Source organism: Amycolatopsis sp. 3B14 (assembly GCF_050958625.1).
Classification (GTDB): Bacteria; Actinomycetota; Actinomycetes; order Mycobacteriales; family Pseudonocardiaceae; genus Amycolatopsis_E; species Amycolatopsis_E thermoflava.
In genome coordinates, this window is the sequence record NZ_JBHZEN010000020.1 from 56,780 (window position 1) to 111,723 (window position 54,944).

Consider the following 54,944-nt stretch of genomic DNA (forward strand, 5'->3'; position numbering starts at 1 on the left):
ATCTTCCCGGAGCCGGGTGGGCTGCTGCAATGGGGCGTGACCGGTGGTGGTGACGACCTGTTCTGGCTCACCGACGACGAGGATCCGGACCGTTGGCCCGTCGTCATCTGGTGGCGCAACCTCGACCCGCGCTGGGAGTCCTTCCCCGGCGGAACCGTCGAGTTCCTGCTCGCCGTCGCCGAGCGGCGCCATGAGTACACCGAACACCTGCTCTGGGGTACGACCGGTATGCGGTGGCACCTCGAAGGCGACTGGAAGGTGCGGTACCCGTACTCGGGCTGAACCCTCACGCCCGGTCCGGCTTGGGACGGGCACCCAGCGCGAGGGCGACGCACGCACCGGCAACCATGCAGGCGCCGACCACCCACAGGCCGGTCCGCTGCGACCCGGTCAGGTCGCGCAGCCAGCCCGTCACGTACGGCGCGGCGAAGCCGGAGATGTTGCCCAGCGAGTTGATCAGCGCGATGCCGCCGGCGGCCGCCGCGCCGGAGAGGAACGTCGAGGGCAGCGCCCAGAACGTCGGCAGCGCCGCGCACACCCCGACGGCGCAGACCGTCACCGCGACCATCGCCGCGTACGGGTTGCCCAGGTAGAGCGCCACCGGGATCGCCACGCCGCCGACGATCATCGGCAGCGCGACGTGCCACTTCCGCTCCCGGGTGCGGTCGCCGTGCCGCGCCCAGAAGACCATCACCACCGCGCCGATGACGTACGGGACCGCCGTGACCAGCCCGGCCTGCACCGTGGACAGCTTCGTGCCGAACTCCTGCCCGAACCCGGCGATGATCGTCGGCAGGAAGAACCCCAGCGCGTACAGGCCGTAAGCGATCGCGAAGTACACGAACGCCAGGCCGAGGATGCGCGGGTGGGTCAGCGTCTTGCGCAGCGGCCAGTGGTGCTCGGCCTCGGTCGCCTTGCGCTCGTTGTCCAGTTCGGTGGTCAGCCAGCGGCGCTCGTCCTCGGTGAGCCACTTCGCCTGCTCCGGGCGGTCGGTCAGGTAGAACCAGGTCGCGAACGCGAGCAGGATCGCCGGGATGCCCTCGACGAGGAACATGAACCGCCACCCGGACAGCCCGAACACCCCGTGCCCGTGCGCGATCAGCAGGCTGGACACCGTCGCCCCGATGGCCGACGACACCGGCACGGCCGCCATGAACAGGGCGACGGCCTTGGCCCGCTGCGCCGCCGGGAACCAGTACGTCAGGTACAGGATGATGCCGGGGAAGAAGCCCGCCTCGGCGACGCCGAGCAGGAACCGCATGATCACCAGCGTCGTCGGGTTGGGCACGAACGCCAGCACCGTCGCGATGATCCCCCAGGTGATCATGATCCGGGCCAGCCACCGGCGCGCGCCGAACCGGTGCAGCGCGAGGTTGCTGGGCACCTCGAGCGTGAGGTAGCCGAGGAAGAAGATGCCGGAGGCGAACCCGAACGCGGTCGCGGTCAGGCCGAGTTCGGTGTTCATCCCGTTCGGCCCCGCGAAGCCGATGTTGACGCGGTCCAGGTAGTTCACGAAGTACAGCAGGGCCAGGAAGGGCATGATCCGCAGCGCGACCTTGCCCAGCACGCGGTCACCCTCGGCGATCGTCCTCGTCGACATCCTCGCATTGCATGCCACGTTCGAGTGGTTCGTCAAGATCTGCCCAGAACACGTTCGATCTCGTTGCGCGGGTACGGCGTCATCCGGCTCGCCGTGTGCAGGCGGAAGTAGAAGTCGTTGACGAGCGCGGCGACCGGCGCGTGCCGCCGGACGACGTCCGCCGCCGCGGGCGGGAGCGCGGGGAGGTCGCCGGTGCGGATGGCCGTGTTGCGCGACGGGACATCGGCGATGCCGCCGAGCTCGCGCACGATCCAGTTCACCAGGTGGGTGAGCACGTAGCTCCGGTCGTGTGTCGCGTGGTCGGCGAGGAACCGGCGCTCGGCGGCGGTGAGGTCGAACCGGGACGCGGCCGCCAGCCCGAAGTCGGTGAGGTAGAGCCGTTCGCCGTCGGTGAGGGTGTTGCCGAAGTGCGCGTCGAAGTGCCACAACCCGAGCCGGCTCAGCGACCGGGCGATGGCCGTCAGGTCCCGCTCGGCCATCCCGCACGCGCCCTCGTGCATCCAGCCGCGCAGGTCGTGCGGCACGTGTTCGAGGAACAGCACCAGGTCGGCCGGCGCCGTGGCGAGCGCCTCCAGCCGCCGCCGCACGCCCGGGTGGCCGTGCCAGAACGCGACCTGCTCCGCCCGCTCGGCCGCGGTCGGCACCGGGCGCGGCCCGGCGTCGAGGACGCGCCAGTGGTGCAGCAGCAGGAAGTTCTCGCCGCCGCCGGCGAGCACGTCGTCGCTGGTCAGCACGTGCGCGGCCAGTTCGCGCCAGGCGCCGCCGCCCGCCGAGCCGACCCCGTAGTGCGACCAGACCGGCAGGCCGAAGTGGTCGGCGGTCGAGCGCGGCCGCGCCAGCTCGACCTCGGTGACCGGCACCCGCTTCACGAAGACCGGCGCCCCGCCGACGTCGGCGAGCCAGGTGGTGCCCCCGATGCCCGCGCCGAGCGGGCGGGCGGACTCCAGCAACGCCGTCAGCCGCGGGTCGCTGAGCTGCGCCAACGCGGCGGAAACCCGCGCGTGGCGCGCCCGGCGGGCGGGGAGGGACTGCGGCAACGGGATCTCCTCCAGCGGGCCGGGATCAACCACCTAACGTAGGGGCATGCCGGAAAGTCCCCTCGCCCTCGTCACCGGTGCCTCCCGCGGGATCGGTGCCGCCGTCGCCCGCGCCCTCGCGCCCGCGTACCGCGTGCTGCTCGGCGGCCGCGACGTCGACGCGCTCGCCGAACAAGCCGCCGAGTCGGCGAACGCCGAGCCGTGGCCGGTGGACCTGAGCGACCTCGACGGCGTGCGCGCGGCGGTCGCCGGCATCGACCGGCTGGACGTGCTCGTCCACTCGGCAGGCACCGCCGAGCTGGGCACCGTCGAGCAGGCCGCGCCCTCGGCGTGGCGGAAGAACTTCGAGGTCAACGTCGTCGCCGTGGCGGAGCTGACCCGGCTGCTGCTGCCCGCGCTGCGTGCCGCGCACGGGCACGTCGTGATCATCAACTCCGGCCAGGGCCTGTCCGCCCGCGCCGGATGGGGCCCCTACGCGGCGAGCAAGCACGCGGTGCGCGCGTTCGCCGACGCGCTGCGCGCCGAGGAGCCCGGCATCCGCGTCACCTCGGTCTACCCCGGCCGGACCGACACCGAGATGCAGCAGGCGATCATCGCGGGCGAGGGCAGGGAGTACGCCCCGGACCAGTACCTCCGGCCGGACTCGGTCGCCGCGGCGGTGCTGTCCGCGGTCACCGCCAGCCCGGACGCGCACATCTCCGACGTGAGCATCCGGCCCCGCCCGCACTAGAGGTCGGGGCCGAGCGAGCCGACGAACTCGCGGAAGTCGCCGGCCAGCGCGTCGAACTCCCCGCGCGTGCAGGTCAGCACGGCGCGGACGACGGCGCGCTGTCCCGCCCCCTCGCCCATCGCGAGGTGGACCTCGCTGCGCACGAACGTCTCGTCGCCGGCCGTGAACCGCAGTTCCTGCACGAACCCGCCGTCGCCGATCTCGTCACCGCTGAGCACGGTCACCTCGTCGGCCGTCTCGCGCAGGTCCCTCGCGGATTCGGCGGCGACCTCGCGCAGGGGCGTCGCGACGGGCCACATCCCGCCGGTCAGCATGATCCCGGCGGTGGGCGACCGCACCGCGGCGAAGGCGGCGTCCCGCGACGGCACCGGTTCCCAGCCGTCGGGCAGTCCGAAGTGGACCGGAACGGGCAGTGTCATCCGAACAACCCCTTGACCGACTTGCCGACGTCGACGACGTCTTCGCCGAAGTCCTTGATGCCTTCGCCTGCGGCCTCGATTCCGTCGCCGACCGCGTTCGCGGCCGACTTCGCGGTCTCCGCGACCTTGTGCCCGTCGACCTGCAGGTCGAACCCGACCTCGCCGCCGATCCCGAGCGCCGCCCCGGCGTTGCCCTTGATGTGGAACTTGCCGTCCTCACCCTTGCCGACGGTGAACCCGGCCTCGGCGCCGAGACCGGCCCAGCCCTCCGCGGTCGCGCCCGCCCCGACGCCGCCGACGTCGACGGCGCCGCGCACACTGCCACGCGCCCCGGCGAACACGCCGGCCTTCGCCTCGATCGCCTCCTTGGTGGCCTTGAACCCGGCGCGGCCGCGGACGCCGAACATGCCTTCGACCTTGCCGTCGAGACCGAGGACGCCGTAGTCGAGGCGGCCGGTCGCGGTGCTCTTGACGCCGTCGATGGTCTCGGCTTCCAGGATGAGGCCCTTGTTGTTCAGCGCCGCCTGGAGGTTGGTCTCGATGCCGACCATCGTCTCGACCTTGCCGGTGAGGGTCAGGTCGCCCTTCTGGAGCTTGCCCTCGGCGACCTGGTGCAGCAGGTAGGCGTAGTAGCGGTAGCGGCCCAGCTTGCCGTGCTCCGGCGGGATGAACTTGTTGCCGTACTCCCACGTCTTGGTCGACGAGCTGCCACTGGCGTCCCACCCGCTGGTGATCGCGTCGACGAGACCGCCGATCGCGCTGCCTGCCGCGGCCTCGATCGTGCCGATGACACGCGCGGCGTCGACGGCTTCGCGTTCCAGCTGGTCACGGGCCCGGTCGAGCACTTCCCGCGCCTGCTGCTGGAGCTGCTCCCCCTGCCGCACCGCTTCTTCCGCGGCATCCTCGGCGGCCTGCCCGGCTGCGCGCTCGAGAGCGCGGCGGCCGTCGTTCCACAGCTCGATCGCCTCCCGGGCCTGCTCCTGCGCCCAGCGCAGCGTGTCGGCGTAGCGGCTCAGGCCGCCCGCGGCGGCCGCCAGGCTGTCGGCCGCCTTCAGCCACTGCGGTGGCAGCCGGTCGACCAGTTCGCCGAATGCGTCGGAGGCCGCGCCCTGCCAGCCCGGCACGCCGAAGCCGGCCAGCCCGGAGCCGACGCCCTCGAACTGCTTCGCCTGGTCGAGCAGGGTGCGGACGTGCTCGACGATCGTGTCCGGAGAACCGGGGACGAGCGCGCGCGGATCGTCGGTGGAGCCGAGCTCCGCGCTCACCGCCCGGCCCGGCGGATGGCGGCCTCGTTGTCGAGCTCGGTGCCCTGGAACAGCGTGGCCGTGTCCCGCAGCGCGGTGCCCGTCAGACCGACCCGCTCCTGAAGCAATCGCGCGGCGACGCGCGCCAGGCCGGTGAACTCGCCGAGCGTGCTCGCCAGACCGGGATCGCCGTAGACGTCCGCCGTCGCCACGATCCCGGCGAGCGGCGAGTGGTCCAATTTGGTCAGTATGTCGCCCAAATGACCTGCGGCTTTGTTCAGCTCATCCGGCTCGGCGTCAAGAACTCCCCACACGTGCTCCGATGTAAGCCAGCGGGCGGGAACGGGCGGTGAACGAGCGTGTGAGCGGGGGTGAACCGGCCGATAAGATCAAGATCGCGCGATTCCGTTATGCAACGTTTCGACCACGGTGTCCACGATGCCGTGCCGGGGCACGCCGGACAGCTCGCCCTCGGTGTGCCCGGTGTACACCAGCGCCCACAACACCCGTTGGATCCACTGTGGCGTCCAGCGCCGGCCCCTGGTCGATCGCCGCGTCGGCGACGGAGGCCTCGATGGCGGCGATCGAGTCCTCGACGGCGGCCTTGATCAGGGTCGCGCGGTCCGGGAAGTAGCGGTGCAGGGTGGTCCGCCCGACCCCGGCCGCGTTGGCGATCTCGGCGAGTTTCGCCTGGTAGTCGCGACCGAGGAGGGTCGCGGCGGCGCTGAGGATGGCGCTGCGGGTCCGGTCGCGGGCGCGTCGGAGGTGCGGGCGCTCACCACCGATCCGGTGCCGCGCTGCCGCCCGAGGTGGAGGTCGTCGAGGGCTACCTCGGCCGCGTCGAGACGCTGCCCCGCGCGTTGGAGGGCGTGGACCGGATGTACCTGGCACCGCTGACCCGGACGGTGCGGGAGGTGACCGAGCTGGCCAGGGAGGCCGGCGTGACGCGGATCGTCGACCTCGCCGGGCCGGCTGGCAGCTGGTGGTACGACGTCGAGAAGGCGGTCGAGCACTCCGGCATCCCGTGGACGCACCTGGAGGCAGGCGAGTTCATGACGAACACGACGATCTGGGCGGACCAGGTCCGGAGCCGCGGCGAGGTGCGCGAGGCGTACCCACGGGCAGCGAACGCACCGATCGCGCTGGAGGACATCGCGGCCGTCGCGGCGAAGGCCCTGCTGGAGGACGGCCACGAAGGCGCGGCGTACGGGCTGACCGGGCCGGAGACGCTCACCCGCGCAGAGCTGGTGGCGCAGATCGGAAAGGCGCTGGGGCGGGAGATCCCACTGGTGGAGGTATCCCGTGCGGACGCACTGGCCGACCTGACGGAGACGATGGGCGCGGACGCGGCCGCCTGGTACCTGGACGGTTGCGCCGAGATGGCGGAGCACCCGCAGCCGGTTTCGCCGACGGTGTCACGGGTGCTGGGCCGCCCGGGTATGAGGTTCGCCGAGTGGGCGGTCGCGCACGCGTCGTTGTTCCGCTAGGCACGCAAGCGGGTGGCGGCGCCGAGGTTGCGGAGTATCCGCAGCCGATCTCGCCCGCGGCCTCTCGGGCGTCCGGGCACGGCCTTCGCCGAGTGGGCGACCGCGCACATCTCGTTGTCGTGAAGCCCGCAAGGGGCGGCCTTGCCGCGGTCGCGAACGCCGCGCCGCCCGGGCATGAGGTTCGCCGAGTGGGCGGCCGCGCACGCGTCGTTGTTCCACTAGGCGCGCAAGCGCGCGGCGGCATCACGCGCGGCGGACTGGACCTTGCCGCGGTCGACGCGCACCGGCTCGCGGTCGGACACGACCTGTTCGCCGGCCACCCAGACGTCCCGGACCTGCCGGGACCCCGCGGCCCACACCAGGTTCGAGATCACCTGCTCGTCCGGCTCGTCCAGCCCGGTCGCGAACGCGGGGCCGTCCGGGTCGACGTGCACGAAGTCGGCCCAGCGGCCGGGCTCCAGCGCGCCGATGTCGGTCCGGCTCAGCGCGTCCGCACCGCCGCGGGTGGCCAGCAGCAGCGCGTCCTTCGCCCGCAACGCGGTCGAGTCCTGTGTGGACAACCGGGCGAGCATCGCGGAGAGCTGGACCTCCTCCCACAGGTCGAGGTCGTCGTTGCTGGCCGGGCCGTCCGTGCCGAGTCCGACCGCGACCGCCGCCGCCCGCAGGTCGGTCAGCCGCGCGATGCCCGACGCCAGCTTCGCGTTCGACCCCGGGCAGTGCGCCACCCCGGTGCCGCGCGCCGCGAACAACGCGATGTCCTGATCGGACAGGTGGACGGCGTGCGCGGCGAGCACCCGCCCGCCCAGCATGCCGACCTCCTCCAGCAGCTGCGGCACCGAGCCGAACTCCGCGCGCTGCCGGGCGTCCTCGTCCGCCGCCTCGGCGACGTGGATCTGCACCAGCGCACCCCGCGCCGCGGCCGATTCGGTGACCTGCCGCAGCGCCTCGACCGGCAGCATGTACGCCGAGTGCGGCGCGTAGGACAGCTCGATCCGTTCCCCGGGGCCGAAGCGCAGGCCGTCGGCGTCGATCCAGCGGTCCGCCACCTCGATCATGCGCCGCCAGTCGACGCCGGGCAGGTCGATGATCGGACCGCCGAGCACGGCCCGTGCGCCGGTCTCCAGCACCGCCTCGGCCATCTGCTCGGCGAAGAAGTACATCTCCGCGCTGGTGGTGACACCGTGCCGGAGCATCTCGACCGAGCCGAGCAGCATCCCGGCACGCACGTCGTCCGCGCGCAGCTTCGCCTCGGCGGGCCAGATGATCTCGTTGAGCCAGCGCAGCAACGGCAGGTCGCCGCCCATGCCGCGGAGCAGGGTCATCGGGCTGTGCGCGTGCGCGTTGATCAGGCCTGGCAGCAGGATCCCGGTCAGCTCGGTGACGGGCAGATCGCCGGGCGCCTCGCCGGCGGGGCCGCAGAACGTGATGCGGCCATCGTCGCCGACGTCGACCCCGCCGTCCCGGATGACCGAGCAGGCCGGATCGCAGGGCAGGACGACGGGGGCGCGGAAGCGTTGCGGCATCCTGGGATTCTAGGTCTCCCGCCGGGCCGTGGCGGCCAGCGACCCGAGCAGCGCGAGGGCCTCGGCGCTCGGCGAACCCGGTTCGGCGTGGTAGACGACGAGCTCCTGGCCCGGGCTGGACCGGACGTCGAAGGTCTGCATGGTCAGGGTCAGCGGACCGACCTCGCGGTGCACGAACTCCTTGCGCTCCAGGCTCTTGCCGCGCGCGTCGTGAGCGGTCCACAGCTCGGCGAACTCCGGGCTGGCCGCGAGGAGTTCGGCGAGGACCTGCCGGACCCGCGGGTCGTCCGGGTTCTTGCCGTAGCCGAGCCGGAACCCGGCGACCGAGTTGCGCGCCACCTCGTGCCAGTCCCGGTAGAAGGTGCGCGCGGCGGGGTCGGTGAACACGACGTGCATCAGGTTGCGCGAGTGCGCCCAGTCGTGGAACAGCGCATCGGCGATCGCGTTGGAGGCGAGCACGTCGTAGGCGAGGTTGTAGACGATGGCGGGGTTGTCCGGCCATGCGCTCATCAGCTGCAGCAGGCTCGGGTCGACCCGGGCGGGCACCGCGGTGAGCCGGGTGCGCGGGCTGAGCCCGGCGAGGCGGAACAGGTGCTGGCGGCCGTCCTCGCCGAGGCGGAGCGCGGCGGCCAGGGCGTCGACCACCTGTGCCGACGGGGTGCGCTCGCGGCCCTGCTCCAGGCGGACGTAGTAGTCCACGCTGACGCCCGCCAGCAGCGCCACTTCCTCGCGGCGCAGGCCGGGCACGCGGCGCTGGCCGGTGCTGGGGAGGTTGACCTCGTCCGGGCGCACCTGGGACCGCCGCGAGCTGAGGAAGTCGCCGAGTTCGGACCGTGGCATGCCGTGATCGTAGGTCGGCGGCGGCGGTGTTACCTGGGTGCAGCGCTCCCAGGAAGACCGTGCCCTGCCGCGGTCCGGCAGGCCGGGCCACCGTCGGTGCCATGAGCAAACTGGATCTCACCGGACGGGTCGCCGTCGTCACCGGCGCGGCGCGCGGCATCGGCCGGGCGTGCGCCGAGTTGCTGCGCTCGCGGGGCGCGCGCCTCGTCGTCACCGATCTGCGGGAGTCCGTGCACGAGCTGGCCGCCGACGACGTGGCGGTGCTGACCGGCGACGTCGCGGACGAAGAACTGGCCCGCGCCACGATGCGGGGTGCGGTCGAGCGGTTCGGGCGGCTGGACGTGCTGGTGAACAACGCAGGCCGGACGCTGAACAAGCCGGTGACCGAGACGAGTGTCGAGGACTTCGAGGCGATCCTGCGGGTCAACGCGCGCGGGAACTTCGTGCAGGCGCGGGAGGCGTTCCGCGTGATGGCGGCCGCGGGTGGCGGGTCCATCGTGTCGATCGCGTCGGTGTCGTCGGTGGTGGCGTTCGAGACGCAGACCGCCTACGCCGCGTCGAAGGGCGCGCTGGCGCAGATGACGCGGGTGCTGGCCATCGAAGGCGGGCCGGTGGGGATCCGCTCGAACGCCGTCCTGCCGGGCGTCGTCGACACGGACATCATGGAGGGGGTGGTCGACAACGGCCGCGAAATGCTCGCCTCGTTCGGCCCCGCCCACCCGATCGGCCGCATCGGCAAGGCCGACGAGGTCGCCGAAGCGGTGGCGTTCCTGTCCTCCGACGCGGCGAGCTTCATCACCGGAGCGTTGCTCCCGGTCGACGGCGGCTGGACGGCGCAGTGACTCAGCGCGGCAGGAGTGGTTCGAGGCTGATGGCCAGGTCTTGAGCCGCGGCGCAGGCTTCCGCCTGCAGGTCGGCGGAGAGCAGCACGACGGTCGTCGCGGCCTGGGCGTGCCCGGGGACGTCGAGCACGACCTCGCACGTCCCGGGGCCGGTGAACTGGCCGATCAGCGCCTTGCGGCCGTTGACGTCGAGCGGCGCCGCCCCTTCCGGTTCCCCCTGCTCCTGCTCCAGGGTGACGCTCACGGTGCCGTAACCCGGTTTTGAGGCGCCGCACTCGTCCCGCACGCCGATCGGCCTGCCCGGTGTGAACCCCTGCCCGGCGAGCAGCTGGTCGAGGACGGCGCAGGCGGTCAGCGGCTCCAGCGGGTCCGCGGTCGGTTCCGCCGTCGTCGGCGTCGGCCTGTCACTGTGGGGTGTCGAGCAGGCCGCGAGACCGGCCGCCGCGACGGCCGCGGCCACCAGCGCCGCCCTGCGCTCCATGAACCGAAAGCCTGCACCCTGCGCGGCTAGTCCACCAGTCCGCTGCGCCACGCCCAGGCCGCGACCTCGACGCGGTTCCGCGCGCCGACCTTGCCCTGCACCGCGGCCAGGTGCGTCTTCACCGTCGACAGGGACATGTACAGCTCGGCGCCGATCTCCGTGTTCGTCAGGCCGCGGGCCGCCGCCTTGACCACGTCCAGCTCGCGCGCCGTCAGCGGCTCCTTCGGTGGATCGACCTGCCGCCGCGCGGACGCGCCCTCGAAGTGCTTCAGCAGCCGCACCGTCACCTGCGGCGACACCAGCGCGTCGCCGCGGTGGGCGGCTCGGATCGCCTCGATCAGCAGTGCCGGGCCGGCGTCCTTGAGCAGGAAGCCGCTCGCGCCGTTGCGCAGCGCGGTGTGCACGTACTCGTCGAGGTCGAAGGTCGTCACCACCACGACCTTCAGCGGGTCGCCGACGTCCGGCCCGGCCAGCTGGCGCGTCACCTCCAGCCCGTCCAGCCCGGGCATCCGGATGTCCAGCAGGCACACGTCCGGCCGCAGCTCACGCGCCTTCGTCACCGCCGCGACACCGTCCTCGACGTCGGCGACCACCTCGATGTCGTCCTGGGCGTCGAGGATCATCCGGAACCCCATGCGCACCATGCTCTGGTCGTCGGCGATCAGTACGCGAATCAAGCCTTTTCCTCCACCGGCAACCACGCCTCCACCACCCAGCCCCCGTCCGGCGCCGGGCCCGCGGCGAGCCGGCCGTGCAGCAGCTCGACCCGCTCGCGCATCCCGACCAGACCGTATCCCCCGGAACCTCCCGCCGGACGCGTCACCACCTGGTGTCCGTCGTCGGCCACCCGGATGTGCAGTTCGCCGTCCCGGACCTCGGCCAGCACGCACGCCCGCGTCGCGCCCGCCGCGTGCTTGCCGATGTTCGTCAGCGACTCCTGCACCAGGCGCAGCGCCGAGCGCGCCACCTCCTGCGGCAGGTCCGCGGGCACCCGCACGTCGGCCTCCGTGGGGACGCCGTGGTGCCCGGACTCCACGAGCCGCCGCAGGTCCGCGTCCAGGTCCATGGTGGCCTGGTCGGTGACCGCCTCCCCGCCCGCGCGCATGCTGCCGACCAGCCGGCGCATCGCGGTCATCGCCTCGGTGCCCGCGGCCTCGATGCGTTCGATGACCTCCAGCGCGACCTTCGGGTTCTGGTCTGCGATCACCTTCGCCGCCTGCGCCTGCACGATGATCCCGGTGACGTGGTGGGCCACCAGGTCGTGCAGTTCCCGCGCCAGCGCCATGCGCTCGGAGTTCTGCGCGTCGGCGACCGCGGCCTCGACCACCTTGCGCCGCTCGGAGTCGCGGGCCCGGAAGTACAGCCCGGCGGCCACCGCGATCCCGAGCACGAGCACCGCGGCGATCACCAGGTCGCGCAGGTCCGACATGTTCGCCCGGCCCCGGCCGCTGACCACCGTGGTGAGCGTGGTGAACGCGACCGCGGCCGACATCAGCGCGATCGCGCCCCACGCCCGCTTCGGCTCGACCGACCGGACCAGCAGGACCACGACGATGATCCCGGCGACGATCTCGGTGAACGGCAGGGCGCCGTAGCCGAGCAGGTACTGCCGCGGCGCGATCCACAGCGCCGCCGAGGTGGCGAAGATGATCCCGGCGAGCAGCAGGCCGGCGCGCAGCGGGCGGCGGGTCGCGTAGACGGCCGTCGCGGCCGCGGCGAGCGAGCAGGTCAGCGCGGGCAGTGCCCGGATGTTGCTGTCCAGCAGCTGGTACAGCTCCAGGAAGACGGGCAGGCTGAGCGCGCCGATCAGCGGCCACTGCTCGCGCACCAGGTCGCGCACCGCGCTCTCCTTGCGCGGCGCCTGCCCGCGCCGGAACTGCAGCCCGGCGAGCACCACGGCGACCAGCAGCACCAGGCCGAGCAGCATCGTCTCGCTCAACCCGCGGCTGCCCGAGCCGTTGCGGTAGGCGGTGGCGAACAGGGTGGCGAGCACCAGCGTGCCGGTGCCGACGATGGACTCCGCCCACCGCACCCGCCGCACACAGAAGAACACCAGCTCCAGCCCGGCGACGGTCTCGCTCAGCGACACGTTGCTCAACAGCGTCGTGTAGGCCGCCGCGTCGGTCGCCCGGATCAGGAAGGTCGACGCGAACAACGTCGCGGCGCCCGCGAACACGGCCACCGCGGGCCGGGTCCGCGCCCACAGCGCGCACGCGCCCAGCGCGACCATCCCGGGCAGCAGCAGGAGATCCCGGCCCCGCGGTCCCAGCGAGTCCACACTGGCCGGCAGCACCACCGCGAGATCGCACAGGAAGGCGGCGAGCAGCAGGACGCCTTCGAGACGCAGCCATCGCCAGGCCGAGGTCACGCGATCGGAGAACGGCACAACGGAACGGTAGAGGATCCGCGCGTCCCCGCACCTTGGCCGCCCGGCCACCCCGGATCGGCCGATCGGCCGATCCGGGCACCCAGCCCCACCTGTGAACCTGCTGTGCGGGAACAACGGAAGGGGAAGGTTCATGACTCCACAAGGGAGTGTCGTGTTGTCCGGGCGGGGGCTCGTCAAGCGGTACGGCGAGCAGGTGGCGCTGGCCGGCGTCGACGTCGACGTCCACGCCGGGGAGGCGCTCGCCGTCGTCGGGCCGTCGGGGTCGGGCAAGACGTCGCTGCTGCACGTGCTGGCCGGGATCCTGCGGCCGGACGGCGGCGAGATCCTGCTGGACGGCAGGCGCGTCGACCAGCTGTCCGAGACCAAGCGCAGCGAGCTGCGGCGCACCGAGTTCGGTTTCGTGTTCCAGCAGGGGATGCTCGTCGCGGAGCTGTCCGCGGAGGAGAACGTGGCGCTGCCGATGCTGCTCGGGGGAGCCAAGCGCCGCGAGGCGATCGGCGCGGCGCGGGAGTGGCTGGGCCGCCTCGGGCTGCGGGGCAGGGAGGGGTCCCGCCCCGGTGAGCTGTCCGGCGGCCAGGCGCAGCGGGTCGCGATCGCCCGCGCGCTGACGCACCGGCCGAAGGTGATCTTCGCCGACGAGCCGACCGGTGCGCTGGACACCCGCACCGGCAAGGACACCATGGACGCCCTGCTGGTCGCGGCCTCGGACGCGGGCACGTCGGTGGTCATCGTGACGCACGACGTGGAGCTCGCCGCGTCGCTGCCGCGCACGGTGACCATCCGGGACGGCCGTATCGCGGAGCAGGTGGGGGTGCTGCCGTGAGCCCGGTCCAGCTGGCGTTCAAGGTGCTGCGGGCGGACCGGCGGACCAGGACCGCCACCCTGCTCACCGCGGTGGGGGTCGCGGTGGCCACGGGTCTGGTCCTGTTGCTGCTGAGCCTGCCCTTCGCGACGCAGGCCCGCGCCGAGCGCGCGGTCTGGCAGGAGCAGTACGGCTCCCGCGACGGCGGCACACCGACCCTGTCGATCTCGTCGAGCACCGACTACTTCGACGGCAGGCGGATCGACCGCGTGGACGTGGCCCAGCTCGCCGGCGGGGTCGCGTTGCCCGCCGGGGTGCCGAAGTTCCCGGCGCCCGGCGAGGTGCTGGTGTCGCCGGAGCTGTTCCAGGCGATGAACCGGCTGCCCGCCTCACAGCTGGCCGACCGGTTCCCCGGCAAGGTGGTCGGCACCCTCGGCGAGGACGCCCTGCGGTTCCCGGACCAGCTCGTCGCGCTGGTCGGGCACAGCCCGGAGACGATGCCGGTGAACGCGAACGAGCGGAACGGGTTCGTGCCGCCGTCGGAGGCGCGGGTGGACGCGCTGCTCACGCTGCTGGCCGGGGTCGGGGTCGTGGTGCTGCTGGTGCCGAGCCTGGTGCTGGTGGCCTCCTCGGCGCGGCTCATCGCGGCCCGCCGCGAGCAGCGGCTGGCGGCCCTGCGCCTGGCCGGCGCGACACCGGGACAGGTCGTGTCGATCACCGCGGCCGAGACCGGAATCGCCGCGGTCACCGGCGCGCTGCTCGGCTGGGCGATCAGCCCGCTGCTGTGGTCGCTGGCCCGGCTGGTGCGGTGGGACGGCGGCACGTGGCTCGCCGGTGACTTCCGCGTGCCGATCGGGCTGACGGTGTTCGTGCTGGTCGCCGTGCCTGCCCTGGTGCTGCTGGCCGCCGTGCTCGGGTTGCGGCGGGTGGTGAGCAACCCGGTCGGGGCGGTCGTGCAGCACACGCCGAAGCCGCTGCGCTGGTGGCGCCTGCTCTCGCTGCCGGCGACCGCGTTGTTCTTCTTCTTCGCCATCGAGCAGGGCGACGACGTCAACCTGATCCTGCTCGGGCTCGCGCTGATGATCGCCTCGGCGATGCTGGTCGGGCCGTACGTGACGGCGGTGATCGGCGGGTTCTTCGTGAGCCGCTGGCGCAAGCCGTCCGCGCTGCTGGCCGGGCGGCGGCTGCGCAACGACCCACGCGGCGCCTACCGCGCCTCGGCCGGGGTCGTGCTCGCCGTGTTCACCGGGTCGATGGCGCTGACGCTGATGCCCAGCTTCGACGCCATGGCCGGTGGCGGCGGGACCTACCGCGACTCGGTGCTGTCGGTGGACACCTCCGGCGAGCGGGCGGGCACGATCGCCGCACAGGCCAACGCGACGCTGGAGCGCTACAACCTGCCCGCCCGCGCGGTGTCGATGCCGGAGGTGACGCTGAAGTCGGTGAACGGCTCCACCTACACCGGCGTGGTCGTCCCGTGCGCCGACGCGGTGAAGCTCTACCGCGTGCAGGCCACCTGCACCGGGCCGGGGATCTACAGCACCCACGACCTGGAGCTCGGCGGCTTCCGGGTGGCGGGCGACTACGACGGCGAAGGCGTGCCGTTCGCCGCGGGCACCACGGTCAAGCCGATGACGCAGACCGACGACGACGGGTACGCGCCGCTGATCATCGACCCGGCGGTCGTGCCGGCCGGTGTCGTGCCGTCGTACGCGCGGGTCGCCGTCGACACCACCCCGGCCGACCGCGAGCTGGTGCGCACCGCGCTGGTCGGCGCGGCCGGCGGCGAAAGCGTGTACAGCCGGGAGCTGTACCTGGACGGCCAGCGCGACCAGCTGGACGACCTGCGCCGCGTCACCGTCATCGGGGTGACGGTCGCCGCGATCCTGGCCGGGTGCAGCGCGGCGATCGCGACCGCCGGATCGGTGATGGACCGGCGCCGCACGTTCGGGGCGCTGATGGCGGCGGGCACGCCGACCCGGGTGCTGTCCAGGGCGCTGCGGATGGAGGCCGCGCTGCCCGCGCTGGTCGCCACGATCGGGTCCGGGCTGCTGGGAATGATCGCCGGCCTCGGGTTGTTCTCGATCATTCAGGAATCCCAGAACGCCTCGGCGGTGATCAGCCCGTGGCTGGTCGCGCCGGTGGTGCTCGGGTTCGCCGTGGCGGTGCTCGCCGCGTCGGTCTGCACCCCGGCCCTGAACCGGGTGCGCGCGGAACCGCTGGCCGACGAATGAGCTCGTCCGGCCGCCCCTCGTCGGGGGGAGGGGCGGCCGGTCAGCCCACGCGTTCGAAGATCAGGTCCCGGCTGATCCGGCCCTCCTGGTCGGCCCGCTGCTCGAACTTGGTGACGGGCCGCCAGCTCGGCCGCGGCGCCCAGTCGTCGAAGCGGTTGCGCAGCGCGGGCTCGGCCGAGCACACCTCGAGCATCTGCTCGGCGTAGTGCTCCCAGTCGGTGGCCATGTGCAGGATCCCGCCCGGCGCGAGCCGCGACGCCACCAGCTTCACGAAGTCGGGCTGCACCAGCCTGCGCTTGTGGTGGCGCTTCTTCGGCCACGGGTCCGGGAAGAAGATCCGCACCCCGGACAGCGAATCCGGCTCGATGTGCTCCTTCAGCGCGATCACCGCGTCGCCGTGCAGCAGGCGGAGGTTCTCCAGGCCGAGCCGCTCGGCGCGCAGCATCAGCTGCCCGAGACCGGCCTCGTACACCTCGACGGCGACGTAGTTGACCTCCGGCTCGGCGGCCGCGAGCTGCGCGGTCGTCTCACCCATGCCGGAGCCGATCTCCAGCAGCACCGGAGCCGGGCGGCCGAACCACCCGGCGAAGTCGATCGGACCGGGCGGCAGGTCGGCCACCCTGCGCCCGATGTCCGCCCACTGGCGTTCCCAGGCACGCTGCTGGCCGACCGTCATCCGGCCGCCACGCTGCACGTAACTGACGACACTCCGCAGGCGCGGCTGCTGCTCGCTCTCCACCCGCCCAAGTTAGCTGCCGTCCATGATGCGGCCTGCGTGGCGGTGCGGGTAGCGGCCCCTCCCGCCAGCCCGCCACCGCCCTCAACGGACACGCTCCGCGTGACGGCCTTCATCTGCGTCACCCACCACCGCCCTCAACGGACACGCTCCGCGCGGCTCTGCCCGTTCAAACCCGCGGCGGTGCCGGCTGCCCGAGTGGTGCAAGCGGCTCTGCCACTTCTCCAGAGGAAAGCCCCTAGCGGACGGCCTCGAACTCCCCCAACCGGGAGCGCAGGCCGCCGACCCCGTGCACGGCGATCGGCGACGGCGTGGTGCCCGTGTGGGCCGGCAACACGTCGATCCACCCGTCGTGGCGGCTGGTGGTCAGGATCGTGGTGGGGATCTTGTGCCCGGAGCGCCCGTTCTCCGACGGCATGAACTCCCAGTACCCGGATTCGCCGTCCGCGGCCCACGGCACGTACTCCCAGCCGGGCCGGCGGGACAGCAGTTGCGCCACCCGGTCCTCGATGCGGAAACCGGTCTCCCGCGAGTCCAGCCTGCCCTCCGCGAGTGCGCGCAGCCACCACGGCGCCGGGATCATCTCGCCCCGGGCGCTCACGGCGCGGAACAACGCGAGAACTTCGCTTTCGGCGGCCCGGTGGATCCACGCGCGCCGGATCTCCGCCGGTCTCGTCGCGGTGGCCACGATCCGGGGCAACTCCACGGCCTGCGACCATTCGAGCGCGTCGAGCGGTTCCAGAGCGGGCGGATGCGCGACGGCGCGCGGGGCGGCGATTTTCCGATCGATATCCACCGTCAAGGGTCACCTCCGTGGAGTCGCCTGACGTGGTGATTCCAGAATGCCTGGTCAGAGGCGGTGCGTCCGCTTCCTGTGAGGCCGACCACAGGGGCTTTACGCGGTATTAACCCAGGGGTCGTAACAGCATCATCCGATTAATCGATTCGACCTTTCCGGAGGTCATCGGATGCACTACAGGCGAAGGCCCGGGCCACCCCCCGAATTCGGTGGCCCGGGCCGTTCTTCTTCCCCGTGCTCCGGTCCCCACCGGAGCGCCTGTGGTGGTCTTCCGATCAGGCGTCGCGCTTGCGAGCCGTGGCGACCGCGATGGCCAGCAGCGCGACGGCGACCGCCGCGAAGTAGGCCAGCGACCAGCCCTGCGACAGCGCGGCCGTGGACATCGGCGCGCCTGCGTCGACGTTGCGGCCCATGTTCGACGCGCCGTCGCCGGTGAGGAACTTGTTGGCGACGTTGAACGGCAGCCACTGGTAGATGTCGTCGCCGACGCTCGGGATGAGCCGGATCAGGTCCTCGACCGCGAGCGCGTAGATCAGCAGCAGCGCGATGGCGCCGGCGCTGTGGCGGAGCAGGATGCCCACGGCCACCGCGATCACCGCGGCGAGCGCGTAGATCGCGCCGACCCCGGCCACGTTGATCCAGTCCGCGCCGGTGTCCAGCGCGAGCGGGGCGTTCGGCTTGAGCAGGAGCGCCAGCGCCCACGAGCCGAACGCGCTCAGCTCGCCGATGACCAGCGCGACCAGCGCGACCACGGTCGTCTTCGCGACCAGCGCGGCGGCCCGGTTGGGCACCGCCTGGAAGGTCGTGCGGATCGTGCCGAAGCGGTACTCGGTGGTGACCGCGAGCGCGGCCAGCACCATGATCACGGCCATGCCGAAGCTGTAGCCGAACTGGGTCGAGGCGACGGTGGCGGTGAACTCGCCCCCGTCGTCCGCATTGCCGACGACCAGGGCGGAGAACCCGATCGTGGTGGCCAGCGCCACCAGTGCGCACCACCACGGCGAGCGGGTGGTGAACAGTTTCATCCGTTCCACGGCAAGCAAAGTCATGATGTTCGCGTCTCCCCTAGTTCGCCGGCTCGAGAGCGTGCCGGGCCTCGGTCTCCAGACCGGTGTGGTACTCCACGGAATCGCCCGTGATCTGCATGAACGCCTGCTCCAGCGAACCCGTCTGCGGGCTCAGCTCGTGCAGCACGATGCCGTTGCTCGCGGCCAGCTCGCCGATCTTCTCGCTGTCCAAACCGGACACCAGGATGCCGTCGTCGGTGTCGGTGGCGCTGTCGGCGGGCAGCAGCGAGCGCAGCTTCGCCAGCTGCGGGCTGCGCACCTTGACGGTGTTCTCGCTGGCCCTGGCCACGAACTCCTTCGTGGTGCTCTGCGAGATCAGCTTGCCCTTGCCGATGACCACGAGGTTGGAGGCGGTCAGCGCCATCTCCGACAGCAGGTGGCTGGAGACGAAGACGGTGCGGCCCTCGTCGGCGAGGCGGTGCATGAACTTGCGGATCCAGAGGATGCCCTCCGGGTCGAGGCCGTTGACCGGCTCGTCGAACAGCAGCACCTCCGGGTCGCCGAGCAGGGCCGCGGCGATCCCCAGCCGCTGCGACATGCCCAGCGAGAACCCGCCGGCGCGCTTGCCCGCGACGCTGGTCAGGCCGACGATGTCGAGCACCTCTTCGACGCGCCGCGCCGGGATGTGGTTGGACTTCGCCATCCAGGCCAGGTGCGCCCGCGCCGAGCGGTTCGGGTGCACCCACTTGGCGTCGAGCAGCGCGCCGACGGTCCGAAGTGGATTCTTCAGTTCCGTGTAACGTTTTCCGCCGATGGTCACCTGGCCGCTCGTCGGATTGTCCAGGCCGAGGATCATCCGCATGGTGGTCGATTTCCCGGCGCCGTTCGGACCGAGGAAACCGGTCACCTCGCCGGGGGCGACGTCGAATGACAGATCGTTGACGGCGAGCGTTTTTCCGTAGTGTTTGGTGAGGCCTCGTGCCTCTATCATGGTTGCTCCCCTGTGCTGGTCAAAAGCCTGTTGTTCCCCGTGCGGCTCTCATGCTGACCGATCGGGGCACGCGTGCGCGTCATCCTGTGGTTCGAACTTCCCACCCGACTGCGGTAGTAGCCTCCCGCGATTCGCGTGCGCACGGGATCGGTGATGACCCTGAATCGCCCCTGAGCTTCGGGGCCCGGTTTTGTCGGGGTCGGGCGTTATCGTGCCCGCATGACGGCGAAGACGGTGCTGGTGACGGGTGCGACCAGGGGGTGCGGTCGCGCGATCGCGGTGGAGCTCGGTCGCGGCGGCGCGACGGTGTACGTCACCGGGCGTACGACCCGCGGGTCGTCGTCGCCGATGAAGCGGTCGGAGACGATCGAGGAGACGGCCGAGCTGGTGGACGCGGCGGGCGGGCGTGGCGTGCCGGTGCGGTGCGACTTCACGTCGGTGGCGGACGTGGACGCGCTGCGGGAGCGGGTCGAGGCGGAGTCCGGTGGCCTGGACGTCTTGGTCGACGACGTCTGGGGTGGCGACCCGTTCGTCGACTTCGAGCGGCCGTACTGGGAGTCCAGCCTGGACGACGCGCTGACCCTGGTCCACAACGCGCTGGACACGCACCTGATCGCGCTGCACCGGCTGCTGCCGCTGGTGGTGCGGCGCCCCGGCGGTTTCGTGATCGAGGTGACCGACGGCGACGACGACGAGTACGTGGGCGCGGGCATCCCGTACTACCTGGCGAAGTGCGGGGTGCGGGCGCTCGGCAGGGCACTGGGCGCGGAGCTGGCGGGGCGGGGTTGCGTCGGGCTGTCGGTGACGCCCGGTTTCCTCCGCTCCGAGGCGATGCTGGACCTCTTCGGTGTCGCCGAGCCGAACTGGCGCGACGCGGTGACGGGCGCGGGCGGCCCGGACTTCGCGATCTCGGAGACGCCGTACTACCTGGCGCGCGGCGTGGCCGCGCTGGTGACCGATCCGGACGCGGCCCGCTTCGCCGGCCGCACGATCGCGTCGTGGACCTTCATGCACGAGTACGGGGTCACCGACGTGGACGGCACCCGGCCGGACTGGGGCCGCTGGTACGCCGAGGTCCACAAGGCGGGCCGCAACCCGGCGGAGGTGGACCCGGCCCCCTACCGCTGAAGCCCCCGGAATCCCCCGGAGCCCGACTCGCCGGCGGCGGGTGAGCGGGCGCCGGCACGCCGAGGTCGAGGCGGAGCTGGACCCACCGCCCTGGACGCGCGAACCGGCGGCGCGACCCGGCGCGCCGCTGTCGGGTGATCGGACCAGAATCTCCGGGCGTGCTACAGCTCAGGCCAAGCCGGGCCGGATCAGGCCCGTCTCGTAGGCCAGCACCACCGCCTGCACGCGGTCCCGCAGCCCGAGCTTCGCCAGGATCCGGCCCACGTGCGTCTTCACCGTCGCCTCGGAGAGGAACAGCTTTTCCGCTATCTCCACATTGGACAGGCCCTTCGCGATGAGCACCAGCACCTCGCGCTCCCGCTCGGTCAGCACGTCCAGCTCGGCCTCGTCGCGCGGGGGGCCGCCGCCGCTCATGAAACGGTCCAGCAGCCGCCGCGTCACCGACGGCGACACCACGGCGTCCCCGGACGCCACCGACCGCAGCGCCGACACCAGATGGTCCGGCGGCGTGTCCTTCAGCAGGAACCCGCTCGCCCCGTTCTGCAGCGCCGCGTACACGTACTCGTCCAGGTCGAACGTCGTCATCACCAGCACCCGCGACGTGCCTTCCTCGACGATCCGCTTCGTCGCCTCCACGCCGTCCATCACCGGCATCCGCACGTCCATCAACACGACGTCCGGCCGCAGCGAACCGGCCAGCGACACCGCGTCCGCGCCGTTCCCGGCCTCGCCGACCAGGTCGATGTCCTCCTGCGCGCCCAGCACCATGCGGAACCCGACGCGCATCAGCTCCTGGTCGTCGACCACCACCACGCGGATCACGGGTCGAGCCTCGCCGGGAAGCTCGCGTGCACCCGCCAGCCACCCCCTGGCCGCGGCCCCACCTGCAGTATCCCGCCGAACAGGTGCGCCCGTTCGCGCATCCCGATCACCCCGTTGCCTCCCGGCAGGTCCGGCCCGGGCACCAGTTCCCGCGCCTTCCCGGCCCCGTCGTCCACGATCTCCACGTCCACCAGGTTCTCGGTCCGCCGCACCCGCACCTCCGCCCGGGCCCCTTGGCCGGCGTGCTTGAGCGTGTTGGTCAGCGACTCCTGCACGATCCGGTACACGCCGAGCGACACCCCGGCAGGCAGCTCGGCGAGCGTCCCCTCGACCGACAGCTCCACCGGCACCCCCGCGGTACGCACCCGTTCCGCCAGGTCGGCCAGCGACTCCGCCGTCGGCTGCGGGATCCGTGGCTCCCCGGCCACCTCTTCGTCGCGCAGCACCTGCAGCAGCCGCCGCAGCTCGGTCAGCGCCTGCCTGCCGGTCTCGGAGATCGTGCGCACCGCCCGCTCGGCCAGCTCCGGGCTGGACCGCAGCGCGTAGGACGCCCCGTCGGCCTGCACCACGATCACGCTCACCGCGTGGGCGACCACGTCATGCAGCTCCCGCGCGATCCGCCCGCGTTCCTCGGCCACCGCGATCCGCCCGGCCTGGTCGCGTTCGGTCTCCAGCAGGTGCAGCCGCGCCTCCATCTCCGCGTGGTAGGCCCGGCGCGCGCCGACGAACTCGCCGAGCACCCAGCACAACGCGAAGATCAGCCCGATGAATAGCAGCGGCGCCCAGCCCTGCGGCGACCAGCCGGCCCACATCTGCACCACGCTGATCACGGCCTGCGCGGCCAGGTACAGCGCGGCCTGCCGCCGCCCGACGTAGACGACCACCGTGTACAGCGCCACGCAGCTCGCCGTCGCGCTGCCGACCCCCAGCTCCAGCGCACTGTGCGGCACCGTTATCAGCAGGATCACGTAGGCCGTGACCACCGGGTACTTCCGGCGGAACGCCACCGGCCCCACCATCGCGAGGTCCAGCGGGATCGCCACGTACCACCGCTGCCCCTCGCCGGGGGCGGCCCGCGCGACCAGGAACAGCAGGTCCACGAGCAGCAGCAACACGGCGAGCAGGACGTCCCCGACCATCGGGTGCGCCCGCATCCACAAGCTCAGTCGCCGCACACCGTTCACCCTAGGTCGGCGGCCGTCCACTCCGCGTCATCCCGAGGTATCACCGCACGTGGGACTTCCGGCCGAGCTTCATGGCAGGATTCGGGGGCACAACGCAGGCACCGGGAGGGGGGCGACGTGACGGCGACGACGGATCAGGGCCGCCTGGCCGGTCCGCTGTCGGTGTCGGTGGCCAACCTCTGCCGCCGCCTGCAGCCGCAGGTCTCCGCCCGCACCGCCGCCGGGTTCGCCGAGGTGCTGCGCCGCCTCGGCGCGCCGCTGCAGGTCGCGGTCGCCGGGCGCATCAAGTCCGGCAAGTCGACGCTGGTCAACGCCCTGATCGGGCGGCGGGTCGCGCCGACCGACGTGGGCGAGTGCACCCGCCTGGTGACCCGCTTCCAGTACGGCACGGTCGACCGCATCGAAGTGGTCTTCGCCGGCGGGCACAAGCAGGTGCTGCCGTTCGCGCCGGACGGGTCGATCCCGGCCGAGCTGGGCGTGGACATCAGCAAGGTCTCGCACATCGAGGCGTACCTAACCAGCGCGGTCCTGCAGGACATGACCGTGATCGACACCCCCGGCCTCGGTTCGCTGGACGCCGCGTCGGTCTCGCGCACGGAGCAGCTGCTGGGTGCTGCCCAGGCCGAAGACGGCGGCGACGAGCTGGACGAGACCTCCCGCAACGCGGTCGCCGGCGCGGAGGCCGTCCTCTACGTCGTGACCCAGGGCGTGCGCGCGGACGACCAGCAGGCGCTCGCCGCGTTCACCGCCGCGACCGCGAGCCGCGAGGCTGGCCCGGTCAACGCGATCGCCGTGCTGAACAAGGCCGACACCATCCCGCCGGAGTCGGTCGAGGGTTCCGGCGGTGACGTGTGGCGGGCCGCGTCGATCCTCGCCGAGAAGCAGGGGCTGCTGCTCAAGCCGCGGGTCGCCGACGTGCTGCCGGTGATCGGGCTGATCGCCGAATCGGCCGAGTCGGGCAACTTCACCTCCGCCGACGCGGACGCGCTGCGCCAGCTGGCCGCTCTGGACGACGCGACGCTGGAGACCATGCTGATGGCGGCCGACATCTTCACCAGCTGGGACTGCGACGTCCCGGCAGGCACCCGGCTGCGGCTGCTGGAGAAGCTCGACCTCTACGGCATCCGCCGCGCCATCGACGCGATTCGCGCCGATTCGACGATCACCGCGGGCGCCCTGCGCAGGCTGCTGCTCAGCGCTTCCGGTCTGGAGGCCGTCCGGGCCCGGCTGAACACGGTCTTCGCCGCCCGCGCGGACGGGATCAAGGCCGCCGCCGCGCTCGCGTCGGTGACCGCGCTGGCGCACGCGTCCGGTGACCCGGCCGAGCGGCAGCGCGTGCACGACGCCATCGAGGTGCTGCTCGCCAAGCCCGAGGCGCACCAGCTCCGGCTGCTCGAGGCGCTCACGCTGGTCGTGGCCGGCGCCGTCGACATGCCCGAGGACCTCGCCGAAGAGGTCCTGCGGGTGGGCAGCAACGCCGACATCGACGAGCAGCTGGGCCTGCCCGGCGCGTCGCGGCCGGAGCTCGCCGCGCACGCGCTGGAGCGCGCCGGGTGGTGGCGGTCGTTCGCGTCCTTCGGCGCGACGCCCGCGCAGAGCCGGGTCGCGCACGTCGTGCACCGGGCGTACTTCCTCATCTGGCAGCAGCTGAGATGAACGGGGGGTGGTGAGCGTGGCTTCCTGGTTCCGGCGCCGGTCCGCGGACGACTCCCCGACCGGGCAGATCCCCGGCGCGCAACTGGCGAAGATCATCGACGAAGTCGAGGGAACCACAGCGGCGCAACCCCCGTCCAACACCGATGTGAACCGTGTATCCGATCTGGCCGCCGCCGGCCCGGAAGCGCTGGAGCAGGCGCGGGCCGACCGGCAGGAGCTGATCCAGCTCTGCCTCTACGCCCTGGACCGGGCGCGCAGCGGGGGCGTGGTCGAGCGCCTCGAACAAGGGCTGGCCCGCGTCGGGGTGGAGGCGGTGCGGCCGGACGGGCAGCGGTTCGACCCGTCGGTGCACGAGGCGGGTGGCGCGATCAAGACCGACGACCCGGCGCTGGACGGCGTGGTCGCCGAGACCGAGGTCGTCGGGTTCACCGACGGCGGCCGCCTGCTCCGCGCGCCCGTCGTGACGGTTTACACGAAGCGCTAAGGTCCGGTCGTGACCGCTCCGCCGCTCTCGTCCCTGCCCAACCAGGTCAAGCAGGCCCGCGAAGCACTGCTGACGCTGCTGCGGGAGAACGATCCGAAGGCGGCGGCGTGGGTCGAGGAGGTCCGCCGGTCGCGGCCGAAGAAGCCGCAGGTCGTGGTGGTCGGCGAGACCAACCGCGGCAAGAGTTCCCTGGTCAACGCGCTGCTGGCGACCCCGGGCCTGTCCCCGGTGGACGCCGAGGTCGCCACCGCCGGCTACCTCGTCTTCGACCACGCGCCGGAGTGGGGCGCGCAGGCCTGCTACCCCGGCCAGCTCGCGCCGGTCGCCGTGCCGCTGCCCGAGCTGGTCCGCTGGGTCTCGGCCGCGCACGAGCTGCCCGACGGCCAGCTGCCGCCGCGGTACGTCGAGGTCACCGGCCCCGTCCCGATCCTGGAGCGTGTGTCGCTGGTGGACACCCCTGGCGTCGGCGGGCTCGATTCGATGCACGGCGAGCTGGCCGCCGAAGCCGCGGCGAACGCGACCGCGCTGCTGTTCGTCGTCGACGCCTCGGCTCCGTTCACCGCCGGTGAGCTGGAGTTCCTGCGCCGCGTCGGCGACCGCGTGGAGACCGTGGTGTTCGCACTGTCCAAAACGGACGCCTTCCGCGGCTGGCGCGAGGTGCTGGAGGCCGACCGGCGGCTGCTGGCCGAGCACGCGCCGCGCTTCGCCGACGCGGTGTTCCACCCGGTGTCGGCGCGGATGTTCGAGATGGCCGCGAAGGCGCCGAACGAGCAGGCCGCGGTGATGCTGCGGGAGCGCTCCGGCGTGATCGAACTGCAGGCCGCGCTGCAGGAACTCGTGGTCGGCCGGTCGGCGATGCTGAGTGAGGCCAACACGCTGCGGGCGCTGTCCAGCGCGCTCGGCGAGGTGCACGCCGGCCTGCTGGCCGAGCAGCGGGCCCTGTCCTCCGGCGAGGCCGAGGCGGAGCGGCTGCGCGAGCGGCGCGACGAGCTGGCGGCCGAGCGCAAGACGTCCACCCGCGGCTGGCAGCTCAAGCTGCGCGGCGAGATCCAGCGGGCCAGAGTCGACCTCGGCCACGAGACCAGCCGCCAGGTCCGGGACGCGCAGTCCTACTTCCGCGCGCAGATCGACAACGCCAAGCGCGACCAGCTGGCCCAGCTGCCGCAGCAGGTGGACGCGGCGCTGCAGATGATCTCCCAGCGCGTGTCGGCGACGATGGCGCAGCGGCTGAACCGGGTCACCGAGATCGCGCTGGCCGAGCTGTTCGCGCCGGAGGAGCTGGACGTGATCCGCTCGCAGTTCCTGCGCGCGGGCGGCCCGCAGGTGGTGCTGCGGCCGCCGGACCGCAAGCCGTCCACGCCCGAGGACAAGCTGCTCATCTTCATGGGGATCTCCGGCGGGGTCGGCGCGGGCAAGATCGCCGCGCTGCCGCTGGCCGGGGTCGCCCTGCTCAACCCGGTGGTGCTGCCCGCGACAATCGTCGTCGGCCTCGGCGCCGGCTGGTGGATGGCCCGCACCCGGCGGCACGCCGCGGACAAGCAGCACCTCAAGCAGTGGCTGGTCGAGTCGATCGCGGAGGCGCGCTCGATCCTCGACCAGCTGGTCGCCGAGCAGCTCATCGAGGCCGAACAGCAGCTGTCGCTGGCGCTCGACGAGGCGCTGTCCCGCCGGATCGACGCCATCGAGGCCGAGCTCAAGCAGGTCGACAAGTCGATCAAAATGGGCGCGCAGGAGCGGGCGAAGAAGCTGGCCGGGGTGAGCCGGAAGCTGAAGGAGACCGGTGACGGCCGTGATCGGGCCGAGACCCTGCTCGGGCGCATCCGCACCCTGCGTGAGCAGGCCTGAAAGGGTCGGTTGTGCCGGGGAACCGAACCGGCCTAACGTGAGTCAAAGCGTGTGACTTCATTGGTGTGAGATTGGGGAGTTCGGCGTGTGGATCGATGAGACCGGCGGGGTTGAGCCCACCGACGCCACGACCTCCGACGGTGACCTGGAGATCACGGTCGACGGGCAGACCTACACGGCCGAAGAGAACATGGACCTCAACCACGACGGGGTCAACGAGACGGTCCGCCTCGACAACGCCGACGGCACGATCACCGCGTACGTCGACACCGACGACGACGGGCACGCCGACCAGTACGTGCACACCGACACCGAGGGCAACGTCGTCGAGCTCGCCCGTTACGACGAGACCACCGGCGACTGGATCGCCGACCACGACTCCGAGGCGGGCGAGCCGGACGCCACCGAGACCGGCCGCGCGGGCGAGATCACGGCCGACATGTCGGACGGCACCGTCGAGGTCGGCCCGGCCACTGTGGACAGCGACAACGACGGCACCGCCGACACCGCGGTCGTGACCGACGACCAGGGCAACACGCGCGTCTTCACCGACGTCGACGGCGACGGCCAGGCCGACGTGCAGACGATCATCACGCCCGAGGGCGAGACGACCACGTACCAGCACACCGGCCCCGGCGAGTGGACCGAGACGACGAACGGCTTCACCGCCGAGGTGCCGCCGGACAGCGACCAGCTGTGGGGCGGCAGCGGCGCGCAGACCGTCGAAGGGGTCGCGAAGATCGACTCCGGCACCGGGCAGTGGATCTCCCAGAACTGACTGCCGCAGAACCGAACTTCCCGGAACTGACCGGTAACCCCGGCGAAATCAGGCCCCGGTCGTCCCTCGTGGACGACGGGGCCTGATCGCGTTTCCGGGCAAATCGCCCACCCCCGGATATCGGCGAGATCACGCGCAAGCCGAAGAACTTTCTCCGCTACGCCGGTTCAGCGATATCTGAATCGATTCCCTGATCGTTCTTGTGAGAGAACCGACAGGTCAGGCCTCGGTTACCGGCCGTCCATCCGGCTACCCTCGGGGAATCCCAGTATTTCCAGCACACCGGTAGGGCAGCCGGTGTGCGAAGCCATTCGGTCGCCGGCGACGGAGCGCTTCCCCGGACCCAGGTTCCGGGCGGGCGTTCCTGCCGTCGAAGTCAGGAGAAGGAATGACTGCAGTAGCCATCCCGGGACTGGACAAGGCGCCGACGTCGCACAGCGGTGTGCTTGCGTGGGTACGGGAGGTCGCCGAGCTGACCACCCCTGACCGAGTGGTGTGGTGCGACGGCTCCGACGAGGAGGCCGAGCGCATCAACAACGAGCTGGTCGAGGCCGGCACGTTCGTCCCGTTGAAGGCGAAGCCGAACTCCTTCTGGGCAGCCTCGGACCCGAGCGACGTCGCGCGGGTCGAGGAGCGGACCTTCATCTGCTCCGAGAACGAAGAGGACGCCGGGCCGACCAACAACTGGATGCACCCGGACGAGATGCGCGCCACGATGACCGAGCTCTACCGGGGCTGCATGCGTGGCCGGACGATGTACGTCATCCCGTTCTGCATGGGCCCGCTCGGCGACGAGAACCCGAAGCTGGGTATCGAGGTCACCGACTTCGCCTACGTCGTGGCGTCGATGCGGGTGATGACCCGCATGGGCACCAAGGCGCTGGAGAAGTTCGTCAAGGAGGACGGCACCGAGCGCGAGTTCGTGCCCGCCCTGCACTCGGTCGGCAAGCCGCTGGAGCCGGGCGAGAAGGACGTCGCCTGGCCGTGCAACGACACCAAGTACATCTCGCACTTCCCGGAGAGCCGGACGATCTGGAGCTACGGCTCGGGCTACGGCGGCAACTCGCTGCTGGGCAAGAAGTGCTACTCGCTGCGCATCGCCTCCGTCATGGCCCGTGACGAAGGCTGGCTCGCCGAGCACATGCTGATCCTCAAGCTGATCTCGCCGGAGAACAAGGCCTACTACGTGGCGGCCGCGTTCCCGAGCGCGTGCGGCAAGACCAACCTCGCGATGCTGCAGCCGACCATCCCGGGCTGGCGCGCCGAGACCATCGGCGACGACATCGCGTGGATGCGGTTCGGCGAGGACGGCCGCCTGTACGCGATCAACCCCGAGTTCGGCCTGTTCGGCGTCGCGCCCGGCACCGGTGTGAAGACCAACCCGGTGGCGATGAAGACCATCGAGGCCGGCAACACCGTCTTCACCAACGTCGCGCTGACCGACGACGGCGACGTGTGGTGGGAGGGCATGACCAAGGAGCCGCCGGCGCACCTCACCGACTGGAAGGGCCGCGACTGGACCCCCGAGTCGGACGAGCCCGCCGCGCACCCGAACTCGCGGTTCTGCACGCCGATCGCGCAGGTCCCGACGCTCGCGCCGGAGTGGGACGACCCGAAGGGCGTGCCGATCTCGGCGATCCTGTTCGGTGGCCGCCGCGCCACCACGGTCCCGCTGGTGACCGAGGCCCGCGACTGGCAGCACGGCGTGTTCGTGGGCGCCACCATGTCGTCGGAGAAGACCGCGGCCGCGGCCGGGAAGGTCGGCGAGGTGCGCCGCGACCCGATGGCGATGCTGCCGTTCCTCGGCTACCACGCGGGCGCGTACTTCCAGCACTGGCTGGACACCGGCAAGAACGCCGACGCCGCCAAGCTGCCGAAGATCTTCTACGTCAACTGGTTCCGGCGCGGTGACGACAAGCGGTTCCTGTGGCCGGGCTTCGGCGAGAACTCGCGGGTGCTCAAGTGGATCGTGGAGCGCCTCGAGGGCAAGGCGGGCGCGGTGGAGACCCCGGTCGGCCTGGTGCCGCGCGCCGAGGACCTCGACCTGGACGGCATCGCCGAGCCGATCGAGGACGTCCAGGAGTCGCTCGCGGTCAAGCCGGAGGAGTGGCGCCAGGAGATCCCGCTGATCGAGGAGTGGTTCGCCAAGATCGGCGACCGGGTGCCCTCCAGCCTGCACGACGAGCTGGCGGCCCTGAAGCAGCGCCTCGGCTGATCGCCTGACGCGAACACGGGAGGCCACCCCTGGCGAGGGGGTGGCCTCCCGTGCTTTTGTCGGAACATGCTGGGGATGCGCTTCGGTGTGAACATGGTGGAGCCCGGATCGCGGGCGGAGTTCGTGGACAAGGTGCGGCGGGCCGAAGACCTCGGGTTCGACGTCGTGACCGTGGCCGACCACCTGGGGATGCCGGCGCCGTTCCCGGCGCTGGTGCTCGCCGCGGAGGCCACTTCACGGGTGCGGCTGGGCACGTTCGTGCTCAACGCGCCGTTCTACCACCCGGCTGTGCTTGCGCGGGACGTCGCGACGACCGACCAGTACAGTGGCGGCCGCCTGGAGCTGGGTCTCGGCGCGGGGTACGTGCGGGAGGAGTTCGAGGCGGCCGGGCTGCCGTGGCCGGGGCGCCGGGTCGACCACGTCGAGCGGACGGTGGTGGAGCTGCGCAAGCTGTTCGCCGACCCCGAGTACCAGCCGCGGCCGGCGCAGGACGGCGGTCCGCCGCTGATGCTGGGCGGCTGGGGCGACCGGATGCTGACGCTGGCCGCCGAGCACGCGGACACGATCGCGCTGACCGGCGCGCCGACGGCGAAGGGCGGCGGGCTGGTCGGCCTGGCCGGCGCGGACGCGTTCGCGGAGCGGGTGTCGTTCGTGCGGTCGGGGCTCGGCGGCCGCGCGGCGGAGATCAACGTGCTGGTGCAGATGGTCGTGGTGACCGACGACCGCCGCGCCGCGCTGACCGACCTGCAGCGGTTCGCGCCGGACATGAGCGTCGACGCGATCGGTGAGCTGCCGACGCTGCTGGTCGGTTCGGTGTCGGAGATCGTCGCCCAGATCGAGCGTATGCGGGAGAAGTTCGGGATCACGTACGTGTCGGTGCTGGAACGCAGCCTGGACGCGTTCGCCCCGGTGCTGGAGCAACTGAAGTAACCGCGAGCCCCACGTACGGCGCCGCGAGTCCCACGTTAGGCGCCGCGAGTCCCGCATTCGGCGCTGCGAGTTCCCCGTGTCGGCGGGCGAGCCCCGCGGTGGGATGGGTCCGGCTCAACGCTGCCAGTTCAGCGTCGGGTGGGCGGTCCCCCGCTCAATGCCGCGAGTCCGCGCTCGGCGCCGCGAGTGCCCCGATCGGCCGCGAGCTCCACGCTGGCGCCGGGCGGGCGATTCCCCGTTCGGCGGCGCGAGTCCCCGCTCGGCGGCGCGAGTTCGCTGTCAGCCGGTCGGCACGCCGGTGATCGCGTCGCGCAGGGCGTCCAGTGGCAGCCCGACCGCGTCCGCGAGCGCGACCACCGTGAAGAACGCCGGCGTCGGGATGCGGCCGGTCTCGATCTTCCGCAGCGTCTCGACCGAGACGCCCGCCTCCAGCGCCACCTCGGCCATGCTGCGGGAACCCCGCGCGGCTCGCAGTGCGGCACCGAGACGCTCGCCGCGTTCGCGTTCGGCTTCGGTCAGCGGGACTCGCACCATGTCCACAGTCTATCCGCCCACCTGTCCCCAGCCTGTGGACAACTCTGTGCACAGGCTGGGGACTACCAGAAGAAAAGGGGCGTGAAAACCGCCGGAACGGCAACTCTCCTGCTGTGTCGCACGTCTCACTGATTACCAGTCGGAGAGGAGGCCGCCATGTTGCTGGCCGGCGGGCTGATGTTCGTGTTGACCCTCGTTTACCTGGTGCTGTGCACCTGCACGGGCCGGTTCCGCGAGCTGAAGGAAGAACTGAAGAACCCCGCCGAGAACGAGCCCGGCGGGGTCCTGAAGACCGAGAACTAGGCGGTCGGGTCGGGCAGCGGCATACCAGGCAGCGTCTGGTCCCGCGGCACCACCCCGTCCACGAGGAAGTCCTCCACAACCTTGTCCACCGCCGCGTTGCCCCCGGCGTAGATCCCGTGGTCACCCTCGCCGGTCACGGTGATCATCCGCGAGCCCTTGAACGCGCGGTGCGCGCGCTCGGCGCCCTCGATCGGCGTCGCCGGGTCGTGCGTCGACTGCACCATCAGCACCGGCGGGACGCCCCGGCCGTCCAGGACCGGCAGCGGCTCCGGCTTGTTGTTCCAGAAGATGCACGGCTGGATCAGCCATCCCCAGCCCAGCAGCGGGTACTGCGGCCCCAGCTGCGCCGACTGCCGCACCGCCGTGTTCCGGTTGCCGAACCACGGACCCTCGTTGCACGGGATCGTCCAGAAGCTCGCGTCGTAGGCGTCGTCGTAGTCGGTGGGCACCACCAGCGGCTGCGGACCGACCGCGTCGGTCACAGCCTTCACCTGGTCCAGCAACGCGGTCTGCTGCTGGGCCGACGCGGTGCCCTGCGTCAGGTTCCGCACGTTGACCAGGTAGTCGGCGAGTTCCGGGAAGTACCGCTTGTTGTACAGCTCGGAGGCGATGAACGAGTCCAGTGCGTTGGCCGACAGCTTGGTCCCGTCGACCTCGACCGGGTTCTGCGTCAGGGCGTAGCGCACCTGCTCGTACGTCTGCCGGGCCATCTCGGCGGTCGTGCCGAAGTGGTACAGGCTGTCGTAGGACGCCATCCACGGCAGGAAGTCCTCCCGCCAGCGCCGCTCGAAGCCGAGCGGCTGCCAGTCGAACGACTTCTGCCAGGTCGTGGTGAACTCGGTGTTCGAGTCCAGCACGAACTTGCCGGTGCGGTCCGGGAAGGCCTGCGCGTAGTGCGCGCCCATCCAGGTGCCCGCCGAGTAGCCGACCCAGTTGATCTTCTGCCGCTTCAGCAGCACGCGCAGCAGGTCGAGGTCGTTGATCGTCTGCCGGGTGTTGATGAACGGCCCCAGGTCGCCGGACTTCACCTGGCACGAGTCGGCCGCGTACTCGGTGGCGTCCAGGATCAGCTTCAGGTTCTCCCGGCTGCGATCACGCGGGTCGAGGTCGCTGCCGGTGCCGATCGCGCCGCCGCAGGTGATGTTCGTGCTCTTGCCGGTGCCGCGCGGGTCGAACCCGACGATGTCCTGGTGCTCGCGCACCCGCGTCTGGTTGCGCAGCCGCGCCGGGAACATCCGGCCGGGCGCGCCCGGCCCGCCCGGGTTGACGAACGTGCTCTCCGTCGCCTCACCGGTCGCCTTGAGCCTGCTGACCGCGATCGTCACGTCGATGCCCTGGTTCGGCGCGGACCAGTCCCGCGGCGACAGGTAGGTGGCGCACTCGATGCCCTCGGCGCCGGCGGGCGGGGTCTGCCCCGACAGCTCGTCGGGCGTGCAGGTGTGCCAGTTCAACGTCTGGAGGGCGTAGCGATCGGGGATGCCGGTCGAGTTCAGTGCCGGCCCGGCCGGCGCCGCGATCGCTGGTGTGCCCGCCGCCAGCAGGGTGCCGGCCAGAGCCGGGATCACCACCGCCCAGCGCGTCCGTGTCATGCTCGCCCCTTCGTCACTAGCCGCAGCCGCGCGCGTACCCCGCGGCGGGCCTATTCATATCGGCAGCGCAGAGGCCGGGCAACCTGCGTTCGTCGGGTGTCGCCCTGATCAAATCGATATTCGGCGGAGCGTGACGGCGAGTGGCCCAGGATCTAAGGTCAAGCCGCCCTGTCCCGTCCAAGTGAGGTCACATGTCTGGCAAAGCCGCCGGGAAGGTCACCGGGCTCCAGATCAGCCCGTGGAACCTGATCCTGCTGTTACCACTGCTGATGCTCGTCACGCCGTGGTTCAACTTCGACAAGCCGCGGGTGCTGGGACTGCCGTTCTTCTACTGGTACCAGTTCCTCTTCGTGTTCGTCGGTGTCGTGTCCGTGGCGGTCGTCTACGTGATGACCAAGGGGAAGCCGGTCGTGACGGGCAAGCCGGACCGGCTCGCCGCCGAAGAGCTGGACGAGGGTGAGAAGTGATGGCACTGGCACAGGCGCCCGGCAGCGGGCTGCAGTGGGTGGAACTGACCGTTTTCATCCTGCTGTTCCTGGTGGTCAGCGTGATGGGCTTCGTCGCGTCCCGGTGGCGCGCGGCGGCCTCGCTGGACCACCTCGACGAGTGGGGCCTCGGCGGCCGCAAGTTCGGCTCGTGGATCACCTGGTTCCTCGTCGGCGGTGACCTCTACACCGCGTACACGTTCGTCGCCGTGCCCGCGCTGGTGTTCGGCGCCGGCGCGCTGGGCTTCTACGCCCTGCCCTACACGGTGATCCTGTACCCGATCGTCTTCCTGCCCGCGCTGCGGATGTGGTCGGTGTCCCGCTCGCGCGGCTACGTGACGCCGGCCGACTTCGTGCGCGGCCGCTACGGCTCGCCGACGCTGGCGCTCCTGATCGCGATCACCGGCATCGTCGCGACCATGCCGTACATCGCGCTGCAGCTGGTCGGCCTGGAAGCGGTGCTGCGGACGATGGGTCTCAACGGCGGCGGCATCGCCGGTCACCTGCCGCTGCTGATCGCGTTCCTGGTGCTCGCGCTCTACACCTACCAGTCGGGCCTGCGCGCGCCGGCGCTGATCGCGTTCGTCAAGGACGGCCTGATCTACATCGTCATCCTGGTCGCGGTGTTCTACCTGCCGTCCAAGCTCGGCGGCTGGTCGCACATCTTCGACACGAGCGCGCAGGCGCTGTCGCAGCCGAACCCGAACACCGGGAAGCCGAAGGGTTCCATCCTGCTGACCGGCACCAACCAGCTGCAGTACATCACGCTGGCGCTGGGGTCGGCGCTGGCGCTGTTCCTGTACCCGCATTCGCTCACGGGTGTGCTCGCCTCGCGCGGCCGCAACGTGATCAAGCGGAACATGATCGCGCTTCCCGCGTACTCGCTGCTGCTGGGCCTGCTCGCGTTGCTCGGTTACGTCGCGCTGACCGCGGGCGTCAAGCCGATCACCAACGCGGCCACCGGCAACGCCGACTCCAACACCGTGGTGCCGGTGCTGTTCGACACGCAGTTCCCGTCGTGGTTCGCGGGCATCGCCTTCGCCGCGATCGGCATCGGCGCGCTGGTGCCTGCCGCGATCATGTCGATCGCCGCGGCGAACCTGTGGACGCGCAACATCTACAAGGAGTACCTGAAGCGGGACGCCACCCCGTCGCAGGAGGCCAAGCAGGCCAAGATCGCTTCGCTGGTCGTGAAGTTCGGCGCGGTCGCGTTCATCCTGTTCATCGATCCGCAGTTCTCGATCGACCTGCAGCTCATCGGTGGCGTGCTGATCCTGCAGACGCTGCCCGCGGTGGCGATCGCGCTGTACACGCGGTGGTTCCACCGGATCGGTCTGATCGCCGGGTGGGCCGTGGGCATGGCGTGGGGCATCGCGATGCTCTACAGCATCCCGAACCCGAACACCAAGCGCGCCCACTTCGGTGGCTCCGCGCTGCCGCTGAAGGACCTGTCGATCTTCGGCTGGCACCCGTTCCCGGGCTCGATGGTCCAGATCTACCCGGGTTTCGTGGCGCTGATCGCGAACCTCGTGGTGGCCGTGATCGTCACGGTGATCGCCCGGAGCCTGAAGATCTTCAACGGCACCGACGACACCGAGGGCACGGACTACCACGCCGACGAGCACGACAAGGACCTGCGCCCCATCGGCGCAGCTCACTAGGAGGAAGAACGTGGACAGCCGGTTCGGTGTCACGGAGCTGGAAGACCTGCCGGAGGACCTGCGGGAGCGCATCGGCGTGATCGCGGAGAAGTCGGGGTTCGTGCCGAACGTCTTCCGGGCGCTGGGGCACCGGCCGGCTGAACTGCGTGCCTTCCTCGACTACCACGACGCGCTCATGGAACGCACCGACGGCCTGAGCAAGGCCGAGCGGGAGCTGGTCGTGGTGGCGACGTCGGGGGCGAACCACTGCACGTACTGCGTGGTCGCCCACGGCGCGATCCTGCGGATCCGCGCGAAGGACCCGCAGCTGGCCGACCGGGTCGCCACCAACCCGTGGCAGGTCGAGCTGGACGAGCGGGGCCGCGCGATCGTCGACCTGGCGCTCGCGCTGGCCCGCAAGCCCGAACTGTTCGGGGAGGCCGACATCGAGGCCGCCCGCAAGGCCGGGCTGACCGAGGACGAGATCTGGGACGTCGGCGCGATCACCGCGTTGTTCGCGATGTCCAACCGGCTGGCGCACCTGACCGCGCTGCGGCCGAACCCCGAGTTCTACGCGATGGGCCGCGATCAGAAGCGGTAGAGCGATTCGTGCAGGTCGCGCTGGATCTCGTACTTGCGGAGCAGGCGACCGAGCAGCCGGGCCCACCACTTCGCCGGGTGCCGGTAGGCGCGCACCCACAGCGGCGGGATGCGGTCCGGGATGCGCGGGTCGGCCTTCGGGCGGAACTTGTCGCCGGTGAGGACGACGGTCGGGTGCCCGCGCGGGCACGCGGTGGTCACCGAGATGACGCCGGGCGTCAGGTTGTGCACCCACTCCACCTCGTCGATGCCCATCAGGGTCCGGGTGTCGCAGGTTTCGCAGTAGACGACGAACACGTGGTCACAACTCCCGCCGCCAGGTCTCGCCGACGAGGTCGTGGCCGAAGCTGTGGTGGGGTTGCGAGTCGACGAGTTCGAACCCCGCCCGCCGGTAGATGTGCCGCGCGGCGACCAGGACGCTGTTGGTCCACAGTTCCATCGCGGTGTAGCCGTGCGCCCGCGCGAAGGCCAGGCACTCGTCCACCAGGCGCTTGCCGACGCCGCGCCCGCGGGCGTGCGGTTCGACGAGCAGCAGGCGCAGTTTCGCGGTCTTGTCGTCCGAGCCGCGGACGCAGAACACGGAGCCGACGCGCTCCCCGCCCAGCTCGGCGATCCACCCGGCCTCGCGCGCCGGGTCGTAGTGGTCGACGTAGTCGGCGATGATCCGGGCGACGAGGGCTTCGTAGGTGGCGTCCCAGCCGTACTCCTGCGCGTAGATCGCGCCGTTGCGCTGCACGACCCAGCCGAAGTCGCCGGGCCGGGGCGGGCGCAGCACGAGCGCCGGGGCAGGTTCGCGTTCGCCGACCAGGTGGCGGATGGTGCGCATCGACGTGACCAGGCGGTGCTGGTCGTCGTCGGTGAGGCGGCTGAGCAGCTGGCCGATCTGTTCGACGGTGCGGTCCTCGAGGACCTGCTGCTCGGCGCGGCCGGTCTCGGTGAGCCGGACGAGCTGGCGGCGGCCGTCGGTCTCGTGGCGCTCGCGGACCAGCAGGCCGCGGCTTTCCAGTCGGCCGAGCAGGCGGCTGGCGTACCCGGCGTCCAGGTCGAGGCGGCGCCGCAGCTCGGCGACCTCGGTGACGCCCTCCTGGGCGAGCTCGTAGAGCACGCGGGCCTCGCCGAGGGAGTAGTCGCTGCCGACGAGGCCTTCTTCGAGGACCCCGATGAGGCCGGTGTAGAGCCGGTTGAAGGCGCGGACCTGGGTGATGCGGTCGAGCAGTGGCAGGCTGTTCATTGACCACCTCAAGAAACTCGTTGACTGAGTCAAACAGTACTCGGGTGGAGGTGGCCCGCAACTGGTTTTTTCGAGGTGGGAGCCCAGGAATTGGAAAACCCCGTGATGCTGCCAGGTCGGGGGTCCGCCAGCATCACGGGGTCATCTGGGGTATCGCCACTTCCCCTGGTGGCGTTACAACCTGATCTATTTGTGGCCTAGCTCACGCTTCAGCGCAAGTTGGACTGACGCGCCTGGGCGATGGCGATCAGCTCCTGGCGGACCGTCACGGAGCCGGCGGTGTCGATCGCGCGGCTCAGCGCCCGGCGGGTGCGCGCCTCGGCGCGGCGGGCTCGGAGCTTGGCGGCGATGTTGCTCATCGGTGTTCGCATCCCTCGTGCATCTCGGTGGCTGTGCTTCCAGTATGCACCTTTTTTCACAAGGTCGCCAACGATTATCCGGTGAGCTAGCGCACTTGCCTACGAATCATCGGCAAGAGCTGGATCTTGCGGAAGATCGATAAATCTAGCTTGATCACTAGAAAGCGGTAGAGACTGTCAGAACTCGACGCCCAGCAGCACGAGGAGGAGCGGGAACTGCTTCAGTCGACGGCGCGGCTGAGCAGGTAGTGCCCGAAGTGCGGCACGGTGAAGGCGATGTGCCCGCGCTCCGCGGAGTACACCAGCCCCTTCTTCATCAGCGAATCCCGCGCAGGGGACAGTGACGAGGGCTTGCGGCCCAGGTAGACCGCCACATCCGAGGTGCCGGCGCTCTCGTCCCGGCCCTGGGTCAGCTCCGCCATCGCCCGCAGGTACTCGCGTTCCGCCGGCGTCGCGCGTTCGTAGCGGGAGCCGAAGAAGCCGACCGCCAGTTCCTGCTCGGCCTCCGGCGCGGCGACCTGCACGTCCTGCACGGTGATCGGGTCGTCCGGCGCCGCGTCCCACGCCGCTTTCGCGTAGGCCTGGATGAAGTACGGGTAGCCGCCAGACGCGTCGAACAACGCGTCCAGCGCTTCGGGCTCGATGCCGGCGTCCTCCCGCTCGATGGGCGCCAGCACGGCCCGGTCGGCCTCTTCCCGGTTCAGCCGGTCGATGCGCACGTACCGGAACAACCGCTCCGAGTAGGACTTCGACGCCGACAAGACCGCGGGCACGTGCGGCAGCCCGGCCCCGACCACGACCAGCGGCGCGCCCGACTGGGACAGCTCGTGGCACGCCGCGCACAGCGCCGACACGTCGTCCGCCTGCAGGTCCTGGATCTCGTCGATCAGCAGCGCCACGCCGGTGCCGACGTCCGCGGCCAGCTCGGCCACGTCGGTGAACAGCTCGACCAGGTCGATCTCGATGTCCCCGGAATCGGCGCGGCCCTGCGCGGCCGGCACGTCGATGCCCGGCTGCCACCGGTCCCGCAGCTTCGCGTCCGCCTTGTTCGACCGCAGCGCGAACGCCTTCAGCACGCCGAGAACCTCTTCGACCCGGTCCGGCGCCCGGTGCCGCACCGCCAGGTCGCGGATCGCGCGGTGCAGCGCCGCCGACAGCGGCCGCCGCAGCTCCGCGTCCGGGCGTGCCTCGATCTTGCCCGCGCCCCACTTGTGCTTCACGGCCATCGACCGCAGCTCGCCGAGCAGGACGGTCTTCCCGACGCCCCGCAGGCCGGTGAGCACGAGACTGCGTTCCGGGCGGCCACGGGCGACCCGCTGCAGCACCACCTCGAAGGCGGTCAGCTCGCGTTCACGGCCCGCCAGCTCCGGCGGCCGCTGTCCCGCGCCCGGCGCGAACGGGTTGCGGATCGGGTCCACTCTGCCAACGTATCGGCGCGTCTAGCGCGACCCCGATATTTGGGGAGATTCCGCTACCGGCGTGTCGCTACCCGTTTATAGGGCTATCTAGCTGGCGGACTAGAAAACGTTAGGGATGAACAGACGCGGGAATGGGTAGATCCTCGACGTGACATGTCGCATCCGAGGAAGGCGAGGATCGTGATCTTGCGTCGACTGGCCCGCCCCATGCTGGCGAGCATCTTCATCTACGGCGGCATCAACGCCCTGAGGCAGGCCGAGGGGCACGCCGAGGCGGCCAAACCCGTGCTCGACAAGGTCGGCGAGCAGCAGGACAAGCTGCCCGACGCGCTCCCGACCGACCCGGTGAGCCTGGTCAAGATCGACGCGGGGGTGAAGATCGCGGCAGGCACCTTGTTCGCGTTCGGCAAGTTCCCGCGCCTGTCCGCGCTGGCGCTGGTCGGCAGCCTGGTGCCGACGACCGTCGCCGGTCACCCGTTCTGGGAGGCCAAGGACCCGCAGCAGAAGCAGGAACAGCTGATCCACCTGCTCAAGAACGCCGGCCTGGCCGGTGGTCTGCTGATCGCGGCCGCCGACACCGAGGGCAAGCCGTCGCTGGGCTGGCGCGCCCGCCGCGCCGCCGACAAGGCGAGCAAGCAGGCGCACAAGGCGACCGAGAAGGCGAGCAAGCAGGCGCACAAGGCGTCGAAGCAGATCCAGTCCACCGCCGCGTCCGCCCGCGACGTCCTGCCGGTCTAACCGAGCAGGCGGATCACCAGGTCCCGGCGGCTGCGCACGCCGACCTTGTCGAACACGGCCTTGAGGTGGTCTTGCACGGTGTGCGCGGAGATGTGCAGCTGGTCGCTGATCGCGCGAGTCGGCAGGCCACGCAGGACCAGCGTGGCGACGTCGGCCTCGCGCGTGGTCAGCCCGTGCGCGGCCAGCACCAGCGGAGCCGCCGCGCGCGCCTCGGCCGGTTCGACCACGACGGCCAGCTGCCCGGTGCCGGTGAGCCGCGAGGCGTGCAGCGTGAGCCACGAGCCGTCGGCGCCACGCACCCGGGCACTCGGCAAGGCGCTACCGGACCGCAGCGCGGCGGCGACCGCGTACACCGGCAGGGGCAGCGGAGCTCCAGGCGGGAGCAGGGACAACAGGTGCTCGGCGTCGGGGGTCAGCGAGACGAGCCGCAGGTCGTCGGTCAGCAGCACCACTCCCGGCCGGTGGTCCGCGGCGGCCGGGCCGTCCACGAGAGCAGCGGTGCGGATGGCGTGCGCGAGATGAGGGGCGAGACGGGCGAGCGCGGTCTTCTCGGTGGCGGTGAAGCCGAGCAGACCGTCCTCGCGGTGCAGGCAGAGGTAGCCCCAGCAGCGGCGGCCGGTCACGAGCGCCGCGCGCATCTCGTCACCGAGCCCGAGCGGGCGCATGATCTCGCGGTAGCGCTCGCTGGCCCAGCGGTCCCGCCCGGTGGCGCCGTCCAGGGTGGCGACCGGCCTGCCGGACGTGACCAGCCCGGCGAAGGTGTTCACGTCGCCGCCGCCGAACTCGTTGTCCAGGAACAACGGTGTCGCGGTGTCCAGCGGCGGGTCCGGCCAGGCGCCGGTGAACAGCAGCGTCTCCGGATCGGCGGTCGCGAAGAACGTCGCGTCCGAGGGCACCACGCGGCGCAGGGCCCGCAGCACCTCCCGCCGGACGCCGGTGGTGTCCAGGCCGCTGTGCGACAGGCGGATCACGTCGTGCTCGGCGCGGACCGCACTGGCCGATCGCCGCATGGGCCCAGTGTGCGCCCCCGCTGTGCCCCGCGAAAATCCCAGACACGTGGGATGGTCCCGGGGTTCCCGCCGACGCAGGATCACCGCATGACCATTGACCAGCTCAGCAGCAACAAGCAACTCGTCGAGGACTTCATCCAGGACCTGTTCACCAAGGGCGACCTGGACGCCGTCGACCGCTACCTCGACCCCGCCTTCGTCAACCACGACCCGCCGTTCCCGGGCATCCCGGACGGGCCCGACGGCATGCGCCAGGCCGCAGCGATGATGCGCCTGGCGATGCCCGACTGGCACAGCGACGTCGAGCGGCTCGTCGCCGAAGACGACATCGTCGTGGAGGTGTTCACCGCCCGCGGCACCCACCAGGGCGAGCTGATGGGCGTGCCGGGCACCGGCCGCACGATCTCCCTGCGTGGCATCAACGTCTTCCGTGTGCAGGGCGATCGCATCACCGAGCGCTGGGGCAGGCTCGACCAGCTCGGCCTGCTCCAGCAGCTCGGGCTCACTTCTCCAGGATCGCCGTGATGCCCTGGCCGCCCGCGGCGCAGATCGAGATCAGGCCCCGCCCGGAGCCCTTCTCGTGCAGCAGCTTCGCCAGCGTCGCCACGATGCGGCCGCCCGTCGCCGCGAAGGGGTGGCCCGCGGCCAGCGACGAGCCGTTCACGTTCAGCTTCGACCGGTCGATCGGCCCGAGCGGCGCGTCCAGCCCGAGCTTCTCCTTGGCGAACGCCGGGCTCTCCCACGCCTTCAACGTCGCGAGCACCTGGGAGGCGAACGCCTCGTGGATCTCGTAGAAGTCGAAGTCCTGCAGCGTCAGGCCGGCCTTCGCCAGCATCCGGGGCACCGCGTACGCCGGGGCCATCAGCAGGCCCTCGCCGCCGTGCACATAGTCCACCGCCGCGGTCTCCGAGAACGTCAGGTACGCCAGGACCGGCAGCTTCCGCGCGGCGGCCCACTCCTCGGTGGCCAGCAGGACCGTCGACGCGCCGTCGGTCAGCGGGGTCGAGTTGCCCGCGGTCATCGTCCCGTCGGGGCCGCCGAACACCGGCTTGAGCTTGGCCAGCTTCTCCGCGGTCGAGTCCGGCCGCAGGTTCTGGTCGCGGGACAGCCCGAGGTAGGGCGTCACCAGGTCGTCGAAGAACCCGCGCTCGTAGGCCGCGGCGAGGCGCTGGTGGCTGGTCGCGGCGAGGACGTCCTGGTCCTCGCGCGAGATCTCCCACTCCTTGGCCGTCAGCGACGCGTGCTCGCCCATCGACAGCCCGGTGCGCGGCTCGGCGTTGCGCGGGATCTCCGGCACGATCTGGCCGGGCCGCAGCTTGGTCAGCAACTTGAGCCGCTGGCCCACCGTCTTCGCGGAGTTGAGCTGCACCAGGATGCGGCGCAGGTCGTCGTTCACCGCGAGCGGGGCGTCGGAGGTGGTGTCCACACCGCCGGCGATCGCCGAGTCGATCTGGCCGAGCGCGATCTTGTTCGCGACGTTGACGATCGCCTGCAGCCCGGTGCCGCACGCCATCTGGACGTCCGCGGCCGGGGTCTCCGGCGAGAGCTTGCTGCCCAGCACGCTCTCCCGGGCCAGGTTGAAGTCGCGCGCGTGCTTGAGCACGGCGCCCGCGGCGACCTCACCGATGCGCTCGCCCTGCAGCGCGAAGCGGCTCACCAGGCCGTCCAGGGCGGCGGTGAGCATGTCCTGGTTGGACGCGTTGGCGTAGCGGCCGTTCGACCGCGCGAACGGGATGCGGTTGCCGCCGACGATGGCGACGCGACGAACGTCCATCAATTCCTCCCACTGCGGTGGTGAGCCTCGGATGACAGTGTAACCTACTCGTGAGTAGGTAAGCTCGGTAAGGAGGCACGTCATGGCCGACCGGTATCAGCAGTTCACCAAGACGCCGATCGGGAAGTTCCTGGTGCCCAAGCTCGGGCTGCCCAACCCGCCGGTGCTGCGCCGCTACCGCCCCGGCCAGCCCGCCCTCGATGGTCCCGCACTTTTCGGCGCCGCGCCCGGCGGACGGCTCGAAAAGACCGTGCAGAACCAGCTCGCGGCGGCCGGTATCACGGTGCTGACCGAGCCCGCGGGCGGCGACCAGCGCTACGGCGGCCTGGTGTTCGACGCCACCGGCATCACCGACCCGGCGCAGCTGCGTGAGGTGTACCTGTTCTTCCATCCGGTGATCCGCAAGATCGGCTACTGCGGCCGGGTCGTCGTGCTCGGCACACCGCCCGAGCTGGCCGACGGCCGGGAGCGGATCGCCCAGCGCGCGCTCGAAGGGTTCGTCCGCTCGGTCGGCAAGGAGCTCAAGCGCGGCGCGACCGCCCAGCTCGTGTACGTCGCGCCCGGCGCGGAGGAGGCCGCCGAGTCGACGCTGCGGTTCGTGCTGTCGGCCAAGTCGGCGTTCGTGGACGCCCAGGTGATCCGCGTCGGCGCCACCGGCACGCCGTCGGTGCCCGCGATCGAGAACTGGGAGAAGCCGCTCGACGGCAAGGTCGCCCTGGTCACCGGCGCGTCCCGGGGCATCGGCGCGGCGATCGCCGAGGTGCTCGCCCGCGACGGCGCGCACGTGGTCGGCCTGGACATCCCGGCGCAGGGCGGCGAGCTGTCCGAGGTCGCCAACAAGGTCGGCGGTTCCGCGCTGCAGATGGACATCACCGCGGCGGACGCGCCGGACAAGCTGGCCGCCTACCTGAAGGAGCGGCACGGCGGGGTCGACATCGTCGTGCACAACGCGGGCATCACGCGCGACAAGACGCTCGGCAACCTCACCGAGGGCGCCTGGGACGCGGTGATCACCGTGAACCTGGCCGCGCAGCTGGCGGTCAACGACAAGCTGCTGAGCGAGAAGGTGCTCCGCGAGAACGGCCGCATCATCGGCGTTTCGTCGATCGCGGGCATCGCGGGGAACGTGGGCCAGACCAACTACGGCACCAGCAAGGCCGGCGTGATCGGCATGGTGCAGGACGGCGCGCCGAAGCTCGCCGAGTACGGCGCCACCATCAACGCCGTCGCGCCCGGGTTCATCGAGACGAAGATGACCGCGGCGGTCCCGCTGTTCATCCGCGAGGCCGGGCGGCGGCTGTCCAGCCTCGGCCAGGGCGGGCTGCCGGTCGACGTCGCCGAGACGATCGCCTGGTACGCCAACCCGGCGTCGGCCGCGGTCAACGGCAACGTGGTCCGCGTCTGCGGCCAGGCTCTGCTGGGGGCGTGATGACGATCAAGGAACTGCGTGAGGCGCCGAAGCTGGCGCCGTTGTACGCCAAGGCGTTGCTGCCGCACAGCGGTGGCGGCGGCCTGCCGGACACCGAGTACGTGCGCGCGGGCGTCGAGTTCGACCCGGCGCACGTGGCGGCCTACAACCAGGTCTGCGGGTTCCGGCTGGGCGACGAGCTGCCGGTGACCTACCCGCACATGCTCGCGTTCCCGCTGCAGATGGCGCTGATGACCCAGCCGGACTTCCCGTTCCCGCTGCTGGGCATGGTGCACGTCGCCAACCGCATCACGCAGCGCCGACCGGTGCGGCTGACCGACACCGGCACGGTGCGGGTGCGGGCGGAGAACCTGCGGCCGCACGAAAAGGGCCGCCAGTTCGACGTGATCAGCGAGTACACCACCGCCGACGGTCCGATTTGGACAGAGGTGAGCACGTACCTGCGGCGCGGCGGCGGCGAGGGTGGCGGGAAGCGCGAGCAGCTCGCGGCGCCCGCACCCAAGGCGATCTGGCGCGTGCCCGCCGACATCGGCCGCCGCTACGCCGAGGTGTCCGGTGACCGCAACCCGATCCACCTGCACCCGCTGACCGCGAAGCTGTTCGGGTTCCCGTCGGCGATCGCGCACGGCATGTGGACGAAGGCGCGGGTTCTCGCCGCGTTCGAGGGCAGGCTGCCGGACGCTTACACGGTGGACGTGAGGTTCAAGCTGCCCGTGCTGCTGCCGGCGAAGGTCGCGTTCACGTCGTGGCAGACTGGTGGCGGGTGTTACCGCGGCGCGAAGCGCCTCGATGAGGGGCGGTGGTCGGGTGGCGGGTGGGCATTCGAGCTGTGGGCGGCGAAGAAGCCGAAGCCGCATCTGGAGGGGACGATCACTCCTCCGGACGCCACACCGAACCCTCGATGAGGTCGTTGAACCCCAGCCACACGAGGTTCATCAGCCACGACGCGAGCACGCCGTCCGACACCTCGGAGTGATCGAGCCACCAGTCGGCCAGCGATTCGGCGGCTCCGACGAGCGCCACGGCGAGGGCCGGGCCGGAGAACTCGGCCCGGTCCCCCAGGCCTTTCTTCATGCCCGCGGTGACCACGAGCGCGGTGACCACCTCGATGGCGCGCGAGCGGAGCATGGTGATCTCGTCGGCGAACCGGCCGCCGACGGTCAGCGCCTGGCGGTGCAGGACCGTCCAGGAGTCCCGGTACTCGGCGACGAAGCGGTAGAACGACCGCAGCCCGTGCCACAGCTGCATGTCCGGCGGCAGTTCCGAGCGCAGTCCGTCGCGGACCGCCTCCAGCAGGCGGCCTGCCTCGCGGCGGATGCACTTGGCGAACAGGTCCTCCTTGGCGCCCAGGTAGGAGTAGATCATCGGCTTGGAGACGCCGGCGACCTCGGAGATCTCGTCCATCGACGCGGAGTGGTAGCCGTGCCGGGAGAACACCTCCACGGCGGCGTCCAGGATCTGCCGTTCTCGCACGGCTCTGGGCAACCGCCGCGAGCGCGGGGTCTTCACGTCTTCCGTCACGCCGACCTCCTTCACGCCGAAACGCTACCTCCTCACCTCTCCGCCGGTAGAATCTCCGCCTGTGTCCGGCACAGTGGTCGACGCGTTCGCCCGCCAGATCGATCTGAGCAGGCTGTCCGCGGAGCAGTTCATCCAGCTGCTCGAAACTCTGCACATGCTGGGGTCGGCCGGGACCGGCGTGCACCTGAGCGGGCTGTCCACGGAAACGCTCGCCGACGTCGTGCGGCGCGCGTCGAAGGAGCAGCTCAGGGCGATCGGCGAGCACCCCGAGCTGCGGATGGTGTTCCTGGAGGAGATCTTCCGCCGGATGTCGGACCACTTCCTGGCGGAGAAGGCGCGGTATTCGAGCGTCGTGGTGTGCTGGCGGTTCCCGGGCGGTTCGGGGATCGGCGGGTACGACCGGTTCCAGACGGTCATCGAGGACGGCCGGTGCCACTCGGGGAAGGACCTGGGGCGCGAGCCGGACACGACGATCACGATCGCGCCGGACGACTTCTTCCGCGTGGCGACGGGCAACGCCGCGGTGGCGGCGATGTTCGTGACCGGGAAGGTCAAGGTGAAGGGCGAGTACGCGCCCGCGGTGCGGCTGTCGGGCTACTTCGATATTCCCAAGCCGGCCTAACCTTCGATGATCGGGCGGTTGGTGGTCTCCTTGTCGACCACCTCGCTGTCGACGACGATGAGCCGGTTCGGCATGCGGCGTTCGGCGCGCTTGAGCCAGGCCCGGCGGACGATGCCGCGGGTGGGCGGCAGCAGCAGCGCCAGCCCGGCGAGGTCGGAGAGGAAGCCCGGGATCATGATGAGCAACCCGCCGAACGCGACGAGCATGCCGTCGGTGATCTCCGCGTGCGGCGACCGGCCGGCACGGGCGGTGGCGAGGAACGCCTGAGCGGCGCGCGCCCCTTCCCGCCGGGCGAGCCAGGAGCCGAGGAACGCCCCGACGACGAGCAGCCCGAGCGTGCCGAGGAAGCCGATGAGGGAGCTGACCGCCCAAACGGCAGCCACCTCGGCGACGATGTAGAGCAGCAACACGACAGCCATACCCGTCCAACGCGCGGCACGGGCGGATTTCTCCCGGGGAGGAACAGCCCGGCCTCGCGCGGGGTGGTCAGCAGGTACTGCCGGGCGCCGCGGCCGTGCTCGGCGATCGCGCGAAGGGCCCGGGGCCGCGAGCGGCGGCGGAAGGCCCAGATCCAGGCCAGGAACTCGAGGGACAGACGTTCCGGGCAGCCCGGCGCCTGCCCGTCCCGCCCCCAGCCCCGCAGGACACGCAGGACGGCCCGGCGCAGGCAGACCCTCCGCGGCGGGTCGAGAAGGATCACGGTGTCGGCGGCGGCGAGCCGGATCTCCAGCGTGCCGCCGTAGTTCCCGTCGAGGAGCCACCGCTCGCCGGCGACCAGGACCCGCTGCCGCGCGGCGAACTCCCCGGCGGGCAGCGGCACCCAGCCCGGCTGCCAGTAGACGTGGTCGAGGTGGGTGACCGGGAGCTCGAGCAGCGCGCCCAGCCGCCGGGAGAAGGTCGACTTGCCCGCCCCACCGCAGCCGAGCACCACGACGCGCCGCATGGCGCCCGGGCCGCTAGCCGACCTGTCGCAGCACGGCCGCCAGTTCCGCCGGCCGCGTCAGGAACGGGTGGTGCCCGCACGCCATCTCGACCACCGTGCCCGCCCGTTTCGCCTGCTCGCGCTGCACCTCCGGCGGCGTGGCCGGGTCGTCGACGCACACCACGTACGTCGAGGGCAGCGAGCGCCACGCGGCGGCCCGCACCGGCTGGGTGAACGCCGCCGCGGTCTGCGGGACCAGTCGCGTCATGGCGCCGGCCGCAACCTCTGGGTCGCAGTCGTGCACGTAGCGCGGCGCGAGCGAGGGGCGCAGCGACACCAGTCCCTCCCCGGCGGGCTCCACCGGCGCCACGCCGCCGGTCACGTCGGCCAGGGACTCGCCCACGTCGGGCAGGTACGAGTCGACGTAGACCAGGTGCCGCGCCGCCCGGTGATCCGCCGCGGCCTCGGTCATCACCACTCCGCCGTAGGAGTGCCCGCACAGCACCGCGGGGCCGTCGTCCAGCGCCGCCCGCACCGCCGCGACGTCCGTGTACAGGTCACCCCCGCCACCGCAGCTGGGCAGCTCCACCGCCACGCTCTCCGGCAGCAGCGGCGTCATCCGGCTCCACCACCACGCGGCGTCACCGACCAGGGCCCCGTGCACGAACACCACCCGCATGCCCCCAATCTGGCAGCGCCCGGCGGCTGCCGGAAGCGTGTTCGCTCAGGGCTTGCGGGCCACCCCGCCGAGCACGCGCGACTCCGAGGGCGCGTTCTTGAACAGGGTGGCCCGGTTCGGGTGCCACGCCGGCGCGTACACCAGCCCCGGTTCGATCAGCTCCCAGTCGCCGAAGAAGCGGGCGAACTCGGCGCGGGTGCGCAGCTGCCCGGGGTTCGTGGTGCCCTCGTAGTACTCCACCAGGTCGGCCAGCGCACGCCGTTCCTCGTCGCTGCGCGGGTTCTCGTTCGTCATCTGCGACAGCACCAGCAGCGAGCCCGGTGCGAGCCGGTTCCGGAAGTAGGCCACCCGGCTGTCCGGGTCGTCGGCGTCCTTGATGAAGTGCAGCACCGCGTTGATCACGAGCGCGACCGGCTGCCGTGCGTCGACCATGCCGGTGTCCAGCACCCGTTCCCACAGGTCCTCGGCGTGCATGAAGTCGGCGGCGATCGCCACGTGCCGCGCCGGGTCCGCGGTGTCGGCCAGCAGCAGCTGCGAGTGCGCGAGCGCGACCGGCTCGTTGTCCACGTACACGACCCGGGTGTCCCGCTGCGGGCGCGCGTCGTCGGCGACGTCGTGCACGTTGCCCGCCGTCGGCAGCCCCGACCCGATGTCGACGAACTGCCGCACCCCCAGCCGCGCGCACTCCCGCACCGCGCGGCCGAGGAACTGCCTGCTGGTCTTCATGTACTCGCCGATCAACGGCAGCCTGCGCCGGATCTTCTGCGCGAACTCCCGGTCGATCGCGTAGTTCGTCGTGCCGCCGATGAAGTAGTCGTAGACCCGCGCCGCGGACGGGCGGTCCAGACTGTTCTCCACAGCGCGCAACGCCTCGTCCATGCGCCCCATGGTAGTGATCAACGAAGTCCACATGTGATCCGAAATGAATTGCCCGTTTGGAGATGCGATGGGCGAATTCGTCCTGGTGCACAGCCCGCTCGTGGGTCCGCAGACCTGGCAGCGGGTCGCCGCCGAACTCCGCTCGCGCGGCCACCGCGTGGCCACCCCGTCGCTGGTCACCGCGCTCGACGGGCCGGGCCCGTACTACCCGCGGCTCTTCGACGCGGTCACCGAATCCGGCACGCTCGTGGTGCACAGCGGCGCGGGTGCGCTGGTCCCCGGGATCGCCGCCCGCACCGGCGCAGCGCGGGCCGTGTTCGTCGACGCCCTCCTGCCGCACCCGGGCCGGAGCTGGTTCGACACCGCGCCGCCCGAGCTGGCTCAGCGCCTGCGCGACCTGGCGACCGACGGCAGGCTCCCGCCGTGGCACGAGTGGTTCCCGCCCGGCACGGTCGAGGACCTGCTGCCCGACCCGGGGACCCGCGACGAGTTCCTGGCCGGGCTGCCCCGCGTCCCGCTCGCCTACTTCACCGAACCCGCGCCCGCGGAAGCCGAACCGCCCAGCGCCTACCTCCAGCTCAGCGCCGCCTACGACGAGGAGGCCCGCGAAGCCGCCGAGCGCGGCTGGCCCGTGCAGCGCCTGGACGCCCACCACCTCGCGCCGCTCACCGACCCCGCCACCATCGCGGCCGCGCTGGAGCGGCTGTGAGATTCCACATCGTGAGCTGCGGGAACAAGCGGATTCCCGCGTCTCGTTGAACCGTTGCGTGGCATCAGAGCAACGCCAGGCGCGCGTGCGCGCGCCCGAACTCGCCGGCGACGTGTGGCTGAACACCGGCGGCGAGACCGTCACGCTGGCCCAGCTGCGCGGCAAGATCGTGCTGCTCGACTTCTGGACCTCGGGCTGCATCAACTGCCTGCACGTCCTCGACGAGCTGCGCCCGCTGGAGGAGGAGTTCGCCGACGTGCTCGTCACGATCGGCGTGCACTCGCCGAAGTTCCTGCACGAGGGCGAGGCCGCGGCCATCGAGGCGGCCGTGCGCCGCTACGAGGTGCACCACCCCGTGCTCAACGACCCGGACATGACGACTTGGTCGCAGTACGCCGTGAAGGCCTGGCCGACCCTGGTGGTCGTCGACCCGCAGGGCTACGTCGTGCACACCGCCGCCGGCGAGGGGCACGCCGAGGCGTTGCGCCGGGTCATTGCGGAGCTCGTCGAGACCCACGACGCGAAGGGCACGCTGCGCCGCGGCGGCAACCCGTACGTGCCGGTCGAGGAGCAGCCAGCCGACCTGCGCTTCCCGAGCAAGGCGGTGGTCACCGCCGAGGGCCGCATCCTGGTCGCCGACACCGGCAACCACTCGATCGCCGAGTTCGCCTCCGACGGCGAGACCCTGATCCGCCGCTTCGGCAGCGGCGCCCGCGGCCGCGCCGACGGCGCCTTCGACGTCGCGAGCTTCGCCGAGCCGTCCGGTCTCACGCTGCTGCCCGCCGAGGTCGCCGACCAGGCCGGGTACCACCTGCTCGTCGCCGATACGGCGAACCACCTGCTGCGTGGCGTTGACCTGGTCACCGGCGAGGTCACCACGGTCGCCGGCACCGGCAGCCAGTGGCGCGACGGCGAGACCGACGGCGACGCGCTGTCGATCGACCTCACCAGCCCGTGGGACGTGATCTGGTGGGAGCCCGCGGGTGGCGCGGTCGTCGCGATGGCGGGCAACCACACGCTGGGCCTGTTCGACCCGCGCACCGGCCGGATCTCCCGGTTCGCCGGCACGACCGTCGAGGGCCTGCGCGACGGCGCGGCCGCCGAGGCGTTCTTCGCGCAGACCTCCGGCCTGGCGGTCCAGGGCGACCGGTTGTGGCTCGCCGACGCCGAGACCTCCGCGCTGCGCTACCTCGAGGACGGCGCCGTGCACACCGCGATCGGCACCGACCTGTTCTCCTTCGGCCACCGGGACGGCGACGCCGCGGACGCGCTGCTGCAGCACCCGCTGGGCGTCGCGGTGCTGACCGACGGCACGATCGCCATCGCGGACACGTACAACGGCGCCATCCGCCACTACGACCCGGCGAGCGGCAAGGTCGCCACGCTCGCCACGGACCTCGCCGAGCCGTCCGGCCTGCTGGTCACCGGGGACGCGCTGCTGGTCGTCGAGTCGGCCGCGCACCGCCTCACCGCGCTGCCGCTGACCGCGGACGGGCAGCAGGTCGCCGGGGACGCGCTCGCCGTGCGCCGTCCGCCGACCGAGCTGGCGGCCGGCACGGTCGAGTTCTCCGTCGTCTTCACCCCGCCGCCGGGCGAGAAGCTCGACGACCGGTTCGGCCCGTCGACCCGCCTGCAGGTGACGGCCGCGCCGCCGGAGCTGCTGGCCGAGGGCGAGGGCACCGGCACCGAGCTGACCCGCACGCTCAAGATCGCCGAGGGGCACACCGAGGGTGTGCTGCAGGTCGTGGCGCAGGCCGCGAGCTGCGACTCCGACGCCGAGCACCCGGTCTGCCGGGTCACCCGGCAGGACTGGGGCGTGCCGATCCGGATCACGCCGGACGGGCCGGACCGCCTCCAGCTGATCCTCGCGGGGGCGTGAAGGCGCTCTCCAGCACGTCCATGGCCTGGTGGAACAACGTGACCAGGTCCGGATCCGAACCGGGCTGCCAGCGTCCGATGGCGGCCCGGTTCGCGCCGATCGCGGCCGCGGCCGTGGTCCGCACGTAGAGGTCGTCCACCGGCAGCCCGGTGCGCGCGGCCAGCGCCCCGGCCACCGCCTCTTCGAGCGCGCGGTTGGCCTGCGCCACCCGCGGCATCAGCTCCGGGTGCTCGCGCAGCAGCAGCGTCCGCTCGGTCCACACGTCGGTGGCGGCCAGTTCGGCGAAGCGCCCGGCGAACACCGCCCGCAACGCCGCCAGCGGCGGCTCGTCCGCGGGCCGGTCCGCGATGCGCCGCCCGAGCGTGGCGGCCGCGATGTCCAGCGACAACACGGCCTCGTCCTTGGTCGCGAAGTAGTTGAAGAACGTCCGCGGCGACACCCCGGCGGCCGCGCAGATGTCCTCGACGGTCACCGCGTCCGGCCCGTGCCGCCGGTACAGCGTGACGGCCGCGTGGCGGAGGGCTTCGCGGGTGGCTTCCTTCTTGCGCTCGCGCAGACCGGTGGGCGGGCTCACGATTCTTACAGTACTGCATTTTTGCAGCGCGTGCAAAAAGTGATAACCTGACAGCATGGCGGAACATGTCGAAACCCAGGAACAAGAACCCGGAAAGCTCCGCACCCTGGCCGAAAGCCTCTGGTTCCCGGTCTTCTTCGCCCTCGGCTTCGTCTTCTGCTACCTGCTCGCGTTCCACGCGCCGTCGCCGCATCACATCGAGGTCGCGGTCGCCGACGAGACCGCCGCGGCACGCATCGAGGCGGCTCTGGGCCAGGCGAGCCCGGGCGCGTTCGACATCCAGCCGGTCGCCACCGCCGACCAGGCCCGCCAGGCGGTGCTCGACCGCGACGCGACCGCCGCCTACTCCGCCGATCCGGCGCACCCGACGCTGTTCGTCGCCAAGGCCGACGGCTACCTGCTCGAATCGTTCCTCAACCAGGCCTTCGCCCCGGTCGCGGCCCAGACCGGGCACGCGCTCACCGTCGTCGACCTCGCGCCGACCGAACCCGGCGACGCGATGGGCACCGGCCTGTTCTACCTGGTGCTGATCTGGAACATCCCCAGCTACATCGTCGTGATGATGTTGCTGCGGGCGGTCACGCTGAGCCGCCGCGCCAAGGTCGCCACGCTGGTCGGCTTCGGCGCCCTGCTCACCCTCATCGGCTACGCGGGCGGCGTCGCGATGGACGTCATCCCGAACGACCCGGTCGCGATCCCCGTCGCGTTCCTGCTCACGCAGGCCGTCTCGCTCACCTCGTTCGGCCTGGTGCCGCTGGTCAAGCAGTGGTTCCCGGGGGTGGCGATGGGCCTGTTCGTGCTGCTGTCGATGCCGTCCAGCGGCGGCGCGGTGCCGGTCCAGATGGTGCCCGGGTTCTTCCGCGCGCTGCACCCCGTCTTCCCGATGGGCAACCTGATCGAGGCCCTGCGCGGCATCTTCTACTTCGACGGGCGGGGCGTGCTGCGCCCGGTGCTGGTGCTGTGCGGGTGGGTCCTGCTCGGCGTCGTGCTGATCGCCGGTCACGCGCTCATCCAGCGCCGCACGGCGGGCGCCGTCGACGAGCCGCCGGTCGAGGACCCGGTCTTCGAGATGCCGCAGCCGACCGCGGTCCCGGCGCACCACCGCCACTTCGGCGAGCCGGTGCCGACGCTGACCGGCGCGGTCCGCGCGGCCGACGGTTCACCGGTCCCGGGGGCCGCGGTGACGGTGATGGACGGCCGCGGGCACCAGCTCGTCCGCACGACGGCCGACGACGAGGGCCGCTACGCGGTCGCCGGTCTGCCGGAGCAGTTCGTCGACCTGGTCGTCTCCGCGCCCGGGTTCGAGGCGACCGCGAGCCGCGCGCTCGTGCGCGAGGGCGGGACCACGCACCGGGACTTCACCCTGCGCGGACGGCAACCGCTGGTCTCCGCGGCACGCTGAGGGCACGTAGCATTACCGGCGTGTCGGAAGCCAAGAACCTGCCGGACGCCGCGGCGAAGCTGGAAATCCAGATGCTGCACGACCGCGTCCTCGTCCGGGTCTCCGCGGAGGAGGGAGAGCGCCGCAGCAGCGGCGGCATCGTGATTCCGGCGACCGCTCAGGTGGCGCGCCGTCTCGCGTGGGGCGACGTACTGGGGGTAGGCAGTAATGTACGGAACGTGAAGGTCGGCGACCGCGTGCTGTTCAACCCCGAGGACCAGCTCGAGGTCGAGGTCCAGGGCGAGGCGTACCTGGTGATGCGGGAGCGCGACATCCACGCGGTGGCCACCGAGCGCACGGAGCACGGGACGGGCCTGTACTTGTAACGCGTCCGGGAGGAAGCGTGGGGCGGGACGACCAGTACTGGCCGGAGCGGGACCTCGATTCCCTCCGGGACGCCGAGACCGCGGTCGGACCGCGTCCGCCCGCCGAGTTCCTGCTGGACGACCCGCTCGACGCGACCGAGGACGCACTGGCCGGCGAGCTTCTCGAGGTCGGCGACGCCCCAGCGGCGCCACCGTCGCCCGGCAAGCGCTTCCTGGCCCGCGCGCTCATGGTCGCCGGCTGCCTGCTGGGCGTCGGGGTCATCCTCTACGGCGCGGACCTGATCGTCAGCGCCGGTGACGTCCCGCGCGGGGTCACGGTCGCCGGTGTGAAGGTCGGCGGGCTCAGCCGGGACGACGCCGAGGCGAAGCTGCGCCGCGAGCTGGGCCCGCGCCTGAACGCGCCGGTCCCGATCGAGGCCGGCGACGTGCGCACCACGCTCGACCCGGCGCGGTCGGGCCTGTCTGTCGACTGGTCGTCGACCGTCGTGCAGGCCGGGCGGCAGCCGCTCGACCCGCTCGACCGGATCACGTCGTTCTTCCGCACCCGCGAGGTCGGGGTCGTCACGTCGACCGACCCGGACGAGCTGCACCAGTCGATCGCGCGGCTGGCCGCCGAGCGCATCAACCACCCGCCGACCGAGGGCAGCATCGGGTTCGTGACGGTGCCGGGCACCGACGGCGGGGTGAACCCGTACCCGATCGAGCCGCGCGACGGGCAGGACCTGGTCGACGTCAAGGGCGCCGGGGACATCCTGCGTGCGACCTGGCTGGACAAGAGCGGCGTGCGGCTGCCGGTCGTGCTGACGCCGGTCAAGGTCACCTCGGCCGGGGTGCACTCGGCGCTGGAGCGGCTGGTCGCGCCCGCGGTCGCCAAGCCGGTCACGCTGCACGGCGACGGCGCCGACGCGGTGCTCAAGCCCAGCGCGATCGCCGCCGCCCTGAAGTTCAGCCCGGCCGACGGCGGCGCGCTGCGGGTCGAGGCCGATCCGGTGAAGCTGCAGCAGGCGGTGCGGGACCCGCTGGCGTCCACGGAGAAGCGCGGCAAGGACGCGCAAATCGTGTTCGCCGGTGGTGCGCCCGCCGTCCAGCCGTCCGAGGACGCGCGCAAGATCGACTGGAACCGGACGTTCCAGCCGCTGATGGACGTCCTCGCCAAGCCGGACGGCCGCGACCTGGCGGTGCGCTACCAGACGACGCGTCCCGAGACCACCACCGAGGACGCGAACGCGCTGGGCATCAAGGAGGTCGTCGGCGAGTTCACCACCAGCGGGCTGTCCGGCCCGGCCGCGACGAACGCGCGGATCATGGCGGACAAGGTGAACGGCACGATCCTGCGGCCCGGCGAGACGTTCAGCCTCAACGCGCGGGTGGGCGCCCGCAGCCAGTCGCAGGGGTACGTCCCGGCGCCGGTCAACGAGGACGGGTTCGGCCCAGAGGTCATCGGCGGCGGCTCGTCGCAGCTGGCGACCACCCTCTACAACGCGGCGTACTTCGCGGGCCTGACCGACGCCGGGCACACCGAGCACAGCTACCACCTGGACCGCTACCCGGCCGGCCGGGACGCCGTCGCGATCACCGCCGACGGGGCGGCGGTGGACCTGAAGTTCACCGACAGTCTCAAGAGCGGGGTGGCGATCCAGGCGTCGGTGTCCGGCGGCAGCGTCACGGTGAAGATCTGGGGCACGAAGCAGTACCGCGTGGAGTCCTCGACCGGTTCGTTCTCGGACTTCCGGCCACCGCCCCTGCAGCCCGGCGGCCCCGGCCCGGACTGCCGCCCGTCCGGCGGCCGCCCCGGCTTCACCACGACCGACACCCGGGTGCTCTACGACGTGACCACGGGAGCCGAGGTCCGCCGCGACACCAGGACCGTCACGTACGCCCCGAAGCCGGCCGTGCTGTGTGGTTTCGGGGTGAGCTCCGAGCCCGGCCACGGCCCGGAAACCCGGTAGCGGAGCCGCCGGGGCCGCTGTCAGCATCCGGTGGTGGAGATCTTCGGACCGGTGCTGGACCTGCCGCATCGCGCGGACGAACTCGTCGTTGACCCGGGCCAGGTAGGCGGGCAGGGTCTTGTCGTTGGCG

General features: G+C 71.6%; 57 protein-coding genes and 1 pseudogene (2 of these 58 running past the window's edge). 28 read left to right on the top strand and 30 right to left on the bottom strand.

Annotation, left to right across the window (positions count from 1 at the left end; all coding sequences use genetic code 11):
* Positions 1-282 carry the 3' end of an SMI1/KNR4 family protein gene (locus ACCP09_RS10495; protein WP_051362850.1) on the top strand. It extends 306 nt beyond the left edge of the window, so the window shows 282 of its 588 coding nt (coding positions 307-588); its start codon lies beyond the left edge, outside the window; it ends in the stop codon at positions 280-282.
* A 4-nt stretch (positions 283-286) separates the two neighbouring features.
* Here ACCP09_RS10495 and ACCP09_RS10500 read toward each other — a convergent pair whose 3' ends face one another.
* Both ACCP09_RS10500 and ACCP09_RS10505 read right to left on the bottom strand, forming a co-directional pair.
* Positions 287-1,600, bottom strand: a complete 1,314-nt coding sequence (locus ACCP09_RS10500) for an MFS transporter (protein WP_433745370.1) — start codon at positions 1,598-1,600, stop codon at positions 287-289.
* Positions 1,601-1,632: 32 nt separating this feature from the next.
* Complete coding sequence (locus ACCP09_RS10505) at positions 1,633-2,670, bottom strand: hypothetical protein (protein ID WP_433745373.1); 1,038 nt, start codon at positions 2,668-2,670, stop codon at positions 1,633-1,635.
* Between the two features lie 13 nt (positions 2,671-2,683).
* Here ACCP09_RS10505 and ACCP09_RS10510 point away from each other — a divergent pair, with 13 nt between their 5' ends.
* Complete coding sequence (locus ACCP09_RS10510) at positions 2,684-3,367, top strand: SDR family oxidoreductase (protein ID WP_123684403.1); 684 nt, start codon at positions 2,684-2,686, stop codon at positions 3,365-3,367.
* On the opposite strand, the gene ACCP09_RS10515 is transcribed toward ACCP09_RS10510, so the two are convergent.
* The 4 genes and pseudogenes from ACCP09_RS10515 to ACCP09_RS10530 all read right to left on the bottom strand — a co-directional run.
* On the bottom strand, positions 3,364-3,786 hold the full coding sequence (locus tag ACCP09_RS10515; protein ID WP_433745375.1) for a hypothetical protein: 423 nt from the start codon (positions 3,784-3,786) through the stop codon (positions 3,364-3,366). The genes ACCP09_RS10510 and ACCP09_RS10515 overlap by 4 nt on opposite strands.
* On the bottom strand, positions 3,783-5,051 hold the full coding sequence (locus ACCP09_RS10520) for a putative T7SS-secreted protein (protein ID WP_433745378.1): 1,269 nt from the start codon (positions 5,049-5,051) through the stop codon (positions 3,783-3,785). Before ACCP09_RS10520 ends, ACCP09_RS10515 begins: the two co-directional genes overlap by 4 nt.
* A complete protein-coding gene (locus ACCP09_RS10525; RefSeq protein WP_027933247.1) occupies positions 5,048-5,269 on the bottom strand; it encodes a hypothetical protein in 222 nt (73 codons plus the stop codon). Before ACCP09_RS10525 ends, ACCP09_RS10520 begins: the two co-directional genes overlap by 4 nt.
* Positions 5,270-5,687: 418 nt before the next feature.
* Positions 5,688-5,921: pseudogene (locus ACCP09_RS10530) on the bottom strand (hypothetical protein); the annotation flags it as partial.
* Here ACCP09_RS10530 and ACCP09_RS10535 point away from each other — a divergent pair.
* On the top strand, positions 5,840-6,517 hold the full coding sequence (locus tag ACCP09_RS10535; protein WP_433745577.1) for a hydroxylase: 678 nt from the start codon (positions 5,840-5,842) through the stop codon (positions 6,515-6,517). The pseudogene ACCP09_RS10530 and the gene ACCP09_RS10535 sit on opposite strands and share 82 nt — an antisense overlap.
* A 218-nt stretch (positions 6,518-6,735) precedes the next feature.
* Here ACCP09_RS10535 and ACCP09_RS10540 read toward each other — a convergent pair whose 3' ends face one another.
* Positions 6,736-8,040 carry an amidohydrolase family protein gene (locus ACCP09_RS10540; protein WP_433745381.1) on the bottom strand — a complete coding sequence of 435 codons (1,305 nt, stop codon included), beginning with the start codon at positions 8,038-8,040 and terminating at the stop codon, positions 6,736-6,738.
* 9 nt (positions 8,041-8,049) lie between these two features.
* Positions 8,050-8,880, bottom strand: a complete 831-nt coding sequence (locus ACCP09_RS10545) for a helix-turn-helix transcriptional regulator (RefSeq protein WP_027933250.1) — start codon at positions 8,878-8,880, stop codon at positions 8,050-8,052.
* Positions 8,881-8,981: 101 nt separating this feature from the next.
* Between ACCP09_RS10545 and ACCP09_RS10550 the strand changes: the two genes are divergently transcribed.
* Positions 8,982-9,722 carry an SDR family NAD(P)-dependent oxidoreductase gene (locus tag ACCP09_RS10550; RefSeq protein ID WP_433745384.1) on the top strand — a complete coding sequence of 247 codons (741 nt, stop codon included), beginning with the start codon at positions 8,982-8,984 and terminating at the stop codon, positions 9,720-9,722.
* A 1-nt stretch (position 9,723) separates the two neighbouring features.
* Here the strand turns inward: ACCP09_RS10550 and ACCP09_RS10555 are convergent, their stop codons facing one another.
* The 3 genes from ACCP09_RS10555 to ACCP09_RS10565 are packed head-to-tail and all read right to left on the bottom strand — an operon-like array spanning position 9,724 to position 12,589.
* Entirely contained in the window at positions 9,724-10,203 is a 480-nt protein-coding gene (locus ACCP09_RS10555; protein ID WP_433745387.1) for a hypothetical protein, read from the bottom strand.
* A 26-nt stretch (positions 10,204-10,229) separates the two neighbouring features.
* Entirely contained in the window at positions 10,230-10,880 is a 651-nt protein-coding gene (locus ACCP09_RS10560) for a response regulator (RefSeq protein WP_400982544.1), read from the bottom strand.
* The gene (locus ACCP09_RS10565; protein ID WP_433745391.1) at positions 10,877-12,589 is read right to left on the bottom strand and encodes a sensor histidine kinase; all 1,713 of its coding nucleotides are present in this window, start codon (positions 12,587-12,589) and stop codon (positions 10,877-10,879) included. The genes ACCP09_RS10560 and ACCP09_RS10565 overlap by 4 nt, the downstream gene beginning before the upstream one ends.
* 133 nt (positions 12,590-12,722) lie before the next feature.
* On the opposite strand from ACCP09_RS10565, the gene ACCP09_RS10570 reads away from it, so the two are divergent.
* A complete protein-coding gene (locus ACCP09_RS10570; protein WP_027933255.1) occupies positions 12,723-13,415 on the top strand; it encodes an ABC transporter ATP-binding protein in 693 nt (230 codons plus the stop codon).
* A complete protein-coding gene (locus ACCP09_RS10575; RefSeq protein WP_433745395.1) occupies positions 13,412-15,628 on the top strand; it encodes an FtsX-like permease family protein in 2,217 nt (738 codons plus the stop codon). Before ACCP09_RS10570 ends, ACCP09_RS10575 begins: the two co-directional genes overlap by 4 nt.
* A gap of 40 nt (positions 15,629-15,668) precedes the next feature.
* Here the strand turns inward: ACCP09_RS10575 and trmB are convergent, their stop codons facing one another.
* The 4 genes from trmB to ACCP09_RS10595 all read right to left on the bottom strand — a co-directional run bounded on the left by trmB (position 15,669) and on the right by ACCP09_RS10595 (position 19,161).
* Positions 15,669-16,367 carry a tRNA (guanosine(46)-N7)-methyltransferase TrmB gene (gene trmB / locus ACCP09_RS10580; protein ID WP_027933257.1) on the bottom strand — a complete coding sequence of 233 codons (699 nt, stop codon included), beginning with the start codon at positions 16,365-16,367 and terminating at the stop codon, positions 15,669-15,671.
* Between the two features lie 235 nt (positions 16,368-16,602).
* Entirely contained in the window at positions 16,603-17,166 is a 564-nt protein-coding gene (locus ACCP09_RS10585) for a hypothetical protein (RefSeq protein WP_037322761.1), read from the bottom strand.
* Positions 17,167-17,438: 272 nt separating this feature from the next.
* Positions 17,439-18,212 carry an ABC transporter permease gene (locus ACCP09_RS10590; protein ID WP_027933259.1) on the bottom strand — a complete coding sequence of 258 codons (774 nt, stop codon included), beginning with the start codon at positions 18,210-18,212 and terminating at the stop codon, positions 17,439-17,441.
* A 16-nt stretch (positions 18,213-18,228) separates the two neighbouring features.
* The gene (locus ACCP09_RS10595) at positions 18,229-19,161 is read right to left on the bottom strand and encodes an ABC transporter ATP-binding protein (RefSeq protein ID WP_027933260.1); all 933 of its coding nucleotides are present in this window, start codon (positions 19,159-19,161) and stop codon (positions 18,229-18,231) included.
* Positions 19,162-19,380: 219 nt separating this feature from the next.
* Here ACCP09_RS10595 and ACCP09_RS10600 point away from each other — a divergent pair, with 219 nt between their 5' ends.
* Entirely contained in the window at positions 19,381-20,289 is a 909-nt protein-coding gene (locus tag ACCP09_RS10600) for an SDR family NAD(P)-dependent oxidoreductase (protein ID WP_433745400.1), read from the top strand.
* A 168-nt stretch (positions 20,290-20,457) separates the two neighbouring features.
* Here the strand turns inward: ACCP09_RS10600 and ACCP09_RS10605 are convergent, their stop codons facing one another.
* On the bottom strand, positions 20,458-21,111 hold the full coding sequence (locus ACCP09_RS10605) for a response regulator (protein ID WP_027933262.1): 654 nt from the start codon (positions 21,109-21,111) through the stop codon (positions 20,458-20,460).
* Positions 21,108-22,265 (bottom strand): sensor histidine kinase, encoded by a 1,158-nt coding sequence (locus ACCP09_RS10610; protein ID WP_433745567.1) that lies wholly within the window; start codon positions 22,263-22,265, stop codon positions 21,108-21,110. The genes ACCP09_RS10605 and ACCP09_RS10610 overlap by 4 nt, the downstream gene beginning before the upstream one ends.
* A 147-nt stretch (positions 22,266-22,412) precedes the next feature.
* Here ACCP09_RS10610 and ACCP09_RS10615 point away from each other — a divergent pair, with 147 nt between their 5' ends.
* From ACCP09_RS10615 to ACCP09_RS10640, 6 genes are all read left to right on the top strand, one after another.
* Positions 22,413-23,951 (top strand): dynamin family protein, encoded by a 1,539-nt coding sequence (locus ACCP09_RS10615; RefSeq protein ID WP_123684413.1) that lies wholly within the window; start codon positions 22,413-22,415, stop codon positions 23,949-23,951.
* 7 nt (positions 23,952-23,958) lie between these two features.
* Entirely contained in the window at positions 23,959-24,435 is a 477-nt protein-coding gene (grpE, locus tag ACCP09_RS10620; RefSeq protein WP_020422268.1) for a nucleotide exchange factor GrpE, read from the top strand.
* A gap of 9 nt (positions 24,436-24,444) precedes the next feature.
* Positions 24,445-26,280 carry a dynamin family protein gene (locus ACCP09_RS10625; protein ID WP_433745405.1) on the top strand — a complete coding sequence of 612 codons (1,836 nt, stop codon included), beginning with the start codon at positions 24,445-24,447 and terminating at the stop codon, positions 26,278-26,280.
* Positions 26,281-26,365: 85 nt separating this feature from the next.
* Positions 26,366-27,058: a DUF6802 family protein gene (locus tag ACCP09_RS10630; protein ID WP_123684415.1), complete on the top strand. Its 693-nt coding sequence runs from the start codon at positions 26,366-26,368 to the stop codon at positions 27,056-27,058.
* Between the two features lie 388 nt (positions 27,059-27,446).
* Positions 27,447-29,273 (top strand): phosphoenolpyruvate carboxykinase (GTP), encoded by a 1,827-nt coding sequence (locus tag ACCP09_RS10635; protein WP_433745409.1) that lies wholly within the window; start codon positions 27,447-27,449, stop codon positions 29,271-29,273.
* A gap of 66 nt (positions 29,274-29,339) precedes the next feature.
* Positions 29,340-30,203 (top strand): LLM class F420-dependent oxidoreductase, encoded by an 864-nt coding sequence (locus ACCP09_RS10640; RefSeq protein WP_433745412.1) that lies wholly within the window; start codon positions 29,340-29,342, stop codon positions 30,201-30,203.
* A gap of 279 nt (positions 30,204-30,482) precedes the next feature.
* Here the strand turns inward: ACCP09_RS10640 and ACCP09_RS10645 are convergent, their stop codons facing one another.
* The gene (locus ACCP09_RS10645) at positions 30,483-30,737 is read right to left on the bottom strand and encodes a helix-turn-helix domain-containing protein (protein ID WP_020422263.1); all 255 of its coding nucleotides are present in this window, start codon (positions 30,735-30,737) and stop codon (positions 30,483-30,485) included.
* 156 nt (positions 30,738-30,893) lie between these two features.
* On the opposite strand from ACCP09_RS10645, the gene ACCP09_RS10650 reads away from it, so the two are divergent.
* A complete protein-coding gene (locus ACCP09_RS10650; RefSeq protein WP_020422262.1) occupies positions 30,894-31,040 on the top strand; it encodes a hypothetical protein in 147 nt (48 codons plus the stop codon).
* Here the strand turns inward: ACCP09_RS10650 and ACCP09_RS10655 are convergent.
* Positions 31,037-32,629 (bottom strand): alpha/beta hydrolase, encoded by a 1,593-nt coding sequence (locus ACCP09_RS10655; RefSeq protein ID WP_027933270.1) that lies wholly within the window; start codon positions 32,627-32,629, stop codon positions 31,037-31,039. The genes ACCP09_RS10650 and ACCP09_RS10655 overlap by 4 nt on opposite strands.
* A gap of 191 nt (positions 32,630-32,820) precedes the next feature.
* On the opposite strand from ACCP09_RS10655, the gene ACCP09_RS10660 reads away from it, so the two are divergent.
* From ACCP09_RS10660 to ACCP09_RS10670, 3 genes are read left to right on the top strand one after another with little or no spacing between them, the layout of a single operon-like run.
* Positions 32,821-33,096, top strand: a complete 276-nt coding sequence (locus tag ACCP09_RS10660) for a DUF3311 domain-containing protein (protein WP_017985837.1) — start codon at positions 32,821-32,823, stop codon at positions 33,094-33,096.
* A complete protein-coding gene (gene mctP / locus ACCP09_RS10665; RefSeq protein ID WP_027933271.1) occupies positions 33,096-34,775 on the top strand; it encodes a monocarboxylate uptake permease MctP in 1,680 nt (559 codons plus the stop codon). The genes ACCP09_RS10660 and mctP overlap by 1 nt, the downstream gene beginning before the upstream one ends.
* 10 nt (positions 34,776-34,785) lie before the next feature.
* A complete protein-coding gene (locus tag ACCP09_RS10670; RefSeq protein ID WP_020422258.1) occupies positions 34,786-35,355 on the top strand; it encodes a peroxidase-related enzyme in 570 nt (189 codons plus the stop codon).
* Here the strand turns inward: ACCP09_RS10670 and ACCP09_RS10675 are convergent.
* The 4 genes from ACCP09_RS10675 to ACCP09_RS10690 form a co-directional block, all read right to left on the bottom strand.
* Entirely contained in the window at positions 35,343-35,651 is a 309-nt protein-coding gene (locus ACCP09_RS10675; RefSeq protein WP_017985834.1) for a hypothetical protein, read from the bottom strand. The genes ACCP09_RS10670 and ACCP09_RS10675 overlap by 13 nt on opposite strands.
* Positions 35,652-35,655: 4 nt before the next feature.
* Entirely contained in the window at positions 35,656-36,585 is a 930-nt protein-coding gene (locus ACCP09_RS10680; protein WP_433745420.1) for a bifunctional helix-turn-helix transcriptional regulator/GNAT family N-acetyltransferase, read from the bottom strand.
* Positions 36,586-36,794: 209 nt separating this feature from the next.
* Positions 36,795-36,944, bottom strand: a complete 150-nt coding sequence (locus ACCP09_RS10685; RefSeq protein WP_017985832.1) for a hypothetical protein — start codon at positions 36,942-36,944, stop codon at positions 36,795-36,797.
* Positions 36,945-37,165: 221 nt separating this feature from the next.
* Complete coding sequence (locus ACCP09_RS10690; RefSeq protein ID WP_027933273.1) at positions 37,166-38,362, bottom strand: ATP-binding protein; 1,197 nt, start codon at positions 38,360-38,362, stop codon at positions 37,166-37,168.
* Between the two features lie 207 nt (positions 38,363-38,569).
* Between ACCP09_RS10690 and ACCP09_RS10695 the strand changes: the two genes are divergently transcribed.
* On the top strand, positions 38,570-39,100 hold the full coding sequence (locus ACCP09_RS10695; RefSeq protein WP_037322764.1) for a DoxX family protein: 531 nt from the start codon (positions 38,570-38,572) through the stop codon (positions 39,098-39,100).
* On the opposite strand, the gene ACCP09_RS10700 is transcribed toward ACCP09_RS10695, so the two are convergent.
* Complete coding sequence (locus ACCP09_RS10700) at positions 39,097-40,110, bottom strand: helix-turn-helix transcriptional regulator (RefSeq protein WP_433745424.1); 1,014 nt, start codon at positions 40,108-40,110, stop codon at positions 39,097-39,099. The genes ACCP09_RS10695 and ACCP09_RS10700 overlap by 4 nt on opposite strands.
* Before the next feature lie 87 nt (positions 40,111-40,197).
* On the opposite strand from ACCP09_RS10700, the gene ACCP09_RS10705 reads away from it, so the two are divergent.
* Positions 40,198-40,635 (top strand): ester cyclase, encoded by a 438-nt coding sequence (locus tag ACCP09_RS10705; protein ID WP_027933275.1) that lies wholly within the window; start codon positions 40,198-40,200, stop codon positions 40,633-40,635.
* Here the strand turns inward: ACCP09_RS10705 and ACCP09_RS10710 are convergent.
* The gene (locus ACCP09_RS10710) at positions 40,613-41,884 is read right to left on the bottom strand and encodes an acetyl-CoA C-acetyltransferase (protein WP_433745428.1); all 1,272 of its coding nucleotides are present in this window, start codon (positions 41,882-41,884) and stop codon (positions 40,613-40,615) included. The two genes, ACCP09_RS10705 and ACCP09_RS10710, sit on opposite strands and share 23 nt — an antisense overlap.
* A gap of 82 nt (positions 41,885-41,966) precedes the next feature.
* Here ACCP09_RS10710 and ACCP09_RS10715 point away from each other — a divergent pair, with 82 nt between their 5' ends.
* Together ACCP09_RS10715 and ACCP09_RS10720 are read left to right on the top strand one after the other, a co-directional pair.
* A complete protein-coding gene (locus ACCP09_RS10715) occupies positions 41,967-43,313 on the top strand; it encodes a 3-oxoacyl-ACP reductase (protein ID WP_020422247.1) in 1,347 nt (448 codons plus the stop codon).
* Positions 43,313-44,218 carry a MaoC family dehydratase gene (locus tag ACCP09_RS10720; RefSeq protein WP_123687166.1) on the top strand — a complete coding sequence of 302 codons (906 nt, stop codon included), beginning with the start codon at positions 43,313-43,315 and terminating at the stop codon, positions 44,216-44,218. The genes ACCP09_RS10715 and ACCP09_RS10720 overlap by 1 nt, the downstream gene beginning before the upstream one ends.
* Here the strand turns inward: ACCP09_RS10720 and ACCP09_RS10725 are convergent.
* Complete coding sequence (locus ACCP09_RS10725; protein ID WP_017985826.1) at positions 44,184-44,849, bottom strand: TetR/AcrR family transcriptional regulator; 666 nt, start codon at positions 44,847-44,849, stop codon at positions 44,184-44,186. The genes ACCP09_RS10720 and ACCP09_RS10725 overlap by 35 nt on opposite strands.
* 46 nt (positions 44,850-44,895) lie before the next feature.
* On the opposite strand from ACCP09_RS10725, the gene ACCP09_RS10730 reads away from it, so the two are divergent.
* Positions 44,896-45,456: an SCP2 sterol-binding domain-containing protein gene (locus ACCP09_RS10730; RefSeq protein WP_400982493.1), complete on the top strand. Its 561-nt coding sequence runs from the start codon at positions 44,896-44,898 to the stop codon at positions 45,454-45,456.
* On the opposite strand, the gene ACCP09_RS10735 is transcribed toward ACCP09_RS10730, so the two are convergent.
* From ACCP09_RS10735 to ACCP09_RS10745, 3 genes are all read right to left on the bottom strand, one after another.
* Positions 45,453-45,875, bottom strand: coding sequence for an FxsA family protein (locus tag ACCP09_RS10735; protein WP_017985824.1), 423 nt, complete (start codon positions 45,873-45,875; stop codon positions 45,453-45,455). The two genes, ACCP09_RS10730 and ACCP09_RS10735, sit on opposite strands and share 4 nt — an antisense overlap.
* Before the next feature lie 537 nt (positions 45,876-46,412).
* Complete coding sequence (locus tag ACCP09_RS10740) at positions 46,413-47,057, bottom strand: alpha/beta hydrolase (protein ID WP_433745435.1); 645 nt, start codon at positions 47,055-47,057, stop codon at positions 46,413-46,415.
* 45 nt (positions 47,058-47,102) lie between these two features.
* Complete coding sequence (locus ACCP09_RS10745; RefSeq protein WP_433745437.1) at positions 47,103-47,945, bottom strand: SAM-dependent methyltransferase; 843 nt, start codon at positions 47,943-47,945, stop codon at positions 47,103-47,105.
* 58 nt (positions 47,946-48,003) lie between these two features.
* Here ACCP09_RS10745 and ACCP09_RS10750 point away from each other — a divergent pair, with 58 nt between their 5' ends.
* Together ACCP09_RS10750 and ACCP09_RS10755 are read left to right on the top strand one after the other, a co-directional pair.
* A complete protein-coding gene (locus ACCP09_RS10750; protein WP_433745440.1) occupies positions 48,004-48,645 on the top strand; it encodes an alpha/beta hydrolase in 642 nt (213 codons plus the stop codon).
* Between the two features lie 85 nt (positions 48,646-48,730).
* Positions 48,731-50,524: an NHL domain-containing thioredoxin family protein gene (locus ACCP09_RS10755; RefSeq protein ID WP_433745570.1), complete on the top strand. Its 1,794-nt coding sequence runs from the start codon at positions 48,731-48,733 to the stop codon at positions 50,522-50,524.
* Here the strand turns inward: ACCP09_RS10755 and ACCP09_RS10760 are convergent.
* Positions 50,475-51,098: a TetR/AcrR family transcriptional regulator gene (locus tag ACCP09_RS10760; RefSeq protein WP_433745443.1), complete on the bottom strand. Its 624-nt coding sequence runs from the start codon at positions 51,096-51,098 to the stop codon at positions 50,475-50,477. The genes ACCP09_RS10755 and ACCP09_RS10760 overlap by 50 nt on opposite strands.
* 55 nt (positions 51,099-51,153) lie before the next feature.
* On the opposite strand from ACCP09_RS10760, the gene ACCP09_RS10765 reads away from it, so the two are divergent.
* The 4 genes from ACCP09_RS10765 to ACCP09_RS10780 form a co-directional block, all read left to right on the top strand.
* Entirely contained in the window at positions 51,154-52,500 is a 1,347-nt protein-coding gene (locus tag ACCP09_RS10765) for a carboxypeptidase regulatory-like domain-containing protein (protein ID WP_433745446.1), read from the top strand.
* 71 nt (positions 52,501-52,571) lie between these two features.
* Positions 52,572-52,865 carry a GroES family chaperonin gene (locus tag ACCP09_RS10770; RefSeq protein WP_051079572.1) on the top strand — a complete coding sequence of 98 codons (294 nt, stop codon included), beginning with the start codon at positions 52,572-52,574 and terminating at the stop codon, positions 52,863-52,865.
* Between the two features lie 17 nt (positions 52,866-52,882).
* Positions 52,883-54,814, top strand: coding sequence for a VanW family protein (locus tag ACCP09_RS10775; protein WP_433745449.1), 1,932 nt, complete (start codon positions 52,883-52,885; stop codon positions 54,812-54,814).
* 33 nt (positions 54,815-54,847) lie between these two features.
* Positions 54,848-54,944, top strand: the 5' portion of a protein-coding gene (locus tag ACCP09_RS10780) for a hypothetical protein (RefSeq protein ID WP_433745452.1). 386 nt of this gene lie beyond the right edge of the window; only the first 97 of its 483 coding nucleotides appear in the window; its start codon is at positions 54,848-54,850; its stop codon lies beyond the right edge, outside the window.

Bases quoted from the DNA above. Each gene is read 5' to 3' on its own strand.
- ACCP09_RS10500 (WP_433745370.1), bottom strand. From the start codon at position 1,600: ATGTCGACGAGGACGATCGCCGAGGGTGACCGCGTGCTGGGCAAGGTC.
- ACCP09_RS10510 (WP_123684403.1), top strand. From the start codon at position 2,684: ATGCCGGAAAGTCCCCTCGCCCTCGTCACCGGTGCCTCCCGCGGGATC.
- ACCP09_RS10515 (WP_433745375.1), bottom strand. From the start codon at position 3,786: ATGACACTGCCCGTTCCGGTCCACTTCGGACTGCCCGACGGCTGGGAA.
- ACCP09_RS10540 (WP_433745381.1), bottom strand. From the start codon at position 8,040: ATGCCGCAACGCTTCCGCGCCCCCGTCGTCCTGCCCTGCGATCCGGCC.
- ACCP09_RS10545 (WP_027933250.1), bottom strand. From the start codon at position 8,880: ATGCCACGGTCCGAACTCGGCGACTTCCTCAGCTCGCGGCGGTCCCAG.
- ACCP09_RS10550 (WP_433745384.1), top strand. From the start codon at position 8,982: ATGAGCAAACTGGATCTCACCGGACGGGTCGCCGTCGTCACCGGCGCG.
- ACCP09_RS10555 (WP_433745387.1), bottom strand. From the start codon at position 10,203: ATGGAGCGCAGGGCGGCGCTGGTGGCCGCGGCCGTCGCGGCGGCCGGT.
- ACCP09_RS10570 (WP_027933255.1), top strand. From the start codon at position 12,723: ATGACTCCACAAGGGAGTGTCGTGTTGTCCGGGCGGGGGCTCGTCAAG.
- ACCP09_RS10590 (WP_027933259.1), bottom strand. From the start codon at position 18,212: ATGACTTTGCTTGCCGTGGAACGGATGAAACTGTTCACCACCCGCTCG.
- ACCP09_RS10595 (WP_027933260.1), bottom strand. From the start codon at position 19,161: ATGATAGAGGCACGAGGCCTCACCAAACACTACGGAAAAACGCTCGCC.
- ACCP09_RS10600 (WP_433745400.1), top strand. From the start codon at position 19,381: ATGACGGCGAAGACGGTGCTGGTGACGGGTGCGACCAGGGGGTGCGGT.
- ACCP09_RS10610 (WP_433745567.1), bottom strand. From the start codon at position 22,265: ATGCGGGCGCACCCGATGGTCGGGGACGTCCTGCTCGCCGTGTTGCTG.
- ACCP09_RS10635 (WP_433745409.1), top strand. From the start codon at position 27,447: ATGACTGCAGTAGCCATCCCGGGACTGGACAAGGCGCCGACGTCGCAC.
- ACCP09_RS10640 (WP_433745412.1), top strand. From the start codon at position 29,340: ATGCTGGGGATGCGCTTCGGTGTGAACATGGTGGAGCCCGGATCGCGG.
- ACCP09_RS10645 (WP_020422263.1), bottom strand. From the start codon at position 30,737: ATGGTGCGAGTCCCGCTGACCGAAGCCGAACGCGAACGCGGCGAGCGT.
- ACCP09_RS10650 (WP_020422262.1), top strand. From the start codon at position 30,894: ATGTTGCTGGCCGGCGGGCTGATGTTCGTGTTGACCCTCGTTTACCTG.
- ACCP09_RS10655 (WP_027933270.1), bottom strand. From the start codon at position 32,629: ATGACACGGACGCGCTGGGCGGTGGTGATCCCGGCTCTGGCCGGCACC.
- ACCP09_RS10660 (WP_017985837.1), top strand. From the start codon at position 32,821: ATGTCTGGCAAAGCCGCCGGGAAGGTCACCGGGCTCCAGATCAGCCCG.
- mctP (WP_027933271.1), top strand. From the start codon at position 33,096: ATGGCACTGGCACAGGCGCCCGGCAGCGGGCTGCAGTGGGTGGAACTG.
- ACCP09_RS10680 (WP_433745420.1), bottom strand. From the start codon at position 36,585: ATGAACAGCCTGCCACTGCTCGACCGCATCACCCAGGTCCGCGCCTTC.
- ACCP09_RS10685 (WP_017985832.1), bottom strand. From the start codon at position 36,944: ATGAGCAACATCGCCGCCAAGCTCCGAGCCCGCCGCGCCGAGGCGCGC.
- ACCP09_RS10695 (WP_037322764.1), top strand. From the start codon at position 38,570: ATGCTGGCGAGCATCTTCATCTACGGCGGCATCAACGCCCTGAGGCAG.
- ACCP09_RS10700 (WP_433745424.1), bottom strand. From the start codon at position 40,110: ATGCGGCGATCGGCCAGTGCGGTCCGCGCCGAGCACGACGTGATCCGC.
- ACCP09_RS10705 (WP_027933275.1), top strand. From the start codon at position 40,198: ATGACCATTGACCAGCTCAGCAGCAACAAGCAACTCGTCGAGGACTTC.
- ACCP09_RS10710 (WP_433745428.1), bottom strand. From the start codon at position 41,884: ATGGACGTTCGTCGCGTCGCCATCGTCGGCGGCAACCGCATCCCGTTC.
- ACCP09_RS10715 (WP_020422247.1), top strand. From the start codon at position 41,967: ATGGCCGACCGGTATCAGCAGTTCACCAAGACGCCGATCGGGAAGTTC.
- ACCP09_RS10720 (WP_123687166.1), top strand. From the start codon at position 43,313: ATGACGATCAAGGAACTGCGTGAGGCGCCGAAGCTGGCGCCGTTGTAC.
- ACCP09_RS10735 (WP_017985824.1), bottom strand. From the start codon at position 45,875: ATGGCTGTCGTGTTGCTGCTCTACATCGTCGCCGAGGTGGCTGCCGTT.
- ACCP09_RS10740 (WP_433745435.1), bottom strand. From the start codon at position 47,057: ATGCGGGTGGTGTTCGTGCACGGGGCCCTGGTCGGTGACGCCGCGTGG.
- ACCP09_RS10745 (WP_433745437.1), bottom strand. From the start codon at position 47,945: ATGGGGCGCATGGACGAGGCGTTGCGCGCTGTGGAGAACAGTCTGGAC.
- ACCP09_RS10750 (WP_433745440.1), top strand. From the start codon at position 48,004: ATGGGCGAATTCGTCCTGGTGCACAGCCCGCTCGTGGGTCCGCAGACC.
- ACCP09_RS10765 (WP_433745446.1), top strand. From the start codon at position 51,154: ATGGCGGAACATGTCGAAACCCAGGAACAAGAACCCGGAAAGCTCCGC.
- ACCP09_RS10770 (WP_051079572.1), top strand. From the start codon at position 52,572: ATGCTGCACGACCGCGTCCTCGTCCGGGTCTCCGCGGAGGAGGGAGAG.